A 57,671-nucleotide genomic window follows, 5' to 3' on the forward strand; every position below is an offset into this window, starting at 1 on the left:
CGCTCAAGGTCTGTAAGGCCGCTACTTGTTCTGCTAGCCAATTAGCTTCAACTTCTTGATATAAACTGATCAAAATGACGGGTTCAAACCAATCAACATTGACATGTGACAATGCCGGGTATGCATGGCCACGGCCATGAAATAATCGCTGGCTTTCACTAAAATCAGATACGGAGATAAATTCAATCATTATAAGCAGCTCTAGCTAGAAAAAATAAGGCCGGATAATAACAAATTATCCGGCCTTAAGTCTTATTTAACGTGTTTTATTCGTCTTAAATTATGCTTGCTTACCAAATGGTTAAAAGCCAAAGATGCTATAGCCAAAGAATTTTTGCAGCACAGTATTAATAAAGATAGCAAAAACAATAACAGGGATAAAAGTACCTAAAGAGAAGTTAATATACTTTTCGGCCCAAGACCCTATATAGTTTGCATTACCTCTCGCTAGCTCTTCAGATAAATTAAGTTTCTTCCAACGATAGCTAACAAATACACATAATAAAAAGCCATTCAAGGGTAAAATAGTCTCGTAGAAAACATCATATACCACATCAAAAAATGACCGAACGCCGCCAGCATATGAGGTAAACTCGGTAAAGAATGACACCATACCAAACGACAAGGTAGCAAAAATAGTGAGTAGCCCAGCACTCATCAATAATATTGACAATGCTTTCTTACGGCTGTGTTTTTTCTCTGTGACTAGATAGGAAACCGGTACTTCTAAAATTGACACTAGTGAGGTGATGGCCGCAAAGAATACTAAAGTGAAGAAAAATGCCGCAACAGCACTCGCGCCGATGTAACCGATTGAGCTTTGTAAGGCTAAAAATATTTTAGGTAAAAAGGTAAAAATTAATGACACTGAACTATCACTTAATTCAGCTGGATTAACGTTGGGATTAAATGAAAATACCGCGGGTAAAATCATTAAGCCAGCGATGAATGCTACCGCCGTATCGGTCAGAGCAACAAGTTTTGCGGAGCCAACAATATCCGTTTTACGGTCAATATAAGAGCCATAAGTGATCAATATCCCCATACCTAGAGACAAGGAGAAAAATGCTTGTGATAAAGCGCCATTAATTACCGATGGGGTAATTTTAGCAACATCCGGAATTAAAAAGAACTCAACACCTAAAAGCGCATTCTCTAGTGTTAGGACATAACCCACCATAATCAGTAGCATAATAAACAAGGTTGGCATCAATATTTTTGAGGCGCGCTCAATGCCATCTTTAACACCCGCCACAAGAATAAAGTTAATAATGGCTGCCACGACAATCATACCCAAAAATAAGTAGGGGCTATTAACAAACTCACTAAAGCCGTTATTACTGGCTAAATAATCTAAATTACCGCTTAGTGTTAGCACAAGATAGCCAAAAATCCATACCGTTATCACCATATAAAATACAGCAATCATAAAGGGCGTTAACACGCCAAGAAAACCTGCTGCTCCCCAAGCTTTACTACCGCCACTCAACGCTTTGTAAGCCCCCACCGGTTCTTTCGCGGTTTTGCGGCCAACGGCCATTTCAGCAACCATCACAGGTAAGCATATAAGTAAAACAAAAACAGCGTACATTAATAAAAATGCACCACCACCATTTTTGGCCGCATTCACTGGAAAGCCAACCAAATTACCAATACCAACTGCAGAACCCGCAGCGGCTAAAATGAACCCTAAGCGGGAACTGAAATGCTCTCTTTCTGTACTCATAAGTATCCTTCGTTGTATTTTTTTAGGGCTAATAATTATAATTTTTTACTTCACAGCGCCCGTTTTTATTGAGGTAACTTTTATTAACTGATCGATGCTAGCAGGCTTCTTTAATAAAGTCTTGTTTTTAACCGCAGCATTTATCGAGTAGCCTGTATAATATTTGTTGCACTTGTTAAGCCCCATTAACCATAAAACTTTACGTTCATAATATTGAAGATATTATCGGTTTCTATTGTCGCGAAATTTGCCGCAATTTCTAAATCATCTGTTGATATTTTCAAGGCCTGACATAGTGTTGCATCAATACTATCATCGTAACTAAAAATCTCAGGATGACACGCGACTAATGCCAATCTTGAGGCTAAATACAGCACGTTAACATCTTTATTGAGTTCAATATTATGGGCATTATTATAGTGGCGAATAGGTAAAATTATTTTTTCTGGTAACTGCCAAATTTTAAGTAACTCAGCAGAGACTTCAGCGTAACTAAAACCCAATACCTGTTGCTGTAATTGCCACGGTAATACATCCGCATTATAAGCTTCGCATTGCTTTGCTAACGCGGGCGAAATTTTGGCCACAATAAGCTCGCCAAAATTTTGTAATAAGCCCGCAACAAATAGCCGTTCTATGTCTCGAATTCCGGCGGTAATGGCTAAGTTCTTTGTCACTAAACCACAAAATACACTGAGACGCCAAAAGCGCTTTAAATCGATCGACTGATTTGAAAAGTGCTTAAAGGCTGTCGCGGCTACGTCGACTAGCATCAGGTTGTAGATGGCTTGCGTACCAATAATAGTAATGGCACGTGAAATGGTACTGATCTCACCCGGGAAGCTGTAAATGGCACTATTAGACATTTGTAATAAACGCGATGTCATCGAGGGATCCACACGGATGACATTGGCGAAATCTTCTAGCGTAGAACTCTCATCTTCCATTAAGGCTTTTATTTTAAAACACGCGTCGGGTAAGGCAAAAGAACCATTGGCTTGCTGGGCATATTCAAGAGCATTCATTAATTCATAATTTCCTTATTTAAGCGCTTCACGACTGAATTTAATCGCCCTAATTAAAAGCTTGTCAGTTTATTTATTGCCCAAATGTTGAACCAAAAAAATCATCACTATGCCACTCTGGTCGTGCCACTTGGTTAGCAATTTCCAAACCTATCATCATATTAACCAATGCAAAGTTAGCCGCCGCTTGGTAATTTATGGGTAAGCTGATTTCGTCACTGTGTTGGTGGTAATGATTTTTCAAGAAATCACCAAATACTGCACCACCATCAATACTTGCATCTGTTGATTTAAAACCTGTCATTAAAAAGACCGATGGAATGCCAACCTTAACAAAGCTGTAATGATCACTACGGGTAAAAAGCGCCTGTTCTGGCATTGGGTCTTCACTCAGTTCTATATCGATTTTCTGTGCTGCTGTCGCGACAATTTTCCCCATCGTTGAATGAGTAGAGCCAAAAGCGATAACATCAGCAAAGGGATATAAAATTAACGGCATATCTAAATTCACATTGGCGACTAATTGCGACACAGGTAGGGTGGGATTATTGGCAAAATAACTCGAACCTAGCAAACCTTTTTCTTCGCCGGTCACGACAACAAACAACACTGAACGTTTTGGCTTAATTGGCATTTGTGCTAATAAACGTGCGGTTTCAAGTAAAATGGCCACACCCGAAGCATTATCTAAGGCGCCATTATTGATAGTGTCTTCATTGTCACTATCAACGCTTATGCCAATGTGATCAAGGTGGGCACTAAAAACAACATATTCGTTTTTTAATTTTTCATCGCTACCTGTAACGGCAGCGATAATATTAGGGCTAGTGATCTGTTCATGACGTGAGCGGTTTTTCAAGGTAACTTGATAAGGCAAAGCAAAACCTTTAATGGCCATATCATTAGTGTCGGCAGCGTAAATATCCGCTAGTGTGCTTGCTGCGCCTACAAATAACGCCTCGGCTGCCTCTGGGGCTATATAAGCTCCCGTTATAATTTTTTCTTGTTTACCAAACGGCATATTATCTTGAGTAAGCCAGCTGACACTTGGCGCTTTTGCATATTGCGCTGATTTTTCAAAACTGCGCACTTTTTCACGCTTGGGACTGTGTATCGTAATAAAACCGATAGCACCATGTTCTGCAGCATGTCGACTCTTCTCCGCATTTGAGCCGATATGTGCACCTTCTTCAGAGGGTAAATCATCAGGTCGGCCGGTTAAAGCAACAACAATTTTGCCATTAACATCAATGTTTTCATAATCGTTATAACCAAACTCTGCAGATATAACCCCGTAACCAACAAACACGGTTGGGGCGGTAATCGCCGTTTCATTTTGTAAGCTTGAGCCTGACATTAAAAAATCGGTCAAAAAATTCAGTTCAATATCGCCCGCTAAGCCATGAATAGTTGCTTGGGCAGAGTCGTCAATAAGATAACTTTTACGAAATCGGACTTGCTGTTCAAAACCGAGAGACTCATTGGTGATATTGCTCCCTTGTGGAGTTAACCCCAGCTGCTTAAAATAAGATTTCACATAGTTGGCCGCAATTTGGTAGCCACTACTACCGGTATCTCTACCCTGTAAGGTGTCATCAGCCAGAAATTCTATATGGGCTTTGATATTGTCAGCATTAACCTCACTAGATAAGTCTTTTAGGTTAATTTGCAAGGGCGCAGAGGTTGGCTTATTACAGCCAAATAAAGCGATGATAGCCAGGGCAACTAGGCTTGATTTTTTGATTATCTTTGATGGGTATATATTCATGGTATTTCATTAACCTCTACCAATTGGACACTTAAATTACTTGCTAATTGGGCAATTAATGCAGTCATTTGGTTTTATTATTTTATAATTACATTTTGGCTTATTTAGCAATATACCTGACTAAAATTGGCTAAAATTGGCTAAAAACATCTCAAGACACTATATCGACTGTCATGTAAGAAAACTAGTTCCACATTGCAAAAGCAAACGCTGGCTAAACCAAGCAGTGTTAATATAACTTTGCACGCTTGTGCTTGTTAGTCGAAAATAGGTACGCCCGAGTAGCGCTTTACATGCTCCATAACTACATAAGTATGGGTTTGAGAGACTCCTGGCAACTCAACAATATTACCTAATAGTATCCGATAGGCTTCCATATTTTCAAAACGTAATTTTAATAAATAATCAAAGCCACCAACTACCATGTGGCATTCAGCTACTTCTTTAATTTCAATAACCTGTGCACGAAATTTATTAAATATATCCGCAGTGGTACGATCAAGCGTCACTTGAATAAAAGCTGTCATGCCATAATTTAATTTACTGGCATTTAAAAAAGCACCGTAGCGCTCGATATAGCCTTCTTGTTCAAGACGTTTTACCCGCTCTAAGCACGGGCTAGCACTTAAATTGACTCGTTGTGCCAGTGTACTATTTGAAATTCGACCATTTTTTTGTAAAGCATCTAAAATAGTTAAATCGATACGGTCTAAGGTTTTAGGTTTGTTACTTGTCATTTTCAGTCAATTTTATGGTTAATCACTTTATTTACAGCATAAATTACCGCAAACAGCTAAAAAACTCCAACACATTCAAATTTTAGTTCATTTAAATGCAGAGCAAAAATAGCCCTTATGATGATAAAATAATTATTTGGCTAAGGTTAGATCTAAAAAATCCACACATAAGATCGTTATTAGTGGATTTTTACCGCATTTTTCTTTCAGTACTAAATGCTAGGGTTTAGCTTTGACTGAACAAAAGGCTAGTTATTTCTTCGGCTGGTAACGGTTTAAAATAGTAATAACCTTGACCATAAACACAGCCCATTGCTCTTAATAATTGCGCATCCGATTCATGTTCAATACCTTCACCCACCGTCTCCATATTTAAATTGGCGGCTAAATCAATAATGGTTTTAATGATCGCTTGATGATTACTTCTTTCGTGTACACTATTAATAAAAGAACGATCTATTTTGATCACATCCATTGGAAAACGATGCAAATAGCTTAAACTCGAATAGCCGGTACCAAAATCGTCAAGCAATATTTTCACACCCATTTTGTTCAATAACCGCATATTTTCGAGCACAACATCACTATTGTCTAACAAAGCTCGCTCGGTCAATTCGACACGAATTTGATGCGGTTGCACACCGGTTTTATCGATAATAGCTTGAATATCTTGCGGTAAATGTAAACTGAAAAAATGATTACAATATAAGTTACAACTGACATAAAGTTGATCTGAGCCTGAACTCTGCTGCCACAGTTTGAGTTGTTGGCATGATTTTTCTAGAATTTGTAAATCAATCGCCATCACTAAATTGGTTTCTTCTGCTAGTGCTATAAAAGCATCCGGTAACACAAAGCCACGCTTATCACTCTGCCAGCGCGCCAAAGCCTCAAAGCCAACGATCTTACCGTCAACAAGTTGTACTATAGGTTGAAAGTAAGGCATAAATTCTTGGTTATCAATGCCCTCTCGAATATCAGTTTCCAGTGACAAGGCATTTTGCATTTTTGTATGCATACTTGAGTCAAAGACCTCAAAGCGCCCTTTACCGTTATTTTTTGCGTGATACATGGCTATATCGGCATCTCTGAGCATAGAATCCGCGTTGGTGTAGCGTTCGTCATTAAATAACACCCCTATGCTGGTGCCTATAAATATGGTCTGCTTTTCAATGATAAAGGGTGAAGATAACAAGGCTGTTATGCGATCGGCAATTTCATATGTTCCAGCAGTGCTTTCTATATTTTCTATTAAAATAACAAATTCATCACCACCTAAGCGCGCAACAGTGTCATTGCCTCTGACCACGTCAATTAACGCTCGAGCAATTTCTTTCAATAACAGGTCGCCAGCGTGATGACCTAAATTGTCGTTGACCATTTTAAAGCGGTCTAAATCTAGGAAAAATACAGCAAATTTAAATTCTGGTCGCCGTTTATTACAGGCAATAGCACTATTTAATACCTCAATAAATACGCCTCGATTAGGTAAACCGGTGAGAATATCGTGTGAGGCAGCATGCTGCAGTTGTTTTTCGGCTGCTTTACGCTGTTTAATTTCATCTTCTAAATCGGCAGTGCGCAGTTTTACTTGGTGCTCTAACAGTTCATGCGCTTTGCGCTCATTATCAGTAATTTTACGACGATTCATCGCTGAGGCCACATGGCGTGAAACAAATCGCAATAACTCAGCATCTTGTTCCGTAAAGCATATTGCTTGCTGGTAACTTTGTAAAACCATAGCACCGAGCATTTCACCCGCATGAACTAATGGCACGCCAAGCCACGATACAACATTAACATCCGGCTTAATGGTTTTACCTTGTTGATGTAACGCTAACATAGCTTGCTGGTCTAGCAACACAGTTTCGCCGCTTCTTAAAACTAATTCAGTAAAATGGTTTGACAGTTTTCTTGCTTGATAATTTTGGTCGGTGTTATTACAGCCTTGGTCAAGGAGATAAGCAAAAAACAGTTCATCATCTATTTGATTATATTCAGCAATATAAAAATTTTCTGCATTGATTAACTGTCCAACAATGTTGTGCACCATGTTGTAAAAAGTATCAATATCTAGATCGTGATCATTGGTGAGTTCTGAAATTCGGTATAACGACTCTTGCAGTAACTCCGCTTTCTCTCGATCGCGAATTTGTGCCATTAATTCTTGTGTACGTGCATCAACAGCGGCTTGTAATCGCTCTCGATCCTGTAAGCGCGTTAATGCAGTGACAATATGTTGAGCGGCAAATTCCAGTAAATCTCGTTCATACTCTTGATAGCGCGTTGCTGCAGAGTAACTTTGCACGGCCATAAGCCCGATGACAAAACCATCGTGTATCAAAGGTACGCCGAGCCAATCGATGCCTGAGGCTCCGATAGACTTAATTTTTTTCTCTTGCGCTAGTTGTGCAATAACTTCTGGTGTCGCCAATAAAGCTTTTCCATGTTCAATAACATAATTTGTTATTGAACCTTTAAAGTCATCCATGGGGTAAACACCCAGCTCCATTTTATCTTTCTCATCAATATGATAAACAATCTCTACGGTAGATAATGTTTGTTCATATAGCACGATGTAAAAGTTATTGGCACTCATCACAGTAGCAATGGCGTGATGAACTTGTTTAAAAAATTCACTAAGGTCAACACAATCAATTGATAATTGGTTTAGGGTCAATAAGGTGGTGTAGCGGTCTTGAAGCTTTTGATACTCGTTCAATAATGTAAGAGATTCTTTTGCCGAACCTGTATTTGAATTGGCTAATGTATCTAATGAATTTGTCAACTTTTACACCATACTGCACAGTTAAATGTTTATTATGAGGCTGATTATATATCCCCAAATTTTTTACATACCATTTAAAGTATCAAAAAACAGGCAATACATATAGCTAAAAACTTACTTTTACTGGCTAATTTTTTGAGACTCAACAACTTCTGCTTTATTGCCACAAACGCCAGTTTGTTTCTCGTCGCGATAGTAGCGAATATCAATACAATCTTGTTGGTATCTGCGTTCCAATTCTGTGCGTATCAAAGGTTTATTTTTAGTGTTAATAATTTGTTTATGCAATGACTGACATTGCTGCACTTGCTCTGCAGCTAATGTTACATCTTCACAAGCACTATTATTGCTACTACATGCTGAAAAAAATACCACGAAGGAAACTATCAGAGCCAGGTTTTTTATCATCTTACTTCTCTTTGATTTACAAAATTCGTTAATAACCAATAATAACCGATAATGAGATGGTTATGAACACTAAAATATCCCTGTGTTAGGTAAAGACGGTACAAACTCAATACAAAGTTATTTAACCTAAAGTAAAATAAACATTATTATTGGCTTTATCACCACCGAGAGTCAATTCACCGCTTTTCCTTTAACTTATCTATTTGTAGCTAGCGTATATTTAACTAGAATATAGAACACTTGTGGTACTCATCAATGGATCAGTTAGCGAAAATTATTTCAATAGGTATAATACCTAAGATAAAGATTAAGCATTAGGGAAATATTATGCAAGTACAAGTTATTGATTATCAGGCAAGTGATGCCGCAGAAAAATTTGTTGAAAGTTTACGAAATACAGGTTTTGGTGTGTTAACTAACCATCCAATTCAACAAGCTTTAGTCGATAAAATATATCAAGATTGGTATGTGTTTTTCTCACAAGAAGAGAAACAAGGGTTTGCCTTTGATCCTGAAAAACAAGACGGTTATTTTGCCCCTGAAATATCAGAAACCGCCAAAGGTCATAACAAAAAAGATATTAAAGAATATTATCATATCTACCCTTGGGGACGCATTCCAGCACAACTGAAAACTGATATTCTTAATTATTATAAAATGGCTTCAGATCTAGCGAGTGAGTTACTTGATTGGGTAGAAAAATATAGCCCACCAGAGGTCACTAAACACTATTCTGAACCGCTGTCGCATATGATCAAAGACACGCCAAACACCTTGTTACGCATTCTACATTATCCGCCATTAAACGGTACAGAAGAACCCGGTGCTATCCGTGCAGCAGCACACGAAGATATCAACCTACTGACCATTTTACCGGCAGCCAACGAGCCTGGTTTACAAGTAAAAGCACAAGATGGTGAATGGCTAGATGTACCGGCTGACTTTGGTCATTTAATTGTTAACATCGGTGATATGTTGCAGGAAGCATCGCAAGGCTACTTCCCATCAACCAGCCATAGAGTGATTAATCCAACAGGGGAAAATGCCGCTAAATCACGTATTTCTTTACCGCTATTTTTACATCCGCGTAATGAAGTGGTCTTGTCAGAAAAGCACACTCATGCGAGTTACTTATTAGAAAGATTAAAAGAGCTTGGCGTAAAGTAATACCAGAGCACGTCAACCTGATAGATTAAATAGCTTAACTTAATAAGAAGCCATCACATTGTGATGGCTTCTTTAGTTTTAAGTTTTAAGTTTTAAAACATTATCCCTACAAGCTTTCACTGCTTATACTATCTAACACGGGCGCCTGAGCTAAAGGCACTTTTTTATTGCGCTTAAATAATGCTTTAATATCTTCAACAATAAGGTAGAGGCAAGGGATAAGTACCAAGGTGACTATGGTGGCAAATAGCACGCCAAAAGCTAGTGACACCGCCATTGGAATGACAATTTGTGCTTGTGCACTCACTTCAAAGAAGATAATCGGCACTAAACCAATAAAGGTAGTAATTGACGTTAACATGATGGCTCTAAAGCGTTTACTACCCGCATGCATTACCGCATCTTTTAAACGTTCGCCACGTTTTCTAGCATTATTAACGTAGTCAACCATCACGAGCGAGTCATTCACCACCACCCCGGCGGCCGCTAGTATTCCCATGACAGATAAAGCACTTAAGTCCATCCCTAAAATAAAGTGGCCAAGCACCGCGCCAATAACACCAAAGGGAATGACCACCATAATCATCATCGCTTGCGAATATGATTTTAACGGTATCGCTAGCAATGAAAATATAATCATTGCTGAGATGACAAAATCGCGTAATTGATCATCAGCACTATCCATTTCTTCTTGAATACTGCCAGTGACTTCACTGCTAACTTGTGGATATTTTCTTAATAATTCTGGCATGAAATTATCTTGAATATCATTAGCCACTTTAAACGGTTCGACCTGATCCGCATCAACACTGGCCCAAACGTTAATGGTACGATTACCATTTTCACGGCGGATACGTGTCACACCATCTTGTAAGGTAATAACCGCCAGTTCAGATAAAGGTAATTCCGCACCATTGGGCGCTTGTATCATTACATCATCAACATGACCCACAGAGCTGCGTTGCTCAAGCGGGTATCGCACCATAACTTTCACTTCTTCACTGTCACGTAAAATGCGCTGCGCTTCTAAACCATAAAAGCTATAACTCACTTGTGAGGCAATGTCTGCTAAGGTTAAATTCAAGCTATAGGCTAACGGCTTTAATTCAAATTGCACCTCTTTAGCGCTAGTTTGGCGGCTGTCATTGACATCACCAATGCCTTTAAGCGAGTTAAGCTTAGTTTTTAATTCTTTTGCTGCTGCGAGTAATTCTGCATCATTTTGACTTTCTAATCGAAAGGCAATATCACCATCATCTCGGCCGCCACCAAATAAGTTGTCACCTATAGTGAATGATTTAACGCCGGGATAATTTGGAATAGCTTTACGCCATAAATCAGCGAGCTCAAAGGTATCCATCGGCCGTAATTCAGGTGTCACTAACTTCACCATTAACTGGCCACTGGTTCTGCTGCGCAAATCGACCTGCATATCAGAGATCATTGAATTACCGTATTGCTCGGTGATTTCTTGATCAATACGGTTAATAACCCCTTGAATATTTAGCAAGGTATCTAAGGTCGCTTTTTCAGAAGCATCAACATTCATTTCGACAGTAACACGCGGAAAATCATGTGGAATTTTAGGCTGGCCAACAAAACGAACAAAACCGCCACTAAACAAACCACCACTGATGAGCATTAAGCTAATAAAAAACATTAATACCCCATAACGATATTGAATAAATATTGCTAAAGCTGGGCTATAAACATGCTCAATAAAGCTTTTTAACTTGCTATCAATCCAGGCGCGTAATCTATCAATCGGATTTTTAGGGTTAAATGCTTTCATTTTCATTTTAACTAAGTGCGCAGGCAAAATAAGTTTAGATTCAATCAAAGAAAAAATTAAGCACAAAATAACCACAGAGCCAATAGCTTTACCAAAGGCTGAAGACGGCCCTTCGCCAAAAAGAAATGGCAAAAATACCGCAATCGTAGTTAAAACACCAAAGGTGGCCGGCATGGCAACACGCTTGACACCACGAATAACATTATCGGTACTATGGCCATGCTCTTCAATTTCTTCATGGGCACTCTCCCCCATAACAATCGCGTCATCAACCACAATGCCTAGTACTAAAATGAAGGCGAACAAGCTAATAACGTTGATGGTGACATTAACAAACTCAAGTGGCATGACAAATAAAGTACCGAGGAAACAAACCGGTAAGCCCATCATGACCCAAAAAGCCAAGCGCACACGTAAAAATAGCGCCAACATTAAAAATACCAACACAGCACCACTTTTCATGTTGTCTACCATCATGTTTAAGCGACCTTCGAGGTAGTAGGTCATGTCAACCCAAGTTTCTAACTTAACCCCTGCAGGTAATATTGCTGACTTTTCTTCAACGTATTTTTTCACCACAGTGGCAATATCTGTGATGCTTTGGTTATCAGCGGCACCGATAAATAAGGTGACTGAGTTTTCACCGTTGAACTTAGAATATTGTAGACCTTCTTCAAAACCATCAATAATAGTGGCAATTTCGCCTAACACAATACGCGTGCCATCGGCTAAAGTTACCACAGGAATTTGTTCGAATTCATAGCCTCGATAAGCTTGATTTTCTACCCTTAGGTTAATATAACCATTTTCTGCACGGATTTGTCCCGCCGACATATTACGAGAAGAACTGCGCACCGCATTGGCGATATCATTAAAACTTAAGCCATACTCTCGCAGCTTATCTTTGCTAACTTCAATCGATATTTCATAATCTAAACCACTAAATAAATCAGAAATATTAACCGCAGGTAGTTGCTGAATTTCATTATGTATTTTACGGCCAAGCTCTTTTAATTCGCCGTTGGTTAGATCGCCATATAAACTCAAGTACATCACTTCTTGACGAAATTTTTCCCGCTCGACTTTTATTCGCTCCATGCCATCAGGGAAGCTAGAGATTGAGTCTATTGCTGATTTAACTTCTTCCAACACGACTTGAGGATCATAATCTAACTCAACTTCAAACCAACCGTTAGAAAAGTTACGATTTGAATAAGTAATAACACGCTTAAGGCCTTGAACCGTATCCAATGCCTCTTCGATTTTAATGGTTATGCCTTCTTCGACTTCTTGTGGTGCGGCTCCAGGATATGGCGCTGTATATGAAATCCAATTGATCTTAACTTGCGGAAACATTTGCTTGTTGATGGTTTGAATGGTGAGTAAACCACCCACTAAAATAAAAATCATCAATAAGTTGGCGGCGACACTATTACGAGCAAACCAAGCTATAATGCCGCTATGAGTGTCAATGCTGTGGTCAATTTCAGCCGGTTTTTTAGGCTTAAGCGTGCTCATGGTTATTCCCCTGAATCACTGTCATTTAATGCCACTTGCGACTCACTTGCAATAGCATCTTCTGGCTGATCATTAAGCTTGTCAGCTTGGTCAGTAATTAACGCCAGTTTCATCCCGTCAACTGGGTAGTCAAGCGCTGAGACAATTAATTGGTCACCATCAGCTAAACCACCTGAAATAATGACATTTTGACCATCTTGGCGAACAATCTTTACTGCTGAGTAATGTAATTTCGATTCACTGTCCAACAGCGCAACGCGACTATTTTCAACTAAATAACGCGGCACACTGGCCGCTTGTGCTATGGCTTTCCCTAAAATTCTTGCCTTAACATAAGCACCAAAGCGTAGCGGCGTTTTTTGATTGTTATCTCGTAAAGCATAAGGGTCAAAAATTTCAGCCACTAAATAACTCATCCGACTTTTGCTATCAATAACACCTTCACTACGGACAATTTTCGCTGCCCATAAGGTCTCACGGCCAGCAAATATGCCGGTTAAATTAACACTGGCGCCTTTACCTTGTGCAATTAAAAACTCTAATTGATTATCGGCAACGGGTAAACGTACCTCAGCAATGGCAATACCGAGTAATTTACCTATCATACTACCGGTACCAACAAACGAACCTAAGCCGACATTACGGCTGTCGATCATCGCATCATACGGTGCTCTAATTTCGGTGCGTTCTAAATTACGTTTAGCGCGCAGAATAAACGCTTGTGCGGATTTTACTCGTGCTACTTCTTGGGCTAATTGTGGTTTACGTAAACTCAACGCCGTAGGCGCTGCATCGGTAATACGTTGCCATTCTTGCTCAGCAACTTGCCCTTGCGCACGTTCCTGCTCTAAGGATGCCTGTGCTGATGCCATGGTTGCTTGGGCTTCAATGAGTGCGGCTTGATAATCGCTGGGATCTATACGGGCCAATAGTTGACCTTGCTGAACAAAACCACCACGAACAAATTTTTCTGATAATTCAACAACTTCCCCGCTAACTTGAGCGACTAATTCAGTTTCATATTTTGGTTTAACCACACCGTATGAATCTACGAGTAAGGTCATGGGGGCAAGTGAAATCGCTTCAACAGCAACGATAGGGGTATTATCAACAACGGCTTTTTCTTCCGGTGGTTTTTTCATACTTGAAAATAAAAAGAAAATCAAAAAACCAGCGATTAAAATGACAATAGGTATAATTATTTGTTTTTTCCGTGTCACGATTTCGTCCTCGTAAAGTCTAAATAGTTGTAAATATTAATTTAATTGCCAATAGGATACAGAAATTACTGGCTACAAAACTAACAAAGTTGTAAATGCTTGTTACAACATTCGCGCCGCTTTTCAAAACGGTCCAAATTATAATAAAATAACATTATATAACAATAAGTTAAGACATCTCCTTATTATAAAAAAACAAATGAGGCCTTAAGTTAATAGTGACTTTAATAACATATTGGTTTTTTTCACTATTAAGTAAACTTTTATAAAAATTTTTAGTCGAATTAACTAATACCAGAATAACCTTTGGATAAATACTACAAAATGGCGTTTAAGCGTTGCTCTTGTACTTATTGGCCCAAGGTTAGGGTAATACCAAAAAAATGACTACTGTCTACCGTCACTTAGCCATGAACCCGCTTAATATAAACACAGGTAATACACACCATGATCAAAAAAGTATTTTACGTTAATATATCGAAAAAGGTACCAAAGTTCACTAACAACAAAAGTAAAAAACTGAGCATTAACAATACCACAGTCCTTGTTGGTGGCTTAATTAACCGCAACCAAGGCACTTGAGTTAAGCTATGCATATTCAAGGTTACAATTTTTTATTAACAGTAAGTTAATTAAGCACTTGTCCCTAAAAGTAAGTACATTAATATTCATCATCTACAAAGAGAGTAATTTATGTTGTCAAAAATTAGTGCCTTTTTCCAATTATTAGGCGAAGAAAATAATCAGCAAGCAGATGAGTTAAGCTTAGAAATTGCCGGTAGTGTATTATTATGTGAAGTCATGCTTGCCGATGGTCAGCTTGATAAAGCTGAACAACAAAAACTCAATGATATTATCGCTAGTCAATTTCATTTAACTAGCGATGAAGTCACTGAGATCATAAAGCACTCGCTCTTACTTTGTGAACACGCTACTGATTTTTACCAATTTACCTCTAAAATCAACGAAAATTACAGTACTGAAGAACGGGTGAGAATGTTAGAGCTGTTATGGCAGGTCGCTTATGCCGATGGCGAACTCGCCAGCATTGAGGAGCATATTATTCGTAAGATTGCCGATTTGTTGCATTTACGACATAGTGAATACATTCAAACCAAACTAAATATGCAATTAAAAGCAGCAGAGTTAAATAAAAATTAGCCCCAGCATTGAAAGTTATAGTTAACTTGCCGCCAGATCGGTTATTATAGCCGCAAGTTAACTGACCTCAAGAATTCACATGGCAAGCATCGGCAAATACAACACTCTTCCTGTAGTAGCAATTACTGACAATGGCGCATATTTAAATGCAAATGAATTAGGTGAACTCTTATTACCTAATCGCTTTGTGCCTGAAAATTGCCAAGTGGGTAGTGAAGTTAAGGTTTTTATCTATGCAGATACTGCAGATAGAATCGTAGCAACAACGGAAAAGCCATTAGCGGAAGTTGATGAATTTGTCTCGTTAAAAGTTAGCCAAGTCAATAAAATGGGTGCCTTTCTAGATTGGGGCTTACCTAAAGATTTACTGGTACCTTATAACCAACAACATACCCCTATGGAAGCGGGCAAGTATTATCTTGTTCGGATCTTTCTCGATCTCAAAACTGACCGTTTAGTTGCCTCAAGTAAGTTAGATAAGTTTATTGATATTTGGCCAGCCGAATATCAAAAATGGGATAAAGTAACATTAACCATTGCCACGAAAACTGACTTGGGTTTTAAAGCGATTATTAATGATCTGCATTGGGGTTTACTTTACGATAATGAAATATTTAAGCCATTACGTACGGGTAAAAAAATAACTGGTTATATCAAGCAAGTACGTGAAGATGGTCGTATTGATTTATCATTGACCCGCCCAGGCGAAGGTAAAGTTAAAGACTTTAGTGAGGTATTATTAGCTCATATTGCCGAGCACGACGGTTTTAGTCCGTTACATGATAAAAGTGACCCAGAATTGATCAAGCGTATTTTAGGGGTTAGTAAAAAAACTTTTAAGGCCACCGTAGGTAATTTAATGAAAAACGGTAAAATTACCATTGAAGCGAAAGGCATTCGCCTCAAAGATTCTTAATTTTTTTCATCACTTAAAATAAAAAAGCCCGAAAGGGCTTTTTTTATGAATCGTTAGAGTCGCACTTTAGACCAGCGTTATTGCGTACCACCTACCGTCATTTGATCAATCTTCAAGGTCGGTTGACCGACACCAACCGGCAAACTTTGACCGTCTTTACCACAAACACCCACACCAGCATCTAGTTTCAAGTCATTACCCACCATGCTCACGTTCTTCATGGCCTCAGGGCCACTGCCAATGAGAGTAGCGCCTTTTATGGGTGAAGTAATTTCGCCATTTTCAATTAAATACGCTTCTGAACTAGTGAAAACAAATTTACCCGAAGTAATATCAACCTGCCCACCGGCAAAATTGGGGGCGTAAATACCTTTTTTAACTGATTTGATAATGTCTTCAGGCTTATGTTCACCTGCCAACATATAAGTGTTGGTCATGCGCGGCATAGGTAAGTGTGCATAAGACTCACGTCGGCCGTTACCTGTGGGCTTTACGCCCATTAAACCGGCATTGTGCTTGTCTTGCATGTAACCTTTGAGGACACCTTTTTCAATCAGCACGTTGTACTGCCCTGGCGTACCTTCATCATCAATACTGATCGAACCACGACGATTTGCCATAGTACCATCATCAACAATAGTGCATAAATCAGAGGTAACTTTTTGGCCAATTTTTCCCGAAAATGCTGAAGAGCCTTTACGGTTAAAGTCACCTTCTAAACCATGACCAACCGCTTCATGGAGTAATACTCCTGGCCAGCCGGCACCCAGCACTACCGGTAATAATCCTGCCGGTGAATCAATCGCGACTAAGTTAACTAACGCTTGGCGAACGGCTTCTTCTGCATAGGCTAAATAACGTGGTTTATTATGCTCTAACTCAAAGAAATAACTATAATCTGTACGTGCACCACCACCGGAACTAGCGCGCTCTCGCTTACCGTTTTCTTCAACTAACACCGAACAATTAAGCCGTACTAATGGTCGTATATCGGTAGCATAAGTGCCATCACTGGCCGCCACCAATATTTTTTCATAAATACCTGACAAGTTAACAATCACTTGCTTAACCCGTTTATCAACACTGCGGGCATGAGCCTCTACTTCGTGTAATAAGGTTATCTTTTGCTCTTGAGGCAAACTAGCAAGTGGATCTGTTGCCTGATATTGAGCGGGGTTTTGCTGCATCTTTTTGCCATCAAAAACTTGCACTCGCGCAGACTTTTCAGCATTAGCGATGCCTTTCGCCGCATCAGCCGCTTTTTTTAATGCGCTGGGCGAAATATCATCAGAGTAAGCAAAGCCAGTTTTTTCACCTGATATAGCACGTACACCGACACCACGTTCGATGTTATAAGAGCCTTCTTTGACTATACCGTCTTCCAGCATCCATGATTCATGGCTACTGGATTGAAAATATAAATCCGCTAAATCGACTTTACGTTGGAAAATGTTATCCAAGGTATCCATCAGCATACTTTGATCAATTTCACTATTGGCTAAAAGCTCTATCTCAACATTATTCATACGACATCAACTTATTTTTAAAACGATTATGAGTGGCAACAGGCATAGCTTTACGCACCTTGTCTAATTCTTGTTCTTGGTAATCAGCACAAATAATACCTTTTGAGGTATCAAGCTGAGTCAGTATTTCGCCCCATGGACTAATGATCATACTGTGGCCCCAAGTTTCCCGGCCATTTAAATGCACACCTTCTTGCCCTGCGGCAACAATATATACTTGATTTTCAATCGCGCGCGCCTGCAATAAGGTTTGCCAATGTGCGGCGCCCGTTACCCGAGTAAAAGCACTGGGTACAGTAATAATTTTTGCCCCTTGTTGGCATAACTGGTGAAATAGTGCTGGAAAACGCAAATCATAACAAATTGACAAGCCAACATTAACGCCAGCAACATTCACTACGCTAGTATGATCACCGGCTTTGACATAACGAGATTCACAGTAATTTTTTTCGTTGTCTTGCACCGCAACATCAAACAAATGAATTTTATCATAGCCCCCAAGTTCTTGGCCTTCAGGGGAAAAAACAAAACAACTGTTAGTAAATTTTTCTGGCTGATTTGATAGTACGGGAATACTGCCCGCCACGAGAAAAACATTATATTTTATTGCCAGCTTTCCAAGCCGAGTTTTTAGCCCATTGCTTTGCTGATTTTCTTTTGCCAACGCCAGTTGCGCTTTATCTTTACCACCAAAAAACAAACAGCATTCAGGCAACAAAACCAGTTGTTGTTGCGCTAGTTCCAGAGTAGCTAATTGCTGTTCAATATCAGCAATATTGTCTTCAACACGGGTATTAGAAGACATTTGTATCGCACAAATTTGCATTATTTTATTACCCATTATCATCATTAATCAAGGTTATCCATCCATATCATCTATCAAAGTCCCACTACAAAGGTTGTTCTTCAGGCTGCTCTGAAGCCTTGATTTTAGTGGCATCTTCTAAAATATTTTCAACTATTTTAGGTGGTGATGAGCGGCCAACGCTGATATTTTGATTTTTACGACTGACTTGTTTAAATTGCGGATCGTCTAAGTTTCCTGTTACTTCAAAATTAATTTCAGCAATTACCGTCGACGTGATCACTTCATCCAGTGCCATGCCCGCTAAAAAGGTTACGGGATTTAGTGTCGCAATCCAAGCTAATACCGGCAAACTAGAGGTTAAATTGGGTTTATATGACATCCGATAATCAAGGTTACCATTATTTAAATTAGTATTACCCACTATGGTTAAATCACCGGCAGTGCCATTCATCTGAATATTATCAGTATATGCCACGCCATCTTTTACCATAAAGTGACCTTTTAGCTCACTATAGAACATACCATCACTAAAAATATCTCTAAAATCAAAACTAAGTTTACGCACCAGTGACTGCAAACTTAACAAGGATAAAATACGCACGCCTTTATCATCAACATCAGCCAAATAGCCATCATCAAATGTTGTTGATAGCTCGCCATTAAGCGTCGCAGTTGCAAAGTCATGCGGCCCACCCTGCCAATCAAGGTTGTACTTCATCTCGACACCACTATCTTTTATAATCGAAACGTAACCTAATTGCGCTATTTCACCCGCCACATCATCAGTCGCCAAGGTGCCGGTAACACGAGTATTTGACCCCTCATTGTCTTGTTGCCACTGAGCGTAAAATGCCAGCGTATTATTATTGCGTTTAGAACTGAAATTTTTCAATAATAATGTAGTTTCATCTGCTCGCTCTAAGGTGAAACTTACCTCACCAAAGTCATAATTATCATACTGGCAACTGGCACAAGTCACCTTTAATGGTGGCACATTAGCAAAAAGTGCCGCATTACGCACAGTGTCAATCGGTGACGATATTGGCTGTTCAACTGAGTTTATTGGCTCAGATTCAGTCACTGTGTTACTTTGTTGAATTGGCTTTACTTCGCCAACCGCTGGCTCAACTTCGTGAGTTGGAGCTAGTTTTACTGATGCTGCATTGCCAGATTTTGTCTCCTCAGTAAGCTCTGCCTCATCGATCAGATTTTCATCAGTCACAGTTTTATCAACTGACGTGTTATTAACCAAAGTGTTATCAACAAAACCTTCAAGGCTCTCTGCTGGCACTAACTCATTTTTAGCGCTGGTGAAATGCACAAAATCTGCATTAATGTCTATCCCTTGCTGATGCCAGTCAGGATAAAATTTAGCTGAGCCTTTTAGTGCGTTAGCATTGATATTGAGCAGCCATCCATCCAACTCAGGTGTAAAGTCAAAATTGACTTGCTGGAAGTTTTTATCATAAACCATTAAGTTGCCCACCTGACCCTGTATTTTATCAGGCGCTGATAATAAGCTCTGCTCATGGGTCTTTATATCGGATGACACGGCTGATGGATCTAACTTGTCTGGTGTGGACTCAACAGCCGCCAAAATATCTAACACTAAAGGCTGCCATTGCTGATAATTTGCTTGGGCTAGATCAGCACTAATATGAAAGCCTGAAATGGGTGACCTTAAAGTTTGCTTGCCTAGCACTAAATGCGCTAATGAAAAACGCGTTTGTTGATGATCCAGTAAAGCATAAAAGCCTAGTTCATCACCCATATCCGCGTTTATGGTGCTATTAAGCTTATTGCCAAAGGCGTGAATTTTTACTGCAACTTGTTCGCCTATGCGCTTACTAAAAGGTGCAGGTAAGGCTAAATCCACCTCATCTAAGCTCGAGTGTATTTGGTAATCATAGTTAAATTTATCATCACTAATATTCAGTGCTAGCATACCTTGCCAGTCTATTTTACCGTCGGCATATTTCACTAATTCATCAGGTAATTGTCTTTGCCATTGGCTAGTTTTCCACTGACCTAGTGTTTCAATACTGACCTTATAGTGCTCAGGCTTTTGTTCAGCGGTAACATTAATAGTTAACGGCATACCGCGCCAATCAAGCTCAACACCCGAAACAGTTATTCGATCATTATAATAGTCTAAACGGCCATTAACTTGGCTAAAGTCCATTCGCGGTGCTTGTAACGCGAGATGATTATTTTTAAACTCAACATAACCTTTAGCGATAACAGCTGCAGGATTATTTAATGGTAATGTTAAAGAGAAATCACCATTAATCGGCGCTGAAATCACCACTTGCTCTAATGTTACACCAATCGTTTCTTGCATTGGACTCGTCGCCATTAGTTGCTGGACTAATTGCGGCTCGGTTTGAGTAAAGTCGGCGTCAACTGTTAATACTTGACTACCCGTTAACTCAGCAATAGCGGCTTGAACACCGTTAACGTCAATACCCGACAATGTGCCTTCTCTGCCGGTAATAAGCATACTATTATTGGTGAAGTTTAAGTTCGCGGCGAAGTTTTCAATCGCCGGCCACTGTGGGTCAAATTTAAATGTACTTTGAGACAACTCAGCGTCAACCACAAAAACACCTTCACGGTGGTTAAACGGAAAGTTATTTAATGGCCCATTAAATAACACTAAAGCCTGCTTAATCTCACCATCAACAATCGCGCCATTTAAGTAATTCACCAAACCCTCACCCATTAATAAATGGGGATAAAAATATTCAGCAAACTCTGTATTATCCTGACTTGCACTCGCCAATAGTGACATTGTTATCGCTTGATCTTTAACACTCTTTATTTTTACGTCTGCACTTAAACTCAGCTGCGGCGAATTAAATTCTATATTTTCAACCGAAAATTGCCAGTCATCCGCTGAAAACTTTGCATTGATCAAACTCGTTAAGCGAGTGTAAGGAATAGGGTATTTAAAATGTTTATCGAAATCGAGTGCGCCATCAACAGCACTTAATGATATTTGCAGCTGATTATTAGCATAAACTAATTCACCACTGACATTGTCAATGCCGGGAATACCTTGACTAAAATGGCTGTCAACATCGCTAAATGCGGCTGTGATAGCGAAATTATCCGCAGTACTGCGAAAATGAATCTCTTCAACTCGGCCCTCTGGGTCAAGGTCTAATAATAGTTTTTCAAGGCCAACATCGTCAACTAATAGCGGTGATACGCCGGCAAAACTGGCTAGCTCGATAGCATTAATATAACCATTGATATGGGTACCATTAACCTTGGCCATCAAGGATATTTTATTAGTTTCCCTACCATTACGTTTAACAGTTAATGGTGAGCTTGCTAGATTAAACACTAATTCGTCTAAGATTTTTATTTGAAAATCACCACCTATAATCTCAAATTTTTGCGCTTTACCCTGATGTTGCCAAGTGATTTCATTATCACCAAGAGCGACCTGAATAAACTCGGGCTTACCCGTGTTAAGCTTTAACCAAGCACTAAAATTAATCGCTGAGTGGGTGTTGGCATCCTTAATCGCAAGAAGTTTCCCTAACCAAGGGGTAATGTCAATGTCATTGGCTTCTAAATAGGCTTGGCCACTGAGTTGATCAAACCTGGGTCCTTGAAAGTCTAACAACACTTTTAAATTATTAGAGCTGAGACCGTCGACGATAATAGTACCGTTAGCTCTATGCTGATTGTTTTCATTTACCCAAAACAATTCATTAATGGTAAAGGCTCGCACCCCACTAAGGGTATGATAAAGCACATGACTATCACGAATCGAAAAACGAGAAATTTGTTCAAGTAATATTGAGGAAAGTGACGTTATTAAGTCTTTATTATCCGCTTCATTGGTAGAGATTTCTGCGGCGGAGTTAGCCAGTGCCGCTTGTTCGAATACTAATTCTGCGCCCGAGATAACAAAGTTTTGCGTCACCAGTTTCCCTGAGCGCATGCTGCGCCAAAAGTCCAATTCAACCGCCAAACTATCAAGGTATATTTTACTCTTGTCATTAGACAAAAGCTCAACTTGTTGGGTGATCAATGTTGGCCCTAACTGACCCCAGCCCATGCTTAACGAGCCAATAGAGATGTTACTTTTATAGCTATTGTTGAGATAATCTTCGACCGCTTGGCGATAATTATGTGCATAGGGTAAAAATAAGCGCAATAGACTAATCGACACGGCAAAAGCTACTAACAAAATTGCTAATAGTTTATACAGACGTTTGAGCCATCTATTTAAGACCGTGGAAACATTCATTAATATTTTACCAACACACTTTATTCACTGATAGGAATGGAACCAAACGATAACTACTTATGCTGCTTGCACAGATTGTATCAGGCTTTTCTCCGTCAAATTGACAGCTTAAATGCGACCTGCATGCTCATTGTGCTTTAAACTTGACCTGCTAATTCAAAGCATAGACACAAAACAGCATCACATCATAACCACATCAAATTGTTCTTGATTATACAGGGTTTCAGTCTGTACTTTAATCTGCTTGCCGATGAAGACTTCAAGCTCAGCCAAATTATGATACTCGTCATTTTCTAATGATTCACTCACCGATGATGAGGTGTAGACAATAAATTTATCCGCGTCATAAGCGCGATTTACCCGCACAATTTCTCGTAGAATTTCAAAACAAACGGTTTCTACTGTTTTCACATAACCACGACCGTGACATACCTCACACTCACCACATAAAATATGTTCTAGGCTTTCACGTGTGCGTTTTCGAGTCATTTCCACCAAGCCTAATGCGGAGAAACCTGACAAACTGTATTTAACATTATCTTTCGCCATCGCCATATCTAAACTATGTAAAACACGGCGCTGATGGTCTTTTATATTCATATCAATAAAATCAACGATGATAATACCACCAAGGTTTCTTAACCTAAGCTGTCGAGCAATCGCTTGTGTTGCCTCAATATTAGTATTAAAAATTGTTTCTTCTAAATTACGATGCCCGACAAAAGCACCGGTATTAATATCAATGGTGGTCATGGCTTCGGTTTGATCTATGATCAAAGACCCCCCTGATTTCAAATCAATTTTGCGATGCAATGAGCGCTGTATTTCGTTTTCAACGTTAAACAAATCAAAAATAGGTCGTTCGCCTGGGTAACATTCCAACACAGGGGCTAAATTGGGGACAAATTCAGTGGTAAACTCAAGCAATTGTTCATAAGTGAGTTTTGAATCAATACGAATACGCTCAAGTGAGGCACCAACAAAATCGCGCAGCACACGAAATGCTAACGATAAATCTTGATAGATAGGATCTTTGGTTTGTTTACGCTCTTTTCGCTCAACCACTTTTGCCCAAACGCGACGCAAAAACTCAGCATCATGTTGTAATTCTTCAATATTGGCACCTTCAGCGGCGGTGCGAACAATAAAGCCATGCTCTTTCGAACAATAAGGCGTAACAATCGATTTCAGACGATTTCGCTCTGCTGGGTCATCAATACGCTGTGATATTCCCGCGTGGCTAGCGTTAGGCATTAACACTAAATAACGCGCCGCAATGGTAATATCTGTGGTGAGTCGCGCACCTTTGGTGCCCATAGGGTCTTTAACCACTTGCACCACAATATGCTGGCCCTCATGCACCAAATTTCTAATGTCAGGCACTTGTTCACTGTTGTTATCTTCGTTTAAAATGAGTTTAGAGTTAATGTCTGAGGCATGTAAAAAAGCCGCTTTGCCGAGATTAATATCAACAAAGGCCGCTTGCATACCGGGTAAAACACGAATAATTTTACCCAGATAAATATTGCCGACTAAGCCACGCCGAGTTTCACGCTCAACATGGACTTCTTGTAGTGAACCATTTTCGATTAACGCTACTCGTGTTTCACTTGGCGTAACATTGATAAGTAATTCACCGCTCATATCGATTCCTATTTATGCTTGTGTCATTGACGATTCTACGCCAAATGCTGATAACAGCTGTGCTGTTTCATATAAAGGTAAGCCAACAACGGCAGAATAACTACCACGAATTTGTTTGACAAATTGTCCTGCAATTCCTTGAATACCATAGGCACCGGCTTTATCTTGTGGCTCGCCTGTTTGCCAATAGCGCTTTATTTCTTGTTCGGTGAGGATTTTAAAGTCTACTTCAGTACTGACCACAACCACATCAATACGTTCACCTTTTACAGCAGCAATCGCAGTAACTACCTGGTGAGTATGTCCCGACAGCATCTTAAGTATAGTAAGACAATCAGCAAGAGATTCAGGTTTGCCTAATATATGTTGACCAAAGACCACACTAGTATCAGAGCCAAGTACCACAACATCATCAGCATATTGCTTGGCAATGACTCGGGCTTTTGCTAATGCCAAGCGCGCGACATAGTGTTCAGGTTTTTCTGCTGCGAGTACAGTTTCATCAAGATCTGCAGGTGCACAGACAAAGTCGTAACCCATTTGTTGAAGTAGTTCTTGTCGGCGCGGTGATTGTGACGCCAAAATCAAAGTAGTAGACATGTTATGTTATTCTAAAGTTTCGTCTTATTTTACGTAAGAGTAAAAAAGCCCAGGGCCAGAGGATAATGGTGGTAAACACCGGATATAAGTAACTGGGTAAAAACACAGCGTCAGTTAAAAATCGTTGTAACCAAAAAACAATTAAGTGATATAACGCCGATAACACACCCATAATCAGTGCTTGCTGCCAAACAGAAAAGTTACGTATTTTCTGAAAATTCCCAGCAACAATATAAACGCTAATCGCCATAGCGCCAGCATGCACACCTAAAGTAGATCCCAGTAAAACATCGAGAATAAAGCCCATAACCCAAGCTGAAATAACATTAACGCGCGAGGGCAATGCTAAACACCAGTAAAGTAAAACAACCAATACCCAATCAGGGCGAAAAGCATCAACGCTCAAGGGTAGCGGCATAATACTGGCGAGTAGTGCAACTAAAAGCGTTAAAAACATAATTAAACGACTAACAATACTCATTTAATCTTGGCCTTTTCAGCGGGCAATGTTTTACTTTTATTTGGCCCTTGAAGATCATTCTGCTCTGGCCACAATAATAACACATAACGTAAACGATCTATTTTGGCTACTGGCTGGCTTTGAATTTGAGAAAAAGCCCGTGATTCATCTTGAATAACCGCGGAAACTTTTGCTACCGGATAGCCTTCTGGGAATTTACTGCCTAAGCCTGACGTCACTAATAAATCGCCCGTACGAATATCACTACTGTGAGGAACATAATTATGGGTTAAGCGATCAATAACACCGCCGCCAGTGGCGATTAATCTAAGCCCATTGCGGCTTATTCTCACTGGCACAGCGTGGGTAATATCAGTGATCAATAACACGCGGCTACTTGTCGTACCCACATGCAATATTTGGCCAACAATGCCTTCATCATCAATGACCGCTTGGCCTTCATAAACGCCGTCGTTAGCACCACGGTTGATCACCACTTGATGAGTATAAGGGTCACTGTCGACGCTAAGAATTTCTGCCACCATTTTTTTAGCATCACCGCGCAATGGTGAAGCAAGCAAGGCTCTGAGTCGATTATTTTCACGTTGAACAATATCTAATTGTAAAGCTTGCTCATGAAAGACTAACTCGTTGATTTTGTATTGTTGATTATCGGCAAGGAGTTGGCGACGAGTGATAATATTATCTGCCGCCCAATTCATCATTTGCTTTGGCGCGGTAGCCAAATACTGTAATGGGCTGACCAGTGATTGCAAAAAGCCTCGAGCAGGCTCAAAGCTATTCATTTTATGATCAAAAAATATTAATGTTGCAGAACAAAGCAGCACCAAAACAAGTCGGTGCACAGGAGATGGTCCATGCTTAAATATAGGGTTCATAAATTAAACTTGTATAAATGCTAATTTATTTACCACCATTGGCTTTAAATACCCAGCAAATGTACGAAGTTGACGCTAATCAATGAGTACATTTGATAAGGGTATTAAGCAAAATGGCGATAAATAATGAGTATGCTACTCGTAGGAGAATAAATCGCCACCGTGCATATCAATCATTTCAATGGCCTTACCACCACCACGAGCTACACAAGTTAGTGGGTCATCAGCAACCACAACCGGAATACCGGTTTCTTCCATCAGTAAGCGATCTATACCTCTTAACAAGGCGCCACCACCGGTTAAAATCATACCGCGCTCTGAAATATCTGAGGCTAGTTCAGGTGGTGATTGCTCTAATGCAACCATAATCGCACTAACAATACCGGTTAACGGTTCTTGTAGCGCTTCTAAAATTTCATTGCTGTTTAAAGTGAAACTACGTGGCACACCTTCTGCTAAATTACGCCCGCGCACTTCAATTTCAAGTACCTCGTCGCCAGGGTAGGCAGAGCCAATTTCATGTTTAATGCGCTCAGCGGTTGCTTCACCAATTAAACTACCGAAGTTACGACGTACATAGTTAATAATGGCATCGTCAAACTTATCACCGCCGATGCGGGCAGAAGAAGAATAAACCACACCGTTTAGAGAAATAATGCCGACTTCAGTGGTACCACCACCAATATCAACCACCATGGAACCGGTTGCTTCTGACACTGGCATACCTGCGCCAATTGCTGCCGCCATAGGCTCATCTATCAAATACACTTCACGCGCGCCAGCACCTAGTGCTGATTCACGAATAGCACGTCGTTCAACTTGTGTAGAGCCGCAAGGCACACAAACTAAAACGCGTGGGCTTGGTCGTAAAAAATTATTGCTGTGTACTTGTTTAATGAAGTACTGCAACATTTTTTCAGTCACAAAAAAGTTAGCAATAACGCCATCTTTCATCGGACGAATGGCTTCAATATTGCCGGGTGTGCGACCTAACATTTGTTTGGCTGCCGTACCCACGGCAGCCACACTTTTAGAGCCACCAGAGCGGTCTTGTCGAATGGCCACAACTGAAGGCTCATTCAAAACAATACCTTGGTCTTTTACATAAATAAGGGTATTTGCGGTTCCTAAGTCAATTGATAAATCGTTAGAAAACATGCCGCGTAATTTCTTAAACATATTGTCGAAATGTCCTTTAAACATAACCTAGGCAACAAATTGCCAGAATATTGTTGTACTTAATTTGCCCGCTACAGATTAGCTGACAAATGATATTTTTTACTGTTAGCACGCTATCATAGCGCAGACTATCGCGCTTGTGTTATTTCAATGACAAAATATGATGAAATATTGAGATTATTTAACTAAAAAAGATAATTCGATAAACATTATCCCCATCGCATTAAATAAATGCCTGATGTTAGCCAACCCTAATATTAATTGAAGACTTCGTGCCATGAGATAATTCGGTCATTACCACGATAAATCCCAAAGCTTAATGTCGCACTTGGGTTGTCATCGTAAAAATTCCCATCATTATTCGCGTCTAAGGTATCCCAGTTAAATGCTAACCAACTTGGCACTTTATATTCCCATTCGAGCGCCCCTTGTTCTCCGGGCTTCAAGAAAAAAAATTGGTTTTGAATGCCATGATCAAAATCACCTGACACGCTAGCTTGGGTGTCACTTACTTGTATTTTATCACTATCAATATCGATTAAACGATAATCCCAAAGCTTCATATTGCCTGAATATTTAGCCCCAGACTTTTTATCACCAATAAGCGGCATTAAACAACGCTCATCGCTATGCGTGTTAAAGCTTGCACCATCATAGACTTCAATACCTAACTGCGCTCGTAATTTGGCATTCTCTGAGCCGTAACTGTTTTGTAATACCATACGAGCAAAGCGAATTTTAACTCCCTCGGTAACAAAGGGCTCGGCGGCTGATTCTGCCACTTTATTGGTCGGGAGACTTATGGCTAGTTTTATGCCATCTGTATCATTAACTTGCTCAGTAACAAAGGGGATTTTTGCGGTAAAAGGCGCTAATAAACTGCTACCATCATGGCGATAACTGAAATGGTCATTGGGCGAAAAAGTATAAAGTAATTCACCTGCATTATCAGAACTGGTCGTTAAGTTACCTGTGTGCATAACGGCACTAATAGCAACGGGATCATCGCCAGTACTGTCAACAACTTGTTGAATTTTATCATGTGTGGGTAACCTAATATCAACACTACTGGCCAACAACTTCATAAAACCTTCAGGCTGGCCCAAGGTATAATTTTGGGTGATGGCGTTATTAGCATTGAATGCGGTAATGGTTATTTTTGGTTGAAGACTATAAGCAATAGCGCCTTTATCATCTGTGCTGCGTTGTCCGGTATAAGCCCAGTCAGAAAAGCTACAAACCCCTGTTTCATCAGGGTAAGGGTAAGCATCAAAATCACCTTTATGTTCTTCCCTAACAGTTTGCTTAAAATAAGCTGGCGTAAAACGCCCAACCTCTATACCTGTCGCTTCAACCCGGCCATTTTTATTACCTAAACCACCATAATTAATATCTTGCACATAACTTTTAATGATCCCAACTTCATCATATTGAGCACCATTAAAGTCCGATTGACCTTTTACGCCATCATTAAAACTGGTGAGCGTTACATCTTGAGGTTCAGAGGTTGCGGTGATCGGCAACTCACCTGCTGCGTAGGTAAAACTGCCATCAATTGCACCGTTTTTCGAAGGCGCTACTCGTGAGACTTGTAGCTGTAACCTCCCATCTGCTTGACGATAGTTTTGCGTTAAATCGCCCGCAAGATTCAATGCGCTAACAGTAAACTTGAAGTTTTCACCTGCTTTGTGTTTTATTGAACTAGCGGCACTATTACCCACTAAAGCGCCTTTAGAATTTTTTGCTGCTAATGCAAAGTGATGGGGTTTCACCCAAAAATTATTAGAGCTACCCACAATCGTAATGCTGGGATTAAAAAATTTAGCATGCAAACGAATTTCACCTGCATCAAAATAATTTGCGCTTGGTATAATAGCCATACTGTCAGCACCAAAATTTAGTATCACATTATCGGTAAATTGTGGATGTTTTGCGATAGTAACACCCTTGGTTTGAAATGCTAAACCGGCGTTAAAAGCCAAGTTAGGGGTAATATTTTGTTGAGCAAGGCTTACCTTTACATCACCACTGAAAAGTCCTTCACAAACACCATTTTCACTTTTAACCGCGTGTAACTTTACCGTTTCACCAAACTCTTTACCTGCCGTTTGCGCGCTAATAATTTCACTATTGCTATCACCATAAAGAAACCTAAAGCCAGTATCAGAAAAAGTCATATCACAACCGGTATCAACGCCTGAACACTCAACAGCATTGCTAGTATCAATCGATAATACAATCGTCTCAGCGGTAACATGGTTAAATTTAAAGCTGCTGCTACCCGTAAATTCTAGTGAAGCTTTTTTCTCCTTGTTGCCTTCTGGTGTGGTAATAGTAAAGTCTACATTGACCGATTCAGTACTTTCAGTTGTACAGTCGCTATTGGTACAAGCTTTTATGGTAATTGGCTCAGCCGCACAAGTTAAACCATTGCCATCATGAACAATTTCATAATGATCAATAGCCGGCTCTGCACAAGCATGCTTTTGATTATAAACCTGCTTAATTTCTGTCGCTGTCAGCGCACCTTTAAATACATGAACTTCGTCAATCTTGCCAGTAAACTTAAAACGACTACCACCTTCTGCTGATGAATTTGTTTCACCGCCTATACTAGCAAGTCCGCTGTCAGTGCCCCAAGTACCGTTATAAGTACTACTGGTGTTACCATCATTAAGCGTTTGCGCCTCCCCATTTATATATATTTGCCGTGTTCTTGTTGTAGTAGCGCTATTGTGTACGGCCGCCACAAAAGTCCATGTATTGGCCGCGATAGAGGCAGTAGTATCAACACTGACCGGATTAACTCCACGCGAAAAAAAACGTAATTGGCCATTGCCAGCATCACCTAAACTAAAACCAAAGCCTTGTTGGTTATTTTCATCATCAATAAATATTCTTGAGCCACTGTTGACATTTTCTGGGTTAATCCAAGCCGTTATTGTAAAACTGTTTTTTAGATCTTCAAATGAACTCGGCAGTTCAATATAATCATCAATACCGTCAAATGCGCCATAACCACAAGTACCTGGGTTGCCCGTTAATGCTGGTGATTCCTTGCCGGTATTTGCACCGTTAACCGCTTGTGCACTAAAGTTACCGGTTTCATCTATCACTGCATCATCGACATAGCCTGTTTCGTCAAATTTATAGTGTGCAATGGTGCTAGCGCTTTCTATTGGGGTTACTTGTTCGTTGTCTTTATAAACAGTATCTTCAAAGGCACTTGCCAAAAATGAAAAAAAACAAACAAACAAAGAAATAAAATACTTCATGCATTTAATCCGTTAAATATCCAAAGCAGCTGTCCTTAAAGCTGAACTAAACTTGTGCTTTGAAAATTAAATTTTGACCAATAATTGAATCGGGTGAGACTTTTGTCTCATCTATCGAAAAGAACCACAAATACAAAAGGCTATACCTGCGAGATTCAAATAAAACCAATCAATTAGCTACTTGATAACAATATATTAACAATAACGAGAAAAGGGAGGGGTTTTTTATCATTTTTGTAACAATAAGGCAAGGGCTGCTGTTTTCACTTTATCTGTCTGATATCAGCCTATTCCTTTAAGTCACTTGTTTGGCATCGCGTTTCTTGCCAGTGACAGCCTTGTCATTGGGATTATTTTCACCTTCAATCGGGCTGTCGCTACTTGCTTTTAAATGGACGGGGTTGGTAAGATTTTTATCAAGCTATTGTTAAATAGGTTTGCGCCATATAAACCCTAGAAGTGCTGCGGCTTAAATCAATAAGAAGCTAGGCTCAGGCACTTTTTTGTGGCTGCTCGAACATAGAAGGTCTCGTAATAGTTAACAACAGACACCTCTAACGACTTAATACCAGATCGACTGTTAACGTTGTAAGTATCTATGTAAGTAAAGTGAGGGTGAGTAAAATCAGCATTCCAGTAAGCTGCTGATTAAATTACTCTGCCATTGTGGTGAAAATCAGCCAAAGACAAAAAGCTACAAAGAGCTACAAAGAGCAATCAGATTTACAATAATATGGCTATTAAAATAACCATAGCGTAAAAACAGCTAACAGGTATGTGGGAGGATAAACAATAATTTCAATCCAGCTAAGGCCTAATGATAAAGCCGTCGACTCATGGCTTGTCTTAATATTCTATTTTTAAAAACGCAGCTATTGCCAAGTAAGCAACAGGTTGAATGGCTTTAACGGTTGGGTTTGTCACTGAAAAAATTTATTCTGAGACAACATAGGTGGTAAGATATTAGTAGGAAATTTTAAGCCCGACTTGACCCTCTTCGATGTTAATAGATTTAGCTAAGTCGTTATTTTGACTATGATTGAAGCTAAAATATTGATGGGATATTTAACCCAGTCAAGCTTATGCTTAGCGTTTAAAATGGCGGCAACGGCTATCTTAGGCAGTAGGGTCAAAAGCGAGTTAAGTGTTACGCTTTTGACTAAGTATCTAGTGTTTCCTCTTCATAATTTGCTTAGCTTCAATCCTGTCTTTAGCGATTAATCTCGCAGCTACAGAGAGTTTGATACAGAAAGTTTGATACAGAAAGTTTGATACAGAAAGTTTGATACAAAATCAAAGCAGGCTATGTGCTTCCACCGCTATTTTTCTTGAGGTTTCTTCGTTGTTAATATCACAGGTGCCAGTGGCAGTGATTGTGTAATAACGAATACCAGTACCAGCGTGTACAAAGTCATCGCAGCTAACGCTAACTTTACACTGTGCTAAGCCCAGCGTATTGTCAAAAATAAGGGGGGAATTGTTAATATCAGCCTTACAAGCAATGGCAGGGCCGTTTAACGGAAATACTTCAGCCAACTGCCACTGTAAGCCACTCTGTGCTGCAGTATAAGCCCGTGTTCCTAATACTTCATAGGCGACACTTTCTTGGCTCGACTCTAACATTTTCACTAAAGCGGCGCCGAGTACTGACAAGACAATAATCACAAAAATAGCGATAACTAATGCGCTACCCGCTTGTTGATTGGGGTATCGGAGATTTCCTAATTTGCGAGGCAATTTAACAGGCAATTTGCGAGGCGATTTTGTGAGTATCAACAATTGTTTATGGAACATTCGGCACCTGTATCTCATTATTAAAGACAATCTCTTCTAGGTTACGAGCAAACTTCAACCTGATGAGTGCTAAGCCATTTCGTTGTAACGTCGCTGCACTGGTTTTAAAGGGAAGAACAGTGCCAGACGATGAATAATTATCGACATATTCTGCCATTAACACTTTCTCAGTAGTTTTGGTGATAAGTGGCCTAAGTGGCCTGCCATCGCTATCGTAATCGTAATTGCCAAAACCATAAGCTTGGTAACGATAAATAGCTTGACCTTCAACACAATAACTTACCGGTGAGCCAATAAAATACAAACGTTCGGTTGGTGATTCCTCATTAAAACTAATCTCGCTATCAAATCTTATTGTTGATACAACTTGCCTATCGCCGGAATAATCTTCTGGTAAAAATGGTAAAAATTTTTCAATAACACCGGATTTTTTGTTATATATATCATCACTATTTAACGCATAAACAGCCACATATTGTGATGATAAAGCACCTGCCAACATAAGCACCTCAACACTATCACTTGCAGGTTCAGGTGCCACAGGAATATCAAGATAAATCACGCTTTTATCGATTGGCACAAACTCTAAGCATGGATTATTATCGCCGCCGATAGTACGAATGCTATTAGGTAATGCGTTTCTAACTTCACGATTAAGCCGTTCCACCACGAATCTCGCGGTAGAGATTAAGGCATCTCTGTCTGCAGCATCGGTATAACTTTGCGTGCCAAAGCGGAGAAATGAGCTAATACCGGTCGCCAACACACCTAATATAACAATCACGGTGACTAGCTCAATTAAAGTAAAGCCCTGCTGATTTTTAGCTTGATACTTAGGATGATTTTTCAGGTTATTTTTAGATCCAGACATTAAAAATTCGCCCGATAGACCGCAAAAACAAAATCGAAATCTTGCGGTGTGGTTACGGTTACTGTAATAAGCTTAGCGGTAGAGTTGTCATCGACAGCTTCATCGTATTCGCCATCGTAAGTACTGTCGTTAATCACCTTAACGTTAATTTGATAACCAACATAGATATCGTTTAGAGAGTCATCACCTCCCAACGAGCTTTCCATTATTGATAAATTATTATAATCATCAACATCATCAAATCGCTCTCTTGCCCCTGACTCTTCATCAGCTAGCGTTGAAGAACATGCTGTTGCACCACTTTCACCACAGCGATAAATACCGCCCGACTTATCAGAATTTTCATCAAAGGCTTTCGCAATAATTTCATTGATCATCGACTGGCCAAGTTCTGCGGCTTTAATTTGATGTACTTGCTTAGCACTTTGATTAGCTAACGGGTAAATTAAGGTGGTAAATATCGAAAAGGCAATTGATAACACCACAATACCGACAATGATTTCAATTAGGGTGAAACCTTGCTGTGATGCTTTGGTGGGCAACATCGATGTTGGGGATAGCTTTTGCTTAAAGCGCATGAATATAACCTTCTGACTCTATTTGTACACTGATATTTTGCTCACCGTTAATGGTGATTTTACAAGGAGCATTACAGGAGGAGGATGGTCGGCCCATACTGTCAAATGAAAAGCTATTGTCAGTTATGTTTTCCCCAGAAAAGATGACATCGTCTTGGTCAGCTATCTTCACTTTTGTAGTACTATCTTGCCATGTACTGTTAAAACTTAGCTCGTCAACACAGTTATCAGGCGTGCCTAACTTTTTATCGGTTAGCAAGACAGTGTGGCATCGGTTCTCGTTTTCTGGGTCTGGTGCGGCTTGAGTTTGTTGCATGGCCTTGAGTTGAATCAAGCGTAATTTCGCTATCACATCGGTACGATAGCCGTATGCTGAGAAGCCCTTAGCGGTAAAAAATTTAGGGGCTACTGTGACTGAGAGAATGCCCAAAATAATGATCACGATAATCAGTTCAATCAAAGTGAAGCCCTGATTTACGCTTTTATTTTTCAGACTGTTCAAATTATTCACATTTATCCCACCAGCAATAACGATACCAAAGGCACTAAATACACGCGTTTAATATAAAAGAGGGTTTACTGCCTGCACTAGCTGGCTTAACATAATAAACCATACAAGGGTCGGTTAAGCTCGTTGGCGGCGTAACGTCACTAGCGATAACATCTCCCAATTCATCATAGTTGAAATCGGCGACATCAAGACTAAGCAATCGTTGCCAGTCGACTTTATTGGCTAACGGATAACCAAAAGTAATAGCTAGCTCACCACCCTCTTCGATATTAACATGACTATTCAACTCCTTTTGATTGCCTTTAACTAACGACTTACTATAGACCTTAGCCGCAGCACCCTGCATTGTCGCTTTAACGCCCTGCAATGTCGCCGTTCGTGCATCTGCGTTTAAATTAATAAATTTAGGCGCGGCGATGGCGGCCAAAATGCCAAGAATAACAATGACGACAATCAGCTCGATTAAGGTAAAGCCTTTGAAATTCATATTAATTACCTTTACTACTTTTATTAAATAAATCAAGATATTACTATAAGTAGCGCAAGCTGTTATTAGCTGACAGTACTAACGCCATTAAAGCTTAAGCGATAAATATATGGCTATTAATCAGCTTAATCTAATTAGTGTTAAAAATACATAACCATATTTATTTCAAAGCACGTTGAAAGTTAACATTAATTAGCGTATTCAGCTTTAATATTCCAGGCTTTATCATTAAATTCAGGTAAAAAAAAGGAGAGCTTAGCTCTCCTTTTAATAAATCTATGAATTTAACATCCAGAAATAGTCGTAGTTAATACTGGTGGCGTTTCTGAATTTTCCGCGTCTGTATAAGTTAATATGCAATCTGCAGGAGTTGGTGCGCCAGTATGAGTAAATACTCCAGCTGCAAACGTAATCTCAGTACCCGCTTCTAGTTCAACAAGGCTATCTATACCTAAACCTTCAGTTGTGGCACCGGTGCCTAATGCTGTCTTTGCAGGAAAACCATTAACTAATGCGTAAAATTTAGTACCAATTTCAATCTCACCGGTGCCGCTCGTTTGACCAGCAACCAAAGCTTTAGCGTGTGCTAAATTTACCGCACTGTTGATACTGCCTTGCACACCTTTCATGACAGATGTTCGCGCATCACCGGTTAAGTCGATAAACTTGGGCGCCGCTGTTGCCGCTAAAATACCTAAAATAACAATAACCACCACTAATTCAATTAGGGTAAAACCTTTTTGCTTGCTAAAACTATTATTTGTTAACTGCTTCATAACATAAACCTTTATTGTTAATAATTAATTTTAATTAATTATATAGTGTTAATTAATTATCGTTAATTAATTATTGTTGATATAAACAACCACTGAACTATCAGCTGGTTGGTAAGTAAAACTGTTACCTATGCTAGTGGAAGCACCGGGATCAGCAAAGTCATTATTGGCATCTTTATTTAAGGTTTCTTTCAAATAAAAATGGCATAAGGTTGTTGCTCCCGAACCCGACTTATCAGCTAGGTAATCTAGGGTGTTGTCACTGTTTAATGTGGCAATGGTGTCAGTTAAACGCGGTGGCTGTTGAAAAATACTTTGCCATATATCCACGCAGTTTGCCTTGGTAAAGTTACCGTCTAATGCGGCGCCATTATTTTGACCCGCAACTGAAGACACCACATAACCAGGACGAATATCATCTGTTTCTGTAGTCAATATTAAATCTGTGCCGTCATAATCCACCATATTTTGGCTGGTGGCATTTTTTGGACGACCTTCAGCCTCCCATTGAGCACGCACCAATGAAACAGCGGTGGCGAAACCGCCGGCCATGCCTTCAATATTGGCTTGCTTAGCTTGATCAGTTAAGTCGAGGAACTTAGGAATTGCGGTAACCGCCAAAAAGCCTAAGATCACCACCACAATAACTAATTCTATAAGGGTAAAACCTGACTGCTTATTCATAACCACCTCTTGACGTTTTCTTGAAGTTCTTCAATGCGTTATTAACATTTTCGCCATCATAATATCGACTTGATTATCTTAACGATTGTAAGCTTATTTTAACAACTAAATGTCAAGAATGTAACTTACTTCTTCAGATTATGTTCTAAATACTTATTAAAGCCTACACAACTAGCTATTTAACAGGTGCTTATTATGTATTTATAAGCATTTAATGTGCCAATTTAATTTCGCTAACTTTGCCGTTATGGCGCTGATAAGTGAAATACTCACCACTGGGTAAACTATATTGGCAATATGGCAGCACTTGCTTTTGCTGCTCAACCAAAACAGCACTAATAGGATCCCTCATATACAACAAAGGTGCTTCCATCACATAGTGCCAAATTATTTGACACAACAAAGCTTGATCATGGGTATCGACCCAACCCCATTTATTCACTGGCACTTGCATCAAAAGACCGCCATCAGGTTGAATTTGGTTACTGGCAAGGCGAACAAAACGCGGTTTTAAATCCATAAACCATTGACCACGAATACCATTGACTCGCGCGGAGAAAACTTGCGCTATTGATGAAAATCCGGCTTGGCTTATTTGCCCTTGCTGTTTAAAAAAGTAAAAAATAAAACTCGCCATTAATGACCCGACGAGCACCACCACCACTAAAATTTCGGTTAATGACTTTTCACTTTTATTTGCCACTTGTAATGATGTCATGATCTTTGCCTCCTAATAACAAATAAACTTACTTGCCTTGAAAGGCTGACATCATATTCCACATTGGGCTAAATATACCTAAGGCTAGTACTAACACCATGGCGGCAACTATGGCGATGAGAATAGGTTCAATACGTGCGGTTAAGGTACTTAGCTCGTAATCTACCTCGCGCTCGTAGTAATCACCCACTTCAGCTAATAACTCATCAACTCGGCCTGTTTCCTCACCAACAGCAATCATTTGCAGTACCAACGGGGTAAATAAGCCACTGGTTGCCGATGAACGTAACAAACTTTCGCCACTTTCAATACTGCTGCGCATCGCCAAAATCTTATCGCGCATATAAGTATTGTCAACTGCGTCAGCCACTAAGGTTAATCCGGTGGTCATGGGTACACCCGCACGTAATATAATAGAAAAACTGTGGGCAAAGCGTGACAAAATTGAGCGTTCAATAACGCTGCCAACAATCGGCAATTTTAATTTGCGTTTATCCCAGACATACATGCCATCCGGTGTGGCTAAATAACGTTTCAGTGAAAAAATGCCTGCAATACTGGCTATTAGCATATGTGGCCAATAATTAAGAAAAAAGCTTGAGCTACCAATGAGCATTTTTGTTGCCCAAGGTAAATCAGCGCCGAGTTTAGCGAACATATTGGCAAACGTGGGGATAACGAAAATATTTAAAATAACTAACGCAGCTACTAAGGCAATTAACACAAAGCTGGGATAACGTAAGGCGGTTTTAATACGTTTTCGAGTTTCTTGCTCGCGCTCAAAATAGCCGGCAAGCTTTAAAAAGGCTTCATCGAGATTACCGGTATTTTCGCCAACATGGATTAATGAGACAAATAAAGGATTAAATATTTTTGGGTGTTTGTGCAAGCTAGTTGACAGGGGAAAGCCGCCTTCTAATTGTGCTGAAATATCAAGTAACGCTGACTTTAACTTTACTGAGGTACTCGATTCAGCCATACCTTTAATGGCTCTTAAAATAGGGACACCTGATCTGACCAAGGCATACATTTGTCGACAAAAAACAATCACGTCATCAAGGGTAACTTGATTAAGCCCTAATAAATCCTCGATATCAATATCTTTACCAGCAACCGCTGTATTAGCCTGTTTTGCTGTTTCTATTGATATGGGAATAATACGTTTGCGAGACAATTGCTCTGCCGCCAGAGCAGAGTTTGCCGCTTCAATAACACCTTTGACTTGGCTACCGTTAGCATCTCGGCCAATATAATTAAATGCGGGCATAATATTATGACTTATCCTGTGACATCAACGGTTTCTACTAAACGCAATACTTCTTCAACACTGGTGACACCCAGTTTAGCGTAGTCGAATGCGGCTAATGCTAAAGGCCTAAACCCTGGATGTTGTTTAGCGGCTTGGGTGAAAGCTTCGGTGTCATCACGCTTTAAAGCCGCCATCATGGGCTCATTCATTTCTAATAACTCAAAAACACCAATACGGCCTTTATATCCTGTGTATTGGCAAGTTTGACAACCTCGACCATGGCTAAACTTAAGGGCATTAATATCTTCGTCAACCAGATGAGACAGCCACATAATTTCTTGTTGTTCGGGTTGATAAGCTTGACGGCAACTTTCACACACTTTACGTACTAAGCGCTGAGCGATAATAGCTCGCAGCGAACTGCCGACTAAAAATCCTGCCGCCCCCATATCTAAAAGACGTAAAGCACTGGTGATGGCATCGTTGGTATGTAGTGTTGATAACACTAAGTGACCGGTTAATGCGCCTCGTAATCCAATTTCTACGGTTTCTTGATCGCGCATCTCACCCACCATGAGAATGTCAGGATCTTGTCGTAAGGCGGTACGTAATACACTGGAAAAGGTCAGGTTAATTTTACTATTAATTTGTACCTGATTAACCCGCGGTAAGCGATATTCTACCGGGTCTTCTGCTGTGATAATTTTTTTACTGGCTTTATTAAGTTCACTTAATGCCGCATACAAGGTGGTGGTTTTACCACTACCGGTTGGGCCAGTAACCAACACCATGCCGTGTGGTCGTGAAATTTGATGACGAATACGTTTAACAAAGTCTTCTGGCATACCGGTTTCATCAAGCGACAGTAAGCCCGCTGACTGATCAAGTAAACGCATAACAACAGACTCACCATATTGCACTGGCATAGTTGACATACGCACATCGATATTATGGCCATTAATTTTTAAATTGAAACGGCCATCTTGTGGTAAACGCTTTTCTGAAATGTCTAAGCCGGCCATGAGTTTTAAGCGTAAAACCATCGCAGAGGCAATTTTATTTTCTTTTAAGATATTTTCTTGCAGCACGCCATCAATACGCTGGCGAATGCGCAGAGCGTTTTCATCTGGTTCAATATGAATATCAGAGGCGCGCATTTGCACTGCATCTTCAAACACTGACTGCAATAACTTGCCAACGGTTGCATCACCGCCTTCTTCGAGGAAATTGTTTGACATATCAAAGTTACTACTTTGATCATATTCCTCCTCTAATTGACTCGCGAACGACTCTATGTCTGCGGTGCGTCGATACAAGCCGTCAAAGGCATTGAAGAGTTGTGACTCCATCACCACAGACAGCTTTAAACGCTTTGGTGCTAACATTTGCTCTAGTTGATCAAGGGCACTTAAATCAGCCGGATCGCTCATGCCAATTAGCACAGAGTCACCTTGGTCTTCAATAACAATGGCACGTAGACGCCGTGCGTGCACCTCAGGTAACAATATGGCCACTTCAGCTGGAATTCTACGTTGGCTTATATCTAAAAAAGGCACATCGAGTTGTTGGGCAAAAAACTCGAGTAGTTGTCGTTCGTTAATATGGCCTAGCTCAATTAAAGCACCACCCAGTTTTCGGCCACTGGTTTTTTGGCTGCTTAACGCCTCCATCAGTTGCTCATTACTGATAATGTTTTCGTAAACAAGTAAATCGCCCAAACGCATTTTTAATTTAGGTGCTGCCATATTATTCTCCTAACTCTATCAGGCGTTCTCGAGCAAATTTCATCGCACTGCTAGATAAATTATTGCGTGCTATTGCTTGCTTATAAGCGTCTCTTGCGGGCACAAAATTGCCCAGACTATCCAATGAGACGGCAACGCCTAACCACCATCGACCTACATCAGGCTCTAATGTTATTAATTTTCGGTAAGCGGTAATGGCACTGTTATGCTCATTCAGTTCTGCCGAGGTGTTAGCTAATAGTGTTTGTATCTCGGCACTATTACTGGCTTTTATTGGCCGTAATATATTGTATGCTTCCCGTGCCTGACCTTGTTCGTAGTAAATGCGAGCACTCATTAAACGCATTTCTTGTGCTTGTGGTGCTAGTGCAATACCTTGCGATAAGAGGTTAATCGCATCTCGATAAGCTTTTTTGCCGTACCATAAAGCCGCTAACTGTTTACGTGCGGTTTCATGCTCAGGCATAACGAGCAGCACTTCTTCAAATAACGCTTCAGCTTTAGCTAGATTATTGCGTTCCATGGCTTGCTCAGCTTCAGAAATTTTATTAGCTGCCAAGGCTTGTGGTGATAATTGTGTGCGAGAAATAGTTAAACTTGACTTAGCTTGCAGCGTTGCATTAACCGGTTCAGGTTCAATACTATTATCGGCGGTTTGAAGCGGCGAGGGCTTTACAGGCACGACATTTTTTTCTGTCATTTTCGTGGCTATGCTGATGGCTTTATTTTCAACTTTTTGCTGGAGATTACTCGCCAAGGCACGGTTATCTTTAGGGCTTGGGCTGGGCAATTTTGATGCAACCATAGCCGTTGGCGCTTTTGCTTCTGCTAGCTGTGTAGCCGATATTTTATGCTTTTTGGTTGCGGCTAAATTTTGTTCTGTCGCCAGCCTCATGGTTTCTTGCTGTACTTGCATTCTTAATTGCTGGTTTTCACTGTAAAGTTGCCAGCCAAATATGCCCGCCACATTCAACATAATAATCGCAGTAACTATGACGAGAATCAGCTTACTATTTGAGTTTTTTGTTGGCCCAGAAACAGCTAGATTAGCCGCACTTTGCTGCTCGTTTTGACGCTTATCTAAATCTTTTAACATTTGGTTAATGACACTCATAACAAGGTCCCCAAAATATCCCACGAAAAGTATAAACCAGCCAAAACGGTCACAATTAATAAGCTAATGAGATAATATTTTCCTGGTGTGTTGTCTTGCATACCTTCAGTATCTTCTATCGCTCGGCTTAAATGTTTATTGGTGAGTTGATAACGACCTTCGCCATAAGCAAGCATCAGCATTTTATGGCAAATAATGTTAACCAGCCTTGGAATACCACCACTGACCTTAGCCACTTTTTTTGCCAAAGCCCGACTAAATAAAGGGGCGCCGTTATGGCCCGCCACTTGTAATCGATGTTGAATATAATGTTCGACCTCAAATGTATTCAGCGGGCGCAATTGATAAGAAAATGTAATACGTTGTTTTAATTGCCGAAAGGCCTTTTCAGCCAACCTTTCATCTAACTCTGGCTGAGCAAATAAAACCACTTGTAATAATTTGCGGGTTTCGGTTTCAATATTGGTAAATAAGCGCAATGCCTCAAGACTCTCACCAGGTAGCGCTTGCGCTTCATCGAGGATCAGTACCACTGAATTACCTTGACTGTTTAGCTCTAATAGTCGTTGCTGAATACGTTGAGTTAACAGCTGCACCGACATACTTTGTGCCTGTTGAATACCTAACTCAACCGCTACCGCACGGCGTAACTCATCAGGCTCTAAATAGGGATTGGGAATATAAGCAGTAACAAAATTATCCGGTATTTCATTTAACAATTTGCGGCATATTAAGGTTTTACCTGTACCCACTTCACCCACTACTTTAATAAAACCTTCACCGGTTTTTAGCGCGGTAAACAGCACAGCTAGTGCCTCGTTGTGAGACTCTAAACCTAAATAAAAATTGGTATTTGGGGTCAGGGTAAAGGGTAATTCCCTTAAGCCAAAATGATTAAAATACATAGGGTTATAACTTAATTACTAGCTGCGTCTGCATCTTCAGGGAACCACTGTTTTAATAAAGCTCGTGCATCTTGTAATTGATTCTTCCAAGTGTCTTGGCCAATAACAATCGGTTTAAGTAAAATAACCAACTCTTTCTTTTGCACCGATTCACTTTTGCTCTTAAATAATGCGCCGACAATGGGAATATCACCAAAGAAAGGTGTTTTAGACTCCAAGTCAACTTTACGGGTTTCAATCAGACCACCAATGACAACAATTTCACCTGATTTAGCGCGAATAATGGTATCGGATTCACGCACACTGCTTTGTGCCAAAGGCAAGATAATATCTTGATCACTTAAACGGATAGTTTTTGTTTGCTCATCCGTGATGGTGACCGATGGATGAACATGAAGAATAACTTCACCATCAGCATCAATTTGCGGCGTTACATCAAGAGCAATACCTGAAAAGAATGGCGTTAAATCAATTTCAGGAGTGGTTGTGGTTGAAGTCCCTGTGGTGGTGGTGGTGGAGACATCAGTAACAAAATACTCGTCTTCACCGACTTTGATGATGGCTTTTTGATTGTTAGTGGCGGTAATTCTCGGGCTAGAAAGTACCTGAACATTACCTTGTGTTGATAGTAATTCAATCACGCCACTAAAGTCTTTATTGAGGAAGCTTAAGTTTGTTACGCCACCAATGGCCGAGGTAATAGCATTACCTGCGATATTGCCCGTTGTTGAAAAATCAATGTTAGTGCTTTCAATGTGCCCTAGCACTTGATCCCACTTTACGCCTTGTTGGTAGTCGTCGTTTAAGGTAACTTCCATTATTTTCGCTTCAATAATTACCTGACGGCGTAAATGCTCTTCGGTACTTTCAATAAAGCGTTTAACTGCGGTTATCTCAGCAGGCATGGCTTTAATGGTAATCAGGCCGGCTTGGGGCGATACAATCACAGAGCGACCATTTTCACTGCCAACCAATGCGCTTAATGTTACTTTTAATTCAGACCAAAAATCAGATTCATTTTCAGTATAAATATTTACACCACTACTCGTACTACCGCTTTGATTACTGCTATTACTACCGTTATTGCCACTATTGCTACCGCTGTTGCCGCTATTACCGTTATTACTACTGCCCCCACTTGAATTACCACTACTGGAATCATTACCAGAAACGCCACCCGAGTTGACGCTAGTACTAGAGATACCGCTGCGTTTAACATACAAGTAGTCTAATGGAATAGTTTCAGTACGAATACCTGCCGGATACACTTGAATAACGCGGCCTTCACGGCGAATATCATAGCCATAGAGTGACTCAATCACGTCAAGAGTTTCATCTAAGGTAACATTTTTTAAATTTAGGGTGATGGTGCCAGTAACGTCAGGATGAACCGCAATACTGTAAGGTGAATCATCAACAATAGCGGCTAAAAACTGCTCAGCGGCAACGCCACTGGCGGCAATTTCTAGACGTTTTTCTGCTAATAAGCCATGACGGGCTTGTTGAATTTCTTTTTGCATAAGCTCTTGACGAACAGAGTTGGGTAAAGCTTGCAGGGGTTTAGGCGCTGCCGGCTGATTGGCTTGAGCGATCGCTTTGTCTAATGCTTGTGTTACATCAGTTGGCGGTTTGGGCGCTGACTGACAACCCACCAATACCAGTATTGCTGAACAACATAACAATTTCATTGGCTGCTTTTTATTTTTATATGCTTTTTTCATTGTGAGTTCGCTATAACACTGGAAAATATTGATAATTCCATTCTACCTTGTGGTGAATCTAATACCACCCCATTGGCATTGATTGCAATCAATGCAAAGCCTTTATATTTATCACCAACATTAAGTACTTGACCGTTAATAATCGCTTTTTTGTTGTTGTTACTTTTGATAACTGACTGCAAAACTAACCTTGTGCTCTTTTCACTACTATTCGTTGATACTGAGGCTACTGCACCAAAAGGCTTAGTGGGATCAACCTGTTGACTATTTGCGTATTGAGGCAAAAATAGCAGTAATGCAACGAGTATAATTTTATACACCAATAAACTCCTGTGCTGTACTTAAGCTATAAATTTCAATTTCTAGCTCACTTACTGGATACTCTTTCAGTTGATAGTCAAATTCTTGCCAAAAAAATGTCCAAGATAAACTTTCTAATTGGGTTAAATAATCTTTTAACTGAAAATATTGCCCTTGCAGCTTAATGTTAATGCCATGACGATATAACTGTAATTGCTGGGTCTGTGCCTTGATGTCACCGACGGTCGCGGTTGCTATTTTATCAGTTGAAGAGTTAGTTTTGCTTTGTGTTACCGCACTGGCAGGAAGCACTTTAAATGAAAGTAATTTCACGCCTTTTTGTAACTTTAATAGTTTGATCAAGGCATAACGCATTTGAATAGGATCAATTAAATCAGAGGTTAACGTGAGCAACCCCTCGTCAATACCACCAAGTTTAGCTTGATATTGTACTAACTGTTTTCGCAAAGCAACATCAGGGTCTTCATTTAATGCTTGCTCTAATACTTGGATCGAATCCTGATTGTTTTTATTGCTTTGCTCAGTTTGTACTACTTGTTTATTAAGCTGTTCAACACGCTGAATTGCTGCCTCCAAAAACAAACTATACAAGATGAAAATTATTGCCACTAAACCGCTAGCAATAATTAAATATTGCTCACGTGGTGTGGTATTGCTGAATTTCTCACTGTAAGCCAACCACTGTGCCATTGTGCTACTCTCCTTTACTTTGTGCAGAGCTAACCACAAACTCAGTTAATTTTTGTTCATTTTCCGTTAAAGAAAAATTAATAAATCGCTGACCTGACAGAAAAGTTGATGATTCAAAGCCAGACAACCAATTAGGTACGGCGTCAGGGGTACGTGCAAGGCCTGAAAACGTCATATTACCATGACCAATATTAACTTTTTGTAAGCTAATATCATTATCGTGCAACGCTGCTAGTTCTTCCATCGCCTTAGAGAAACCGGCACTATAGGTTTTTGTTGGATCGGTTAATTGTTGGTGTAAATGCTGTTTATTTGCAATGACTAGCTTAATGGTATTGAGTTGCGCGAGTAACTCAGTGTCTTGACGATTATTGCTAATGGCCGATTCTAAATTTTTTAACTGTAATTTTTGCTGACTATTGACAGATTTTGCGGTTGCAAATTCTGTAGTTAAGTGACCCACTTGCAGTTGAACGATAAAAATCAACCCGAGCATAACAACTAGAGTCGTTCCCCATAGTGCCACAACACGGTTCAGTGTCCATAACGCTTTCACTGTTTGCAGTTCAGCCTGCAATAAATTTATTGAATGTTTAGCCACCTTGATTTGGCTCCATAAAATTTAACTGTGTTGCGCCGATAGCGACGGCGCTGCCTCGAAGGCTCTCTAATGTCTCTGGCATAGCAAACAATTTAACCTCTACATTGGTGTTTTCCGCCAACTTACGGGCTAAAAATGCTTCTTGTTCCAAAGGTAGCAAAATTTCAATAGTTTTGATGGGCGCTTGTTTTAATTGGCGCTCAAAATAATCGGTAGAACGCTGAATCTCTAAACTCAGAGAGTCGATAATACCCATAGTTAATTCATCTTCACTTTTATTAGCAATGTGTGCAAAACCACGCAAGCGTCGACTGAAAAATAGTTGGCCGTTTTTAACAATTAAAAGGTTTATTTCTTCATTAGGCTGCTGGCAAACAAACAATACGGCATCTTGTTGCATCGGCAGTAAGCTTGCAAAGGCAAACTCTTCAGTGGTTATGCTATTTATGTTGAGTTGTGCATCGTTGAATATGGAGACTAGCTCCATCAGATCATTTTTAGCGACGCAAACCACATTAATTTTTTCATGCCCCCCGGCCAACGTTGGGCCATCGAAGTAATCCAACATCATATTTTCAGGTGCTATGCTAACCAAGTCTTTTATTTGCCATTTCAAAGCAGCCTTTATTTCGGCCGCTGGCACATTAGGCTTATCTACTTGTACAATTTGCGAATGAGCGTGTGCCAACACTAAGTTACATTGTCCTGACAAGGGTTCAACACTTACCAAAGCCTTTAGTGCTTTTGCAATTGCATCGCCTTTATTTTCAAAAACTTTACCTTTACTTTCATCAGTCTTTCTAACGAAATAACTAATCGATTGCTGTCGCAAAGCTACACCAATCAAGTCAGTGGATTTTACTTTTGAGAAAGCATTTTTTATACGTGTAATAATTGACATTAAGCGATATTATTATTTTTTTTAGCTTTGATCATAAAACTATTATCGCTGATTCTATTCTCGGTGCAAGTGTTTTTCATTACTTCATCCCTTAAACTACAAAATAAGATAAAAAATAAGATGCAAAATTTATGCCTATTTTATCAGCTTTACAACCTATTACCCATCCAATTTTTACTCAGCATAAAATAACCGTACAGGTTAAGCGTGATGATCACATTCATCAAATTATTTCTGGTAATAAATGGCGAAAACTTAAATACAACTTACGCTACGCAAAATCTATTGGAGCTCAAGGTGTTATAACTTTTGGCGGTTGTTTTTCAAATCATATTCATGCTTGTGCGTTCGCTTGCCAACAGCAGCAATTGCCTGTTATTGGCATTATTCGTGGCGAAGAGCACAATCAAGACAATTATACACTAGCCTGGGCTAAGCATTGGGGCATGCAGTTGTCTTTTGTTGATCGAAAAACCTATCGACTGCGCTCTGAAGACAGTTACTTACAAGAGTTGCAGCAGCAATACCCTAACCACTTTATTATCCCTGAAGGTGGTAGTAATGCGCTCGCGTTAACGGGTGTTGCTGAAGTGATGAATGAACTAAAACTACAAAGTGAATTTGATACTATGATAACCCCAGTTGGCAGTGGTGGTACGCTGGCAGGGCTTATTATTGGCGACCAATCACAACATAATCTATTAGGCATCGCGGTACTAAAACAACAAGGTTATCTTGAAGATGAAGTAAAGGCGCTATTACCGCCCAGCGATAACGATCAGCAAAACTGGCGAATAGCGCATCAATTTCATCGGGGTGGTTACGCTAAGTTTAGTGCGCAAGATGCAGAAGAAATACGTCATTTTAGTGACATAGTCGGTATTGATTTTGAGCCAGTTTATTCAGGAAAGATGATTTTAGCACTATTGGAACTTATCAAATCTGGTTATTTCCCCGCGTATCATCGTATTGTGCTGCTGCATACAGGTGGCTTGCAAGGCCTCGCTGGTATGTTTGAACGAGGTTTGCTTAATCCAGCGCAATGGCCTGCGCTGCCTGTGCCACCGGTTCAGTAAAAAAGTGACCTTGACCGCCTTTTATACCCAGTTGCAGTAAAGCACGCCATTCAGCTTGTTTTTCAACCCCTAAGGCGTAAACCGAAATGTTTTTTGCTGCGGTTAGGGTTCTCAAACTTTGAATAAATACTTGGTTTTCTATTTTTTTATCTATGTCGATTACAATACTACGGTGTAATTTCATCGCATAGATAGGATAGATATTAATATAGTGGGCACTGACAACATATTGACCCACTTTGTCAGCGATTATTTTCACCCCTGCAGTGCTTAACACGGCTATCGTGGGTTGTAATTTTGACAAGTGATTTACTAACTGATATTCGCTGATTTCAATCATTAACCTGTCTTTGACTTCAGGGAAGCTGCACAATATTGAGAGAAACTTCTCCGCAAACCCAGGTGATAACAGCGAGTCTATTGAAACATTAATACTACACTTATTTTGTTGTGCTTTTTTGGCCGTTAACGTACGACAAACTTGTACAAGAATGAGTAAATCTATTTGCACCATAAGTCCACATTTTTGTGCCATGGGAAAGAAAACACGGGCACTGATCAAAGCGCCATTTTTATCTTTAACTTTTGATAGCACTTCATGATGCAAAACTTTAGTACTATCACTGGCAATAACAGGCTGAAAAAAGATGACAAATCCATTGCCGTTTATCGCTGCATTGAGCAAGGTGCGCCATTTTAATGACCCTTTCGCTTTGACTACAGTCAACTCACCTGCTTCAAACATAAACCATTGAGAGGGCCCTTGTAACTGCGCCGCACGTAACGCCATATCGGCTTCTGACATTATTTGATAGGGTACTTGCTCAGCACCAAAATAACTGATGCCGATGTGAACAAACTCTTCTTGATTGATCCCGACCGGCATCACTACAGTTTCTAATTTTTTCAATAATAGATCCGCGAATTTCTCAACATCCTGAATGAAAACATTGGGTAATAACACCGATAACTCATCATCGCTGTGCCGCGCAAGAAAATAGCCAGGCTGGTCTTGTAATCTTTGCTTAGTGACTTGAATAAGGCTTAATAAAAGCGACATGGCTTGCTGATAACCGTATAAGTTTTGTACCAAGTCTATTTCTTTAAATTGGATCAAAAGCACAGCCCCTTGGGCATCTTCCTCTTTAAGCAAGGCTTGTAATCTATTATCGAAAAATGCTCGGTTACCAATACGGGTTTCTTGATCCAGTAAAGCGCTAGCTCGAATACTTTTATCCCAAGCAATATCATTAGCGGCATTGTCATTTATTTGTTGCTGTAATTGACGAATGGCCAAGGTAATAGCTTCCATCTCTTGTGATGAGTTATCAATAGCAAGTGCATTAGCCGAGCCCTGCATTAGAGTGAGACTGGCCCAACGTTCCAATTGTTGTAAAGGTTTAAGCTTGATGACTAACTCTCGCTGTAGTTTTTTTTGCAGTAGCCAGCCCATGACAAATAATACCAGGGTGAAAAAAAGGTGTAATGGCGAGGTAAAGACTACATAAATGGGCTGTTGAAAACTTAGATACCAGCGGCTGTTAGTAATAGCCAACTGACGAGAACTGCTTTCTTTTTTTAGCGTTAATCGAGCAAAATTTCTGTGCAATAAAGCTGTTTTACTGGCAAGATCTTCTAATTGCTGGTTATTGAGCGCTAATGTTTCTAGGCTATGGTGTTGGCTATTCTGCGCTTGGTAAACCGCTAGCACCGAAAAAATACAAACCATTAAATAAAATACTGCCATGATCATAAACAGAGGTTTTATCTGCAGTTGTTCTATTAGTTTAGCCTTTGCCAACATGAGCACTCCATTGCTAAATAAATCTTTTTTTAAGAGCCATTTAATATCAGTTTGATTAATTAAGTGATCTACTTTTATGTAAAAATGAATAAATACCTGAGATAAAATTTAATCCGTAGTTTTGCTACTGATAAATTTTATAACAGCGTATTTTTTCATGTTAATCCTTAAAATGAACAGGTAATTAATCAACTTGGTATAACAAGGTTCTATTTATACTTTTTAGTATATCAAGCTAATTGAATTAATTGTAGACCATAAAAAAATCAATATTTTTTTAATTTTTGTTGATGATTTTTCTTTAAATGCTTTGTTTTAATGGTAATAAAACGGCTTGCTAACAGTATATTGAAAACCTACTGTGGCTAACTGATTTATAAATGCCTAATATTTAGACATAAAAAAACCCTGAATTCATAACAAATTCAGGGTTTTCAATAGATGATTACTTAAGGCAATTAAGCTTGAGCAATAACAACAACTTTAATTGTTGCATCTACATCGTTATGCACGTGAATTACGATATCGAATTCACCTGTTTCACGGATGCTACCTAATGGTAAACGTACTTCAGCTTTAACAACTTTAACACCAGCTTCAGTGATTGCATCAGCAATATCACGTGTACCAATTGAACCAAATAATTTACCTTCATCACCAGCTTTAGAAGCGATAGTGATTTCAGCTAAATCAGTTAATTTAGTCGCACGTGCTTGCGCAGCAGTTAGTTGCTCAGCTAGTTTAGTCTCTAAGTCAGCGCGACGAGCTTCAAAGTGCTCAACGTTTGCTTTAGAGGCAAAAACAGCTTTACCCTTAGGTAATAAAAAGTTACGAGCGTAACCAGATTTAACTGTTACCTTGTCACCAAGACCGCCTAATTTGGCGATTTTATCAAGAAGTATTACTTCCATTTTCAAAACCCCTTTTTAGGTTACTTATGTAAATCAGTATATGGTAATAACGCTAAGTAACGAGCACGCTTGATCGCACGACCAAGTTGACGTTGATATTTAGCACTTGTACCAGTAATACGGCTAGGAACAATTTTACCACTTTCAGTGATATAGTTTTTTAGTACAGCTGTATCTTTATAATCGATTGCAGCAGCACCTTCCGCTGAAAAGCGGCAGAACTTGCGACGTCTAAAAAAACGAGACATGGATTTCTCCTAATATGGCTTAAGTTATTAAGGTGAAAACACCGTTAAATAAAAATAGCCTAAATTAAATCATTTCAATTTGTTGGGCATGTAATACTAAAAGCGGATTTCCGTTTCTAGATTCATGACGGTTTATAAAACCAGTCACTCTAACATTACAGCCTTCAATTAAATCACGAGTTAAGTGTTGTGACACTTTACCTGTTGCAACAACTTGTATTCGAACAAACGCTTGTCTGTTCATGCCGGCCTCATTTTGTATGGACTTGTGGTCCATTGAAAACTGACAATGTTGAATACCCGCTGGGCTGGTTGACGTTTTAGGTACTTTTAGCACCTGTCCGGTCAACACCAAGCAATTCTCTTGGCTATTATTCATAGGTAGAGAATTGGTCACAGGTTACTTATTCTTCGCTCGCAGCTTCTTCTGCTGGTGCTTCAGCAACTGGTGCTTCAACATCTGATGCTTCAGTAGCTGGTGCTTCAGTAACCTCTTTCTTCACTTCGCGACGCTCATCACGACGGTCTTCTTTAGCAACAGCCATAGCTGAAGCTTCAGTAACCGCGTCTTTAGTGCGCATAATCATGTTACGAATAACTACATCGTTGTAACGGAAAGAAGTTTCTAGTTCATCAATAGCTGCTTGAGGCGCTTCAATGTTAATTAAAACATAGTGTGCTTTGTGCAATTTATTGATTGGGTAAGCTAATTGGCGACGGCCCCAGTCTTCAAGACGGTGGATTTTGCCTTCAGCATTAGTGACGATGTCACTGTAACGCTGAATCATAGCTGGTACTTGTTCACTCTGATCAGGGTGAACCATAAATACGATTTCGTAATGACGCATTACGAGCTCCTTACGGTTGTAGCCTCATTGTCTGGCTCAGCCAACACCAGTTGAGGCAAGGAACAAAAGTTCAGGCTGAATTAAGGAGGCGTATTGTAGGGAAAATGAGCAAAAAAGGCAAGAAGATGCTGTATATTGTTTTTTTATTTAATTTTAAACTTAAAATTCATTAACTTAAATGATTTTAGGTCCACAGACAACTAGCATAACAGCGCTAAATTTGGTCGCTTCAAAGGTTGTTTTTACTTATGGTGAGCCAATATGTGAAGGATTTTCATACTTAACGAGACAAGCAATAATGCGAAGGAAAGACTAGCAAGCATGAACTAACCCGCATAAAAAAGTATTTATGCGGGTTAGGATCAGCTTAAACAAAAGCACTTCAAGCTAAATTCATCGAAACGAAAAAATTCAGCTTGAGGTTAATACTCAATGCGTTAAACCGTTAAACGTTGTCGTACAATTTCAAATAAACAAATACCGGTTGCTACTGAAACGTTTAAGCTAGAGACGCTACCCGCCATAGGAAGCTTAACTAATTGATCGCAATTCTCGCGAGTTAAACGGCGCATACCTTTACCTTCTGCTCCCATCACTAAGGCCATTGGCCCAGCAAGTTTGACATCATAAAGACAAGTCTCGGTTTCACCCGCGGTGCCAATAATCCATACACCCGCTTGTTGTAAAGCTTTCATGGTTCTTGATAAATTAGTCACTTGCACTAAAGGCACAGCTTCTGCTGCACCAACGGCGACTTTTCGTACGATTGCACTCAAGCGAGCGGCATTATCTTTGGGCACAATAATCGCTTGCACACCCGCAGCATCAGCATTTCGTAAACATGCGCCTAAGTTATGCGGGTCAGTCACGCCATCTAAAATTAATAAAAATGGTGCTTGATCTTTACCTGCTGCTTCAGCAAGAATGTCATCTAAATCGGCTTCAGTGAAGACTTTTCCTGGTTTAACTCGTGCCACAACACCTTGGTGCTGATCACCTTCACTTTTATCATCCAGTACTTTACGACTCGCCATTTGTGCAGGTATACCGTATTGTTGTGCTAAGTTAATAATCGGCATTAACCGGTCGTCTTCACGACCTTTAAGGAGCCATAACTCAATAAATCGTTCAGGTGCATTTTCAATCAAAGCTTTTACCGCATGGATGCCAAATACTAATTCTTCTTGCTTTGCCATAAACTTATTTCTTTCTCTATTAATTAATTACTTTAAAAGCTTGTCTGCATTGCATTTGCTAACACAGCCACCTGCTAAGACCTATACCCAAGCCACTTGAATATGCAGATTTCAGCAAGTGCTTTGGGTATACATGACTAATCGGTTGTTTTACGAGCATTTTTACCAGGACGTTTTTTTCTGGCCTTGCGCTTTTTGGCTTTAGTCGTGGTTTTGTCACTCGCTTTATCATCAGGTTTAGCTGACTTTTTATTTGGCTTAGCTTGTTCACCTTCTGCCTTGGCCTTGCCAGCAGTGCCTTTGCCACGTTTATGCTTATCGCTGCTTTTACCTTTTGCTGCCGGTTTAGCACGTTTAGTGACGGCGTTTTCACCCGCTAAGGCTAAATCGATTTTTTTCTCATCAAGATTAACCGCGGCAACTTGTACTTCTACCGTATCGCCGATGTGATATTTAGCGCCGGTATTTTCACCGGTTAAGCACATACGTACATCATCAAAATGATAATAGTCATGACCTAGCGAGGTAATATGTACTAAGCCTTCGATATGTAGGTCGGCTAAACGAACAAATAAACCAAAGTTAGTTACCGTTGAGATCACACCAGTAAAAGTATCGCCGACATGATCTTGCATATATTCACATTTTAGCCAATCAGAAACATCACGTGTGGCGTCATCAGCACGGCGTTCAGTCATTGAGCAATGTTCACCCAGTTCTATGACTGCTTCAGGTGTATAACTATGTGCACCAGCATTGGCTTCATGTTGTGCTTGCTCATCTAAAATGGCTTTAATCACACGATGCACAACTAAATCTGGGTAACGACGTATCGGCGAAGTAAAATGGCTATACGAGGGTAATGCTAAGCCAAAGTGACCTATATTTTCACTTTGATAAACGGCTTGGCGCATTGAGCGCAAGAGCATGGTTTGAATAAGCTCTTGATCTGGTCGGTTAGCTATTTTCTCTAAAATATGGCAATAATCCATAGGTTCAGGTTGTGCTTTTGTTTCTCCCATCGAAGATAAATCAAGCCCTAGCTCGTTTACGTAGCTGATAAAGTTATTATATTTATCTTCGCTAGGCTTATCATGAACACGGAATAAACCGGGTTTTTTATGTTTTTCAATAAACTCTGCGGTCGCAACATTGGCTAAAATCATGCACTCTTCAATGATTTTATGCGCGTCATTACGCACCATAGCCACAATAGACTCTATTTTTCTCTCGCTGTTAAAGAGAAATTGTGATTCTGTGGTTTCAAAGGCAATAGCGCCGCGCTTAGTACGAGCAGCCGCTAGCACGTGATACATGGTATTGAGGTTTTCTAAATCAGGAATCAAGGCCTGGTATTGTGTGCGTAATTCCGCGCGATAGTCTTCATCTTTTTGTTCTGGGTTCACCCCTAGAATGGTCGCCACTTTACTATAAGTGAAACGCGCTTTAGAGTTCATCACAGCAGGATAAAATTTAGATCCCGATAGATCTCCTGCTACGCTGATGGTCATTTCACAAACCATACAAAGGCGATCAACATCTGGGTTTAACGAACACAGTCCATTAGAAAGTTTTTCCGGCAACATAGGAATAACTTGGCTAGGAAAATACACCGAATTACCACGAGAAATGGCTTCTTCATCTAATGCGGTTTTATTACGCACATAATAACTAACATCGGCTATAGCCACCCATAAGGTCCAGCCACCATCAGCATTGGGGTGGCAATAAACCGCATCATCAAAATCTCGGGCGTCTTCGCCATCGATGGTCACTAGGGGTAAATCACGGAGATCAACTCTTGGCGCTTTGGCTGACTCTTCAACTTCATCAGCAATACCGCTAACTTCAGCAATCACTTCAGCAGAAAACTGGTTGGGCAAGTCGTGTGCACGCAAGGCAATTTCAATTTCCATGCCTGGTGCCATATGTTCACCGAGCACTTCAATCACTTCACCAACGGCGTTCGAGCGCTTGGTAGGTCTTTGAATAATGTTAACCACCACGACTTCGCCATGACGAGCGCCTAACTTTTTATCGGGTTGGATCAGAATTTCTTGTGGAATACGCGCATCATCTGGGATCACGCAGGCGATATGATGATCAACAAAGAATCGACCAACAACACCGGCAGTGCGAGGTTTAATAACATCGAGTATTTTAACTTCTTTACGACCTTTACGATCGCTGCGATCAAGTAATATCGCTTCAGCAATATCACCATGGATCACCCGTTTCATTTCATAAGAAGAAATATAAAAATCTTTGTCACCATTGTCGGGAGAGAAAAAGCCAAAACCATCACGATGACCAATAACTTTGCCGGTCAACACATCACTACGTTTTGCTATGGCATATTGCTTAAATTTATTAAACACAATTTGACCACTGTTTTCCATAGCACGTAATCGATGCTTCACTCCCACTACCATGTCGTCATCAGTATATTGCAATTGACTCACAAGGGCTTTAAACGTCGGTGGGATGTTTGATTTTTCGATCAGAGACAATAGCAGCTCACGGCTCGCTACTGGCTTGTCATATTTGTCAGCTTCTCGCTGTTGGTGCGGGTCGTTTTTGGTCACATTTATTCAATAATGGTTTTTTGTTTAGTATATCGTAGATTAACTATATACCCAAGCCACTTCAATATGCAGGCTTGTGCGGCGTATTGAGCTGCTTAACACCTAGCGAGATAAAAGTTGAAACATTCGCAAAAGTACGGTTTATCGACTTGAGCCTTTAATACTTGCCATTTTTGGCGGCATTGACCACACGTTCAGGCATTTTTTCCGTTAGCTTTGCTAAGTGCTGAGCGATAACTTTATGCGTTTTTTTGTCGTCAGTCACTGATTGGTGTAATTGCGTATATAGCTGAGGGAAATCCAACGGGCTACCATGACCGGCTAAATAAATATTGGCTAATCTAAGCTGTGCTTTTATGTTATTCAATGCTGATGATTCTTTAAGAAAAGTAATAGCTTGATGAATATCTACTTGTACGAATTTACCCAGATGATAATAGCGACCCATTTGCTCTAACGCTTCAGGTAATCCCTGATCGGCTGCCGCTTGCATATAATGTAAGCCCAAAGGTACATCTTTTTTTATGCAAACACCGTAGGCAAGCATATCCCCCCAAAGGAACTGATAGCCTGGCATTTGCGCCTTTACCGCTCGCGCTTCAATATCTTGCACCAGTTGACAGTCATCAATAACTACTTGGCTTAAATGCTTGTTTTCTTTTATTAAATCAAGCAAGACGTTATCACTATAAATTTGCACCGCCCTCAATTCAGCAGCAGAGGCACTCATAACATGAGTTATTATCAATAAGATCGCGATAAGTAGTTTTTGCATAATGCCTCTTTGCACAATTTGTAATTCAAGGTGTGATTCAGGGTGTAACTCAAGTTAGGTCATGCTTTAAGTTAGGTCATGCTTTATATCGGCCGTTAGCAGAAATAACTTAGTAAACCGCTCATAGTATTTTTTCACACTTGAGGTAAGTTACTTTGAAGCAGGTAACTAACTTATCTTATTTAGCTGGTTTAACTGGTTTAACTTCAAGTAAATAACATATCAACATAAATACCTATAAGTGGCTTTTGTCCGCTAATGGCTAAAGCGATTAACGCTAAAGACTTTGATGTTGATCGCAATCAGATAAGCGAATTTTGATCACTGGGAGATTGCTAAAATTTAACAAAAGGCAAACCGCAGTTGCGCTCAATTGAACTTTGCATTCAATCGAACATACCAAACTGCAATTTGCCTGTGCTATAACAAAAACTGCCCTCATTTACCCAAGGGCTAACTTAGCACAATTGCAATGCTTTACTTTCTAAAGTCCACCATAGCTTGTGCGGCAAAGTAGGCATACATAGTATAAATGGCGGTATTGACCTTGAGTGCTTCAGGTTCAACTTTGTCCAAAGTATCATTTTCAGTATGGTGATAATCAAAGTAATTTGAGCCGTCTGGTGCAAAGTCAATGCTTGGCATACCTGCGTCACTTAACGCGCTCATATCCGACTGACCTTTGGCATTATTCTCTGGTGCAAGCGCTACACCCATTGGGGCCAAGTACTGCGCTAATTCACGTATTGCATTGAGCGATTGTGCACCAACACCCGGGGTCATTTTGTATATACGCCCTATGCCAAAATCCCACTCAGCACCAATAACATGCGCCGCCATATCATCTTTATGATCTTTGACATATTGCTTCGCGCCTAATAAACCCACTTCTTCAGCGGCGAATAAAATCACTCGAATGCTGCGTTTTGGACGTTCAGGCAATTGCCCAATGTGATGCGCTGCCGCCATGACCATACCGATACCTAAGCCATCGTCTAATGCGCCTGTGCCTACATCCCAACTGTCTAGATGAGCACCTAAGGCGACAATTTCTTCTGGAAACTCACTACCGGTAAACTCGCCAATAACATTGGCCGATGTTGCAACAACTTCAGCTTTAGTTCTAGCCGTCATGTTCAAATACAGACTAACGGCTTCGCCACGCTTAAGTTGATTCACTAATAAATCAGCATCAGGGTTTGATAAAGCGGCCGCAGGAATTTGTTTAACTTTATCTTTATAACGCATTACCCCAGTATGAGCGGTACGGTTATTGTCTGTTCCTACTGAGCGCATCACCAGAGCAGAAGCGCCTTTTTGTGCAGCGACAACAGCGCCATTAACGCGCGTACCAACAGCAGGGCCATAGCCGTTACCGTCGATATGACGCTCCATTTGATAGGAAACAAAGGCTATTTTGCCATTTAGGCTATTATCTGGTGCTGCTTTTAAATCAGCAAAAGTTTCAAAATGCGCTATCTCAGCGGTCAAACCTGCTTTAGCTGTACCTATGCTGCCACCAAGCGCTAAAACCACTACGTCATGCGGATACGGTGCAACAATGCGTGCTTCTGCCTCACCACGTAACCAGTAGCTGCCGGTAACTTCTTCGGTCCATACTTTATCAAAGCCTAAGGCTTTCATTTTATTAACCGCCCATACTATCGATTTTTTATCCCCT

Annotated in this window: 48 protein-coding genes (2 of these 48 running past the window's edge); 4 read left to right on the forward strand and 44 right to left on the reverse strand. The window is 40.1% G+C overall.

Annotated elements, in window-relative coordinates; genetic code table 11:
* The 7 genes from H4J65_RS16670 to H4J65_RS16700 all read right to left on the reverse strand — a co-directional run.
* Positions 1-190 carry the beginning of a class I SAM-dependent methyltransferase gene (locus H4J65_RS16670; RefSeq protein WP_182198869.1) on the reverse strand. The gene continues 704 nt to the left of window position 1, outside the view, so only the first 190 of its 894 coding nucleotides appear in the window; its start codon is at positions 188-190; its stop codon lies off the left edge, out of view.
* Between the two features lie 111 nt (positions 191-301).
* On the reverse strand, positions 302-1,726 hold the full coding sequence (locus tag H4J65_RS16675) for a sodium-dependent transporter (RefSeq protein ID WP_182136621.1): 1,425 nt from the start codon (positions 1,724-1,726) through the stop codon (positions 302-304).
* A gap of 185 nt (positions 1,727-1,911) precedes the next feature.
* Positions 1,912-2,751, reverse strand: a complete 840-nt coding sequence (locus H4J65_RS16680) for an HDOD domain-containing protein (RefSeq protein ID WP_182136622.1) — start codon at positions 2,749-2,751, stop codon at positions 1,912-1,914.
* Positions 2,752-2,824: 73 nt separating this feature from the next.
* Complete coding sequence (locus H4J65_RS16685) at positions 2,825-4,519, reverse strand: M28 family metallopeptidase (protein WP_182136623.1); 1,695 nt, start codon at positions 4,517-4,519, stop codon at positions 2,825-2,827.
* Positions 4,520-4,776: 257 nt separating this feature from the next.
* Entirely contained in the window at positions 4,777-5,256 is a 480-nt protein-coding gene (locus H4J65_RS16690; protein WP_182136624.1) for a winged helix-turn-helix transcriptional regulator, read from the reverse strand.
* 226 nt (positions 5,257-5,482) lie between these two features.
* Positions 5,483-8,044, reverse strand: a complete 2,562-nt coding sequence (locus tag H4J65_RS16695; RefSeq protein ID WP_182183927.1) for an EAL domain-containing protein — start codon at positions 8,042-8,044, stop codon at positions 5,483-5,485.
* Between the two features lie 120 nt (positions 8,045-8,164).
* A complete protein-coding gene (locus tag H4J65_RS16700) occupies positions 8,165-8,452 on the reverse strand; it encodes a hypothetical protein (protein WP_182198870.1) in 288 nt (95 codons plus the stop codon).
* 327 nt (positions 8,453-8,779) lie between these two features.
* Here H4J65_RS16700 and H4J65_RS16705 point away from each other — a divergent pair, with 327 nt between their 5' ends.
* On the forward strand, positions 8,780-9,619 hold the full coding sequence (locus tag H4J65_RS16705) for an isopenicillin N synthase family oxygenase (protein ID WP_182198871.1): 840 nt from the start codon (positions 8,780-8,782) through the stop codon (positions 9,617-9,619).
* Between the two features lie 106 nt (positions 9,620-9,725).
* Here H4J65_RS16705 and H4J65_RS16710 read toward each other — a convergent pair whose 3' ends face one another.
* Positions 9,726-12,929 (reverse strand): efflux RND transporter permease subunit, encoded by a 3,204-nt coding sequence (locus H4J65_RS16710; RefSeq protein ID WP_182198872.1) that lies wholly within the window; start codon positions 12,927-12,929, stop codon positions 9,726-9,728.
* Between the two features lie 2 nt (positions 12,930-12,931).
* Complete coding sequence (locus H4J65_RS16715) at positions 12,932-14,149, reverse strand: efflux RND transporter periplasmic adaptor subunit (protein WP_182198873.1); 1,218 nt, start codon at positions 14,147-14,149, stop codon at positions 12,932-12,934.
* Positions 14,150-14,842: 693 nt separating this feature from the next.
* On the opposite strand from H4J65_RS16715, the gene H4J65_RS16720 reads away from it, so the two are divergent.
* Positions 14,843-15,310 carry a TerB family tellurite resistance protein gene (locus tag H4J65_RS16720; RefSeq protein WP_182198874.1) on the forward strand — a complete coding sequence of 156 codons (468 nt, stop codon included), beginning with the start codon at positions 14,843-14,845 and terminating at the stop codon, positions 15,308-15,310.
* A 79-nt stretch (positions 15,311-15,389) separates the two neighbouring features.
* Positions 15,390-16,226: a S1 RNA-binding domain-containing protein gene (locus H4J65_RS16725; protein ID WP_182136631.1), complete on the forward strand. Its 837-nt coding sequence runs from the start codon at positions 15,390-15,392 to the stop codon at positions 16,224-16,226.
* Between the two features lie 77 nt (positions 16,227-16,303).
* On the opposite strand, the gene tldD is transcribed toward H4J65_RS16725, so the two are convergent.
* The 26 genes from tldD to H4J65_RS16855 all read right to left on the reverse strand — a co-directional run bounded on the left by tldD (position 16,304) and on the right by H4J65_RS16855 (position 46,547).
* Positions 16,304-17,752 carry a metalloprotease TldD gene (gene tldD, locus H4J65_RS16730; protein WP_182136632.1) on the reverse strand — a complete coding sequence of 483 codons (1,449 nt, stop codon included), beginning with the start codon at positions 17,750-17,752 and terminating at the stop codon, positions 16,304-16,306.
* Positions 17,745-18,593 carry a carbon-nitrogen hydrolase family protein gene (locus H4J65_RS16735; protein WP_259367639.1) on the reverse strand — a complete coding sequence of 283 codons (849 nt, stop codon included), beginning with the start codon at positions 18,591-18,593 and terminating at the stop codon, positions 17,745-17,747. The genes tldD and H4J65_RS16735 overlap by 8 nt, the downstream gene beginning before the upstream one ends.
* 49 nt (positions 18,594-18,642) lie before the next feature.
* Complete coding sequence (locus H4J65_RS16740; RefSeq protein ID WP_259367640.1) at positions 18,643-22,824, reverse strand: YhdP family protein; 4,182 nt, start codon at positions 22,822-22,824, stop codon at positions 18,643-18,645.
* Between the two features lie 180 nt (positions 22,825-23,004).
* Positions 23,005-24,468: a ribonuclease G gene (gene rng, locus H4J65_RS16745; protein ID WP_182136634.1), complete on the reverse strand. Its 1,464-nt coding sequence runs from the start codon at positions 24,466-24,468 to the stop codon at positions 23,005-23,007.
* Positions 24,469-24,480: 12 nt separating this feature from the next.
* Positions 24,481-25,068 (reverse strand): nucleoside triphosphate pyrophosphatase, encoded by a 588-nt coding sequence (locus H4J65_RS16750; RefSeq protein WP_182136635.1) that lies wholly within the window; start codon positions 25,066-25,068, stop codon positions 24,481-24,483.
* Position 25,069: 1 nt separating this feature from the next.
* Entirely contained in the window at positions 25,070-25,549 is a 480-nt protein-coding gene (gene mreD / locus H4J65_RS16755) for a rod shape-determining protein MreD (protein ID WP_182136636.1), read from the reverse strand.
* Positions 25,546-26,427 (reverse strand): rod shape-determining protein MreC, encoded by an 882-nt coding sequence (gene mreC / locus H4J65_RS16760; protein WP_182198876.1) that lies wholly within the window; start codon positions 26,425-26,427, stop codon positions 25,546-25,548. The genes mreD and mreC overlap by 4 nt, the downstream gene beginning before the upstream one ends.
* A 135-nt stretch (positions 26,428-26,562) precedes the next feature.
* Complete coding sequence (locus H4J65_RS16765) at positions 26,563-27,606, reverse strand: rod shape-determining protein (protein ID WP_146879278.1); 1,044 nt, start codon at positions 27,604-27,606, stop codon at positions 26,563-26,565.
* A 257-nt stretch (positions 27,607-27,863) separates the two neighbouring features.
* Complete coding sequence (locus H4J65_RS16770; RefSeq protein WP_182198877.1) at positions 27,864-30,881, reverse strand: LamG domain-containing protein; 3,018 nt, start codon at positions 30,879-30,881, stop codon at positions 27,864-27,866.
* 1,293 nt (positions 30,882-32,174) lie between these two features.
* Entirely contained in the window at positions 32,175-32,675 is a 501-nt protein-coding gene (locus H4J65_RS16775) for a pilus assembly PilX N-terminal domain-containing protein (protein ID WP_182198878.1), read from the reverse strand.
* A complete protein-coding gene (locus H4J65_RS16780) occupies positions 32,665-33,546 on the reverse strand; it encodes a PilW family protein (RefSeq protein ID WP_182198879.1) in 882 nt (293 codons plus the stop codon). Before H4J65_RS16780 ends, H4J65_RS16775 begins: the two co-directional genes overlap by 11 nt.
* The gene (locus H4J65_RS16785; RefSeq protein ID WP_259367641.1) at positions 33,546-34,124 is read right to left on the reverse strand and encodes a prepilin-type N-terminal cleavage/methylation domain-containing protein; all 579 of its coding nucleotides are present in this window, start codon (positions 34,122-34,124) and stop codon (positions 33,546-33,548) included. Before H4J65_RS16785 ends, H4J65_RS16780 begins: the two co-directional genes overlap by 1 nt.
* Positions 34,114-34,635, reverse strand: a complete 522-nt coding sequence (locus H4J65_RS16790; RefSeq protein ID WP_182198880.1) for a prepilin-type N-terminal cleavage/methylation domain-containing protein — start codon at positions 34,633-34,635, stop codon at positions 34,114-34,116. The genes H4J65_RS16785 and H4J65_RS16790 overlap by 11 nt, the downstream gene beginning before the upstream one ends.
* Positions 34,636-34,669: 34 nt before the next feature.
* Positions 34,670-35,122, reverse strand: a complete 453-nt coding sequence (locus tag H4J65_RS18215) for a prepilin-type N-terminal cleavage/methylation domain-containing protein (protein WP_182198881.1) — start codon at positions 35,120-35,122, stop codon at positions 34,670-34,672.
* Positions 35,123-35,406: 284 nt separating this feature from the next.
* Complete coding sequence (locus H4J65_RS18220) at positions 35,407-35,898, reverse strand: prepilin-type N-terminal cleavage/methylation domain-containing protein (RefSeq protein ID WP_182198882.1); 492 nt, start codon at positions 35,896-35,898, stop codon at positions 35,407-35,409.
* 66 nt (positions 35,899-35,964) lie between these two features.
* Positions 35,965-36,582 (reverse strand): prepilin-type N-terminal cleavage/methylation domain-containing protein, encoded by a 618-nt coding sequence (locus H4J65_RS18225; protein WP_182198883.1) that lies wholly within the window; start codon positions 36,580-36,582, stop codon positions 35,965-35,967.
* 211 nt (positions 36,583-36,793) lie between these two features.
* Entirely contained in the window at positions 36,794-37,300 is a 507-nt protein-coding gene (locus H4J65_RS16810; RefSeq protein WP_182198884.1) for a hypothetical protein, read from the reverse strand.
* Positions 37,301-37,328: 28 nt separating this feature from the next.
* Entirely contained in the window at positions 37,329-38,567 is a 1,239-nt protein-coding gene (locus H4J65_RS16815; protein WP_182198885.1) for a type II secretion system F family protein, read from the reverse strand.
* 11 nt (positions 38,568-38,578) lie between these two features.
* On the reverse strand, positions 38,579-40,294 hold the full coding sequence (locus H4J65_RS16820) for a GspE/PulE family protein (protein ID WP_182198886.1): 1,716 nt from the start codon (positions 40,292-40,294) through the stop codon (positions 38,579-38,581).
* Position 40,295: 1 nt separating this feature from the next.
* Positions 40,296-41,408 (reverse strand): lipopolysaccharide assembly protein LapB, encoded by a 1,113-nt coding sequence (locus tag H4J65_RS16825; protein WP_182198887.1) that lies wholly within the window; start codon positions 41,406-41,408, stop codon positions 40,296-40,298.
* Positions 41,405-42,313, reverse strand: a complete 909-nt coding sequence (locus tag H4J65_RS16830; protein ID WP_182183882.1) for an ExeA family protein — start codon at positions 42,311-42,313, stop codon at positions 41,405-41,407. Before H4J65_RS16830 ends, H4J65_RS16825 begins: the two co-directional genes overlap by 4 nt.
* A gap of 11 nt (positions 42,314-42,324) precedes the next feature.
* Positions 42,325-44,034 carry a pilus (MSHA type) biogenesis protein MshL gene (mshL, locus tag H4J65_RS16835; RefSeq protein ID WP_259363084.1) on the reverse strand — a complete coding sequence of 570 codons (1,710 nt, stop codon included), beginning with the start codon at positions 44,032-44,034 and terminating at the stop codon, positions 42,325-42,327.
* Entirely contained in the window at positions 44,031-44,354 is a 324-nt protein-coding gene (locus tag H4J65_RS16840; RefSeq protein WP_182136650.1) for a hypothetical protein, read from the reverse strand. Before H4J65_RS16840 ends, mshL begins: the two co-directional genes overlap by 4 nt.
* Positions 44,347-45,045 (reverse strand): type II secretion system protein GspM, encoded by a 699-nt coding sequence (gene gspM, locus H4J65_RS16845; protein ID WP_182198888.1) that lies wholly within the window; start codon positions 45,043-45,045, stop codon positions 44,347-44,349. Before gspM ends, H4J65_RS16840 begins: the two co-directional genes overlap by 8 nt.
* A 4-nt stretch (positions 45,046-45,049) precedes the next feature.
* A complete protein-coding gene (locus tag H4J65_RS16850; RefSeq protein ID WP_182198889.1) occupies positions 45,050-45,646 on the reverse strand; it encodes a PilN domain-containing protein in 597 nt (198 codons plus the stop codon).
* Entirely contained in the window at positions 45,639-46,547 is a 909-nt protein-coding gene (locus H4J65_RS16855; RefSeq protein ID WP_182198890.1) for an MSHA biogenesis protein MshI, read from the reverse strand. Before H4J65_RS16855 ends, H4J65_RS16850 begins: the two co-directional genes overlap by 8 nt.
* Positions 46,548-46,678: 131 nt before the next feature.
* Between H4J65_RS16855 and H4J65_RS16860 the strand changes: the two genes are divergently transcribed.
* Positions 46,679-47,623: a 1-aminocyclopropane-1-carboxylate deaminase/D-cysteine desulfhydrase gene (locus H4J65_RS16860; protein WP_182198891.1), complete on the forward strand. Its 945-nt coding sequence runs from the start codon at positions 46,679-46,681 to the stop codon at positions 47,621-47,623.
* Here H4J65_RS16860 and H4J65_RS16865 read toward each other — a convergent pair.
* From H4J65_RS16865 to H4J65_RS16905, 9 genes are all read right to left on the reverse strand, one after another.
* On the reverse strand, positions 47,577-49,427 hold the full coding sequence (locus tag H4J65_RS16865) for an EAL domain-containing protein (protein WP_182198892.1): 1,851 nt from the start codon (positions 49,425-49,427) through the stop codon (positions 47,577-47,579). The genes H4J65_RS16860 and H4J65_RS16865 overlap by 47 nt on opposite strands.
* Positions 49,428-49,885: 458 nt before the next feature.
* Positions 49,886-50,338, reverse strand: coding sequence for a 50S ribosomal protein L9 (rplI, locus tag H4J65_RS16870; RefSeq protein ID WP_182198893.1), 453 nt, complete (start codon positions 50,336-50,338; stop codon positions 49,886-49,888).
* Between the two features lie 20 nt (positions 50,339-50,358).
* On the reverse strand, positions 50,359-50,586 hold the full coding sequence (rpsR, locus tag H4J65_RS16875; RefSeq protein ID WP_077283912.1) for a 30S ribosomal protein S18: 228 nt from the start codon (positions 50,584-50,586) through the stop codon (positions 50,359-50,361).
* A gap of 64 nt (positions 50,587-50,650) precedes the next feature.
* Positions 50,651-50,983, reverse strand: a complete 333-nt coding sequence (priB, locus tag H4J65_RS16880) for a primosomal replication protein N (protein ID WP_404842473.1) — start codon at positions 50,981-50,983, stop codon at positions 50,651-50,653.
* A gap of 7 nt (positions 50,984-50,990) precedes the next feature.
* Positions 50,991-51,434, reverse strand: coding sequence for a 30S ribosomal protein S6 (rpsF, locus tag H4J65_RS16885; protein ID WP_182136657.1), 444 nt, complete (start codon positions 51,432-51,434; stop codon positions 50,991-50,993).
* Between the two features lie 437 nt (positions 51,435-51,871).
* Positions 51,872-52,630 (reverse strand): 23S rRNA (guanosine(2251)-2'-O)-methyltransferase RlmB, encoded by a 759-nt coding sequence (gene rlmB, locus H4J65_RS16890; RefSeq protein WP_182198894.1) that lies wholly within the window; start codon positions 52,628-52,630, stop codon positions 51,872-51,874.
* A gap of 137 nt (positions 52,631-52,767) precedes the next feature.
* Positions 52,768-55,215, reverse strand: coding sequence for a ribonuclease R (gene rnr / locus H4J65_RS16895; protein ID WP_182198895.1), 2,448 nt, complete (start codon positions 55,213-55,215; stop codon positions 52,768-52,770).
* 157 nt (positions 55,216-55,372) lie between these two features.
* Positions 55,373-55,990, reverse strand: coding sequence for a tetratricopeptide repeat protein (locus H4J65_RS16900; RefSeq protein WP_182136660.1), 618 nt, complete (start codon positions 55,988-55,990; stop codon positions 55,373-55,375).
* Positions 55,991-56,467: 477 nt separating this feature from the next.
* A protein-coding gene (locus tag H4J65_RS16905) for a M20/M25/M40 family metallo-hydrolase (RefSeq protein ID WP_182198896.1) crosses the window boundary here: on the reverse strand, positions 56,468-57,671 show its 3' portion. It continues 206 nt past the right edge of the window; only the last 1,204 of its 1,410 coding nucleotides appear in the window; its start codon lies beyond the right edge, outside the window; its stop codon occupies positions 56,468-56,470.

Origin of the sequence: Colwellia sp. MB02u-9 (assembly GCF_014077085.1) — a bacterium.
Lineage (GTDB): Bacteria > Pseudomonadota > Gammaproteobacteria > Enterobacterales > Alteromonadaceae > Cognaticolwellia.

Coding starts and splice junctions, on each gene's coding strand:
- H4J65_RS16675 (WP_182136621.1), bottom strand. CDS start 1,726: ATGAGTACAGAAAGAGAGCATTTCAGTTCCCGCTTAGGGTTCATTTTA.
- H4J65_RS16680 (WP_182136622.1), bottom strand. CDS start 2,751: ATGAATGCTCTTGAATATGCCCAGCAAGCCAATGGTTCTTTTGCCTTA.
- H4J65_RS16685 (WP_182136623.1), bottom strand. CDS start 4,519: ATGAATATATACCCATCAAAGATAATCAAAAAATCAAGCCTAGTTGCC.
- H4J65_RS16690 (WP_182136624.1), bottom strand. CDS start 5,256: ATGACAAGTAACAAACCTAAAACCTTAGACCGTATCGATTTAACTATT.
- H4J65_RS16700 (WP_182198870.1), bottom strand. CDS start 8,452: ATGATAAAAAACCTGGCTCTGATAGTTTCCTTCGTGGTATTTTTTTCA.
- H4J65_RS16705 (WP_182198871.1), top strand. CDS start 8,780: ATGCAAGTACAAGTTATTGATTATCAGGCAAGTGATGCCGCAGAAAAA.
- H4J65_RS16710 (WP_182198872.1), bottom strand. CDS start 12,929: ATGAGCACGCTTAAGCCTAAAAAACCGGCTGAAATTGACCACAGCATT.
- H4J65_RS16720 (WP_182198874.1), top strand. CDS start 14,843: ATGTTGTCAAAAATTAGTGCCTTTTTCCAATTATTAGGCGAAGAAAAT.
- H4J65_RS16725 (WP_182136631.1), top strand. CDS start 15,390: ATGGCAAGCATCGGCAAATACAACACTCTTCCTGTAGTAGCAATTACT.
- tldD (WP_182136632.1), bottom strand. CDS start 17,752: ATGAATAATGTTGAGATAGAGCTTTTAGCCAATAGTGAAATTGATCAA.
- H4J65_RS16735 (WP_259367639.1), bottom strand. CDS start 18,593: ATGGGTAATAAAATAATGCAAATTTGTGCGATACAAATGTCTTCTAAT.
- H4J65_RS16740 (WP_259367640.1), bottom strand. CDS start 22,824: ATGAATGTTTCCACGGTCTTAAATAGATGGCTCAAACGTCTGTATAAA.
- rng (WP_182136634.1), bottom strand. CDS start 24,468: ATGAGCGGTGAATTACTTATCAATGTTACGCCAAGTGAAACACGAGTA.
- H4J65_RS16750 (WP_182136635.1), bottom strand. CDS start 25,068: ATGTCTACTACTTTGATTTTGGCGTCACAATCACCGCGCCGACAAGAA.
- mreD (WP_182136636.1), bottom strand. CDS start 25,549: ATGAGTATTGTTAGTCGTTTAATTATGTTTTTAACGCTTTTAGTTGCA.
- mreC (WP_182198876.1), bottom strand. CDS start 26,427: ATGAACCCTATATTTAAGCATGGACCATCTCCTGTGCACCGACTTGTT.
- H4J65_RS16765 (WP_146879278.1), bottom strand. CDS start 27,606: ATGTTTAAGAAATTACGCGGCATGTTTTCTAACGATTTATCAATTGAC.
- H4J65_RS16770 (WP_182198877.1), bottom strand. CDS start 30,881: ATGAAGTATTTTATTTCTTTGTTTGTTTGTTTTTTTTCATTTTTGGCA.
- H4J65_RS16775 (WP_182198878.1), bottom strand. CDS start 32,675: ATGTTCCATAAACAATTGTTGATACTCACAAAATCGCCTCGCAAATTG.
- H4J65_RS16780 (WP_182198879.1), bottom strand. CDS start 33,546: ATGTCTGGATCTAAAAATAACCTGAAAAATCATCCTAAGTATCAAGCT.
- H4J65_RS16785 (WP_259367641.1), bottom strand. CDS start 34,124: ATGCGCTTTAAGCAAAAGCTATCCCCAACATCGATGTTGCCCACCAAA.
- H4J65_RS18215 (WP_182198881.1), bottom strand. CDS start 35,122: ATGAATTTCAAAGGCTTTACCTTAATCGAGCTGATTGTCGTCATTGTT.
- H4J65_RS18220 (WP_182198882.1), bottom strand. CDS start 35,898: ATGAAGCAGTTAACAAATAATAGTTTTAGCAAGCAAAAAGGTTTTACC.
- H4J65_RS18225 (WP_182198883.1), bottom strand. CDS start 36,582: ATGAATAAGCAGTCAGGTTTTACCCTTATAGAATTAGTTATTGTGGTG.
- H4J65_RS16810 (WP_182198884.1), bottom strand. CDS start 37,300: ATGACATCATTACAAGTGGCAAATAAAAGTGAAAAGTCATTAACCGAA.
- H4J65_RS16815 (WP_182198885.1), bottom strand. CDS start 38,567: ATGCCCGCATTTAATTATATTGGCCGAGATGCTAACGGTAGCCAAGTC.
- H4J65_RS16820 (WP_182198886.1), bottom strand. CDS start 40,294: ATGGCAGCACCTAAATTAAAAATGCGTTTGGGCGATTTACTTGTTTAC.
- H4J65_RS16825 (WP_182198887.1), bottom strand. CDS start 41,408: ATGAGTGTCATTAACCAAATGTTAAAAGATTTAGATAAGCGTCAAAAC.
- H4J65_RS16830 (WP_182183882.1), bottom strand. CDS start 42,313: ATGTATTTTAATCATTTTGGCTTAAGGGAATTACCCTTTACCCTGACC.
- mshL (WP_259363084.1), bottom strand. CDS start 44,034: ATGAAAAAAGCATATAAAAATAAAAAGCAGCCAATGAAATTGTTATGT.
- gspM (WP_182198888.1), bottom strand. CDS start 45,045: ATGGCACAGTGGTTGGCTTACAGTGAGAAATTCAGCAATACCACACCA.
- H4J65_RS16855 (WP_182198890.1), bottom strand. CDS start 46,547: ATGTCAATTATTACACGTATAAAAAATGCTTTCTCAAAAGTAAAATCC.
- H4J65_RS16860 (WP_182198891.1), top strand. CDS start 46,679: ATGCCTATTTTATCAGCTTTACAACCTATTACCCATCCAATTTTTACT.
- H4J65_RS16865 (WP_182198892.1), bottom strand. CDS start 49,427: ATGTTGGCAAAGGCTAAACTAATAGAACAACTGCAGATAAAACCTCTG.
- rplI (WP_182198893.1), bottom strand. CDS start 50,338: ATGGAAGTAATACTTCTTGATAAAATCGCCAAATTAGGCGGTCTTGGT.
- rpsR (WP_077283912.1), bottom strand. CDS start 50,586: ATGTCTCGTTTTTTTAGACGTCGCAAGTTCTGCCGCTTTTCAGCGGAA.
- rpsF (WP_182136657.1), bottom strand. CDS start 51,434: ATGCGTCATTACGAAATCGTATTTATGGTTCACCCTGATCAGAGTGAA.
- rlmB (WP_182198894.1), bottom strand. CDS start 52,630: ATGGCAAAGCAAGAAGAATTAGTATTTGGCATCCATGCGGTAAAAGCT.
- H4J65_RS16900 (WP_182136660.1), bottom strand. CDS start 55,990: ATGCAAAAACTACTTATCGCGATCTTATTGATAATAACTCATGTTATG.